The organism is Dictyobacter vulcani (assembly GCF_008974265.1).
GTDB classification, from domain to species: domain Bacteria; phylum Chloroflexota; class Ktedonobacteria; order Ktedonobacterales; family Ktedonobacteraceae; genus Dictyobacter; species Dictyobacter vulcani.
The window spans coordinates 57,672-115,342 of the sequence record NZ_BKZW01000004.1 but is presented as its reverse complement, the minus strand read 5'-3'; the positions used below and the strand labels follow the sequence as shown (position 1 = coordinate 115,342).

Annotated in this window: 54 protein-coding genes and 1 pseudogene (2 of these 55 cut by a window edge); 24 read left to right on the top strand and 31 right to left on the bottom strand. The window is 52.8% G+C overall.

Annotation, left to right across the window (positions count from 1 at the left end; all coding sequences use genetic code 11):
- The 9 genes from KDW_RS27810 to KDW_RS35405 form a co-directional block, all read right to left on the bottom strand.
- Positions 1-553, bottom strand: the 5' portion of a protein-coding gene (locus KDW_RS27810; protein WP_151759185.1) for an ABC transporter ATP-binding protein. The gene continues 152 nt to the left of window position 1, outside the view; 553 of the gene's 705 nt are visible here — the first part of the coding sequence; its start codon is at positions 551-553; the stop codon falls past the left edge of the window.
- A 44-nt stretch (positions 554-597) separates the two neighbouring features.
- Positions 598-1,473 (bottom strand): ABC transporter ATP-binding protein, encoded by an 876-nt coding sequence (locus KDW_RS27805; protein ID WP_151759184.1) that lies wholly within the window; start codon positions 1,471-1,473, stop codon positions 598-600.
- A 24-nt stretch (positions 1,474-1,497) separates the two neighbouring features.
- On the bottom strand, positions 1,498-3,546 hold the full coding sequence (locus KDW_RS27800; RefSeq protein WP_151759183.1) for a branched-chain amino acid ABC transporter permease: 2,049 nt from the start codon (positions 3,544-3,546) through the stop codon (positions 1,498-1,500).
- Between the two features lie 103 nt (positions 3,547-3,649).
- Positions 3,650-4,591 (bottom strand): branched-chain amino acid ABC transporter permease, encoded by a 942-nt coding sequence (locus KDW_RS27795; RefSeq protein WP_151759182.1) that lies wholly within the window; start codon positions 4,589-4,591, stop codon positions 3,650-3,652.
- Positions 4,592-4,781: 190 nt separating this feature from the next.
- A complete protein-coding gene (locus KDW_RS27790) occupies positions 4,782-6,134 on the bottom strand; it encodes a branched-chain amino acid ABC transporter substrate-binding protein (RefSeq protein WP_151759181.1) in 1,353 nt (450 codons plus the stop codon).
- 418 nt (positions 6,135-6,552) lie between these two features.
- The gene (locus tag KDW_RS27785; RefSeq protein WP_503826630.1) at positions 6,553-7,200 is read right to left on the bottom strand and encodes an alpha/beta hydrolase; all 648 of its coding nucleotides are present in this window, start codon (positions 7,198-7,200) and stop codon (positions 6,553-6,555) included.
- On the bottom strand, positions 7,197-7,565 hold the full coding sequence (locus KDW_RS32030) for a hypothetical protein (protein ID WP_162005674.1): 369 nt from the start codon (positions 7,563-7,565) through the stop codon (positions 7,197-7,199). Before KDW_RS32030 ends, KDW_RS27785 begins: the two co-directional genes overlap by 4 nt.
- A 46-nt stretch (positions 7,566-7,611) precedes the next feature.
- The gene (locus tag KDW_RS35410; RefSeq protein WP_162005673.1) at positions 7,612-7,956 is read right to left on the bottom strand and encodes a dephospho-CoA kinase; all 345 of its coding nucleotides are present in this window, start codon (positions 7,954-7,956) and stop codon (positions 7,612-7,614) included.
- Positions 7,937-8,218, bottom strand: a complete 282-nt coding sequence (locus tag KDW_RS35405) for a dephospho-CoA kinase (RefSeq protein WP_162005672.1) — start codon at positions 8,216-8,218, stop codon at positions 7,937-7,939. The genes KDW_RS35410 and KDW_RS35405 overlap by 20 nt, the downstream gene beginning before the upstream one ends.
- 731 nt (positions 8,219-8,949) lie before the next feature.
- Here KDW_RS35405 and KDW_RS27770 point away from each other — a divergent pair.
- Together KDW_RS27770 and KDW_RS27765 are read left to right on the top strand one after the other, a co-directional pair.
- Complete coding sequence (locus KDW_RS27770) at positions 8,950-9,633, top strand: caspase family protein (protein ID WP_162005671.1); 684 nt, start codon at positions 8,950-8,952, stop codon at positions 9,631-9,633.
- A gap of 14 nt (positions 9,634-9,647) precedes the next feature.
- A complete protein-coding gene (locus tag KDW_RS27765) occupies positions 9,648-10,763 on the top strand; it encodes a tetratricopeptide repeat protein (RefSeq protein WP_151759176.1) in 1,116 nt (371 codons plus the stop codon).
- 68 nt (positions 10,764-10,831) lie between these two features.
- Here KDW_RS27765 and KDW_RS27760 read toward each other — a convergent pair whose 3' ends face one another.
- Entirely contained in the window at positions 10,832-12,730 is a 1,899-nt protein-coding gene (locus KDW_RS27760; protein ID WP_151759175.1) for an ABC-F family ATP-binding cassette domain-containing protein, read from the bottom strand.
- 272 nt (positions 12,731-13,002) lie between these two features.
- Here KDW_RS27760 and KDW_RS27755 point away from each other — a divergent pair, with 272 nt between their 5' ends.
- On the top strand, positions 13,003-13,674 hold the full coding sequence (locus KDW_RS27755; protein WP_151759174.1) for an orotate phosphoribosyltransferase: 672 nt from the start codon (positions 13,003-13,005) through the stop codon (positions 13,672-13,674).
- An 86-nt stretch (positions 13,675-13,760) separates the two neighbouring features.
- Here KDW_RS27755 and KDW_RS27750 read toward each other — a convergent pair whose 3' ends face one another.
- The 3 genes from KDW_RS27750 to KDW_RS27740 form a co-directional block, all read right to left on the bottom strand.
- Positions 13,761-15,635: a MutS family DNA mismatch repair protein gene (locus KDW_RS27750; RefSeq protein ID WP_151759173.1), complete on the bottom strand. Its 1,875-nt coding sequence runs from the start codon at positions 15,633-15,635 to the stop codon at positions 13,761-13,763.
- A 380-nt stretch (positions 15,636-16,015) separates the two neighbouring features.
- Positions 16,016-16,561 (bottom strand): hypothetical protein, encoded by a 546-nt coding sequence (locus tag KDW_RS27745; RefSeq protein ID WP_151759172.1) that lies wholly within the window; start codon positions 16,559-16,561, stop codon positions 16,016-16,018.
- A 141-nt stretch (positions 16,562-16,702) separates the two neighbouring features.
- Positions 16,703-17,740: an RluA family pseudouridine synthase gene (locus KDW_RS27740; protein ID WP_151759171.1), complete on the bottom strand. Its 1,038-nt coding sequence runs from the start codon at positions 17,738-17,740 to the stop codon at positions 16,703-16,705.
- Positions 17,741-18,045: 305 nt separating this feature from the next.
- On the opposite strand from KDW_RS27740, the gene KDW_RS35400 reads away from it, so the two are divergent.
- From KDW_RS35400 to KDW_RS27725, 3 genes are read left to right on the top strand one after another with little or no spacing between them, the layout of a single operon-like run.
- Complete coding sequence (locus tag KDW_RS35400; protein ID WP_162005670.1) at positions 18,046-18,465, top strand: PAC2 family protein; 420 nt, start codon at positions 18,046-18,048, stop codon at positions 18,463-18,465.
- Positions 18,462-19,028 carry a PAC2 family protein gene (locus KDW_RS35395; RefSeq protein ID WP_162005669.1) on the top strand — a complete coding sequence of 189 codons (567 nt, stop codon included), beginning with the start codon at positions 18,462-18,464 and terminating at the stop codon, positions 19,026-19,028. Before KDW_RS35400 ends, KDW_RS35395 begins: the two co-directional genes overlap by 4 nt.
- Complete coding sequence (locus KDW_RS27725; protein ID WP_151759168.1) at positions 19,025-20,455, top strand: acetate--CoA ligase family protein; 1,431 nt, start codon at positions 19,025-19,027, stop codon at positions 20,453-20,455. The genes KDW_RS35395 and KDW_RS27725 overlap by 4 nt, the downstream gene beginning before the upstream one ends.
- Before the next feature lie 93 nt (positions 20,456-20,548).
- Here KDW_RS27725 and KDW_RS27720 read toward each other — a convergent pair whose 3' ends face one another.
- Positions 20,549-21,550 (bottom strand): NAD(P)H-dependent flavin oxidoreductase, encoded by a 1,002-nt coding sequence (locus tag KDW_RS27720; protein WP_198925615.1) that lies wholly within the window; start codon positions 21,548-21,550, stop codon positions 20,549-20,551.
- Positions 21,551-21,918: 368 nt separating this feature from the next.
- Here KDW_RS27720 and KDW_RS27715 point away from each other — a divergent pair, with 368 nt between their 5' ends.
- The 7 genes from KDW_RS27715 (at position 21,919) to KDW_RS27685 (ending at position 30,576) form a co-directional block, all read left to right on the top strand.
- Positions 21,919-22,122, top strand: a complete 204-nt coding sequence (locus KDW_RS27715; RefSeq protein ID WP_151759167.1) for a hypothetical protein — start codon at positions 21,919-21,921, stop codon at positions 22,120-22,122.
- A 564-nt stretch (positions 22,123-22,686) separates the two neighbouring features.
- A complete protein-coding gene (locus tag KDW_RS27710) occupies positions 22,687-22,944 on the top strand; it encodes a hypothetical protein (RefSeq protein WP_233097941.1) in 258 nt (85 codons plus the stop codon).
- A gap of 659 nt (positions 22,945-23,603) precedes the next feature.
- Positions 23,604-24,077, top strand: coding sequence for a macro domain-containing protein (locus KDW_RS27705; RefSeq protein ID WP_162005668.1), 474 nt, complete (start codon positions 23,604-23,606; stop codon positions 24,075-24,077).
- Positions 24,078-24,404: 327 nt separating this feature from the next.
- Positions 24,405-24,761 (top strand): hypothetical protein, encoded by a 357-nt coding sequence (locus KDW_RS33260; protein WP_198925612.1) that lies wholly within the window; start codon positions 24,405-24,407, stop codon positions 24,759-24,761.
- A gap of 198 nt (positions 24,762-24,959) precedes the next feature.
- Positions 24,960-27,086: a TOMM precursor leader peptide-binding protein gene (locus tag KDW_RS27695; RefSeq protein ID WP_151759165.1), complete on the top strand. Its 2,127-nt coding sequence runs from the start codon at positions 24,960-24,962 to the stop codon at positions 27,084-27,086.
- Positions 27,086-29,125, top strand: a complete 2,040-nt coding sequence (locus KDW_RS27690; RefSeq protein WP_162005667.1) for a TOMM precursor leader peptide-binding protein — start codon at positions 27,086-27,088, stop codon at positions 29,123-29,125. The genes KDW_RS27695 and KDW_RS27690 overlap by 1 nt, the downstream gene beginning before the upstream one ends.
- A 161-nt stretch (positions 29,126-29,286) precedes the next feature.
- The gene (locus KDW_RS27685) at positions 29,287-30,576 is read left to right on the top strand and encodes a SagB family peptide dehydrogenase (RefSeq protein WP_151759163.1); all 1,290 of its coding nucleotides are present in this window, start codon (positions 29,287-29,289) and stop codon (positions 30,574-30,576) included.
- Here KDW_RS27685 and KDW_RS27680 read toward each other — a convergent pair.
- The gene (locus KDW_RS27680) at positions 30,513-31,946 is read right to left on the bottom strand and encodes an amino acid permease (RefSeq protein ID WP_151759162.1); all 1,434 of its coding nucleotides are present in this window, start codon (positions 31,944-31,946) and stop codon (positions 30,513-30,515) included. The genes KDW_RS27685 and KDW_RS27680 overlap by 64 nt on opposite strands.
- A gap of 243 nt (positions 31,947-32,189) precedes the next feature.
- Here KDW_RS27680 and KDW_RS27675 point away from each other — a divergent pair, with 243 nt between their 5' ends.
- Positions 32,190-34,295 (top strand): TOMM precursor leader peptide-binding protein, encoded by a 2,106-nt coding sequence (locus KDW_RS27675; protein WP_151759161.1) that lies wholly within the window; start codon positions 32,190-32,192, stop codon positions 34,293-34,295.
- Positions 34,292-36,355, top strand: a complete 2,064-nt coding sequence (locus KDW_RS27670) for a TOMM precursor leader peptide-binding protein (RefSeq protein WP_162005666.1) — start codon at positions 34,292-34,294, stop codon at positions 36,353-36,355. The genes KDW_RS27675 and KDW_RS27670 overlap by 4 nt, the downstream gene beginning before the upstream one ends.
- A 44-nt stretch (positions 36,356-36,399) precedes the next feature.
- Here KDW_RS27670 and KDW_RS27665 read toward each other — a convergent pair whose 3' ends face one another.
- A complete protein-coding gene (locus KDW_RS27665; RefSeq protein ID WP_233098010.1) occupies positions 36,400-37,344 on the bottom strand; it encodes a GNAT family N-acetyltransferase in 945 nt (314 codons plus the stop codon).
- Positions 37,345-37,695: 351 nt separating this feature from the next.
- Between KDW_RS27665 and KDW_RS27660 the strand changes: the two genes are divergently transcribed.
- The 3 genes from KDW_RS27660 (at position 37,696) to KDW_RS27650 (ending at position 40,631) form a co-directional block, all read left to right on the top strand.
- A complete protein-coding gene (locus KDW_RS27660) occupies positions 37,696-38,082 on the top strand; it encodes a PadR family transcriptional regulator (protein ID WP_151759158.1) in 387 nt (128 codons plus the stop codon).
- 2 nt (positions 38,083-38,084) lie between these two features.
- A complete protein-coding gene (locus KDW_RS27655) occupies positions 38,085-39,155 on the top strand; it encodes a hypothetical protein (protein ID WP_151759157.1) in 1,071 nt (356 codons plus the stop codon).
- A 93-nt stretch (positions 39,156-39,248) separates the two neighbouring features.
- Complete coding sequence (locus KDW_RS27650; protein ID WP_151759156.1) at positions 39,249-40,631, top strand: serine hydrolase domain-containing protein; 1,383 nt, start codon at positions 39,249-39,251, stop codon at positions 40,629-40,631.
- A 340-nt stretch (positions 40,632-40,971) separates the two neighbouring features.
- Here KDW_RS27650 and KDW_RS27640 read toward each other — a convergent pair whose 3' ends face one another.
- Positions 40,972-41,403 (bottom strand): response regulator, encoded by a 432-nt coding sequence (locus tag KDW_RS27640; RefSeq protein WP_151759154.1) that lies wholly within the window; start codon positions 41,401-41,403, stop codon positions 40,972-40,974.
- Between the two features lie 243 nt (positions 41,404-41,646).
- Between KDW_RS27640 and KDW_RS27635 the strand changes: the two genes are divergently transcribed.
- From KDW_RS27635 to KDW_RS27625, 3 genes are all read left to right on the top strand, one after another.
- Positions 41,647-42,105, top strand: coding sequence for a hypothetical protein (locus KDW_RS27635; RefSeq protein WP_151759153.1), 459 nt, complete (start codon positions 41,647-41,649; stop codon positions 42,103-42,105).
- 14 nt (positions 42,106-42,119) lie between these two features.
- Complete coding sequence (locus KDW_RS27630) at positions 42,120-42,488, top strand: YybH family protein (RefSeq protein WP_151759152.1); 369 nt, start codon at positions 42,120-42,122, stop codon at positions 42,486-42,488.
- Positions 42,489-42,665: 177 nt separating this feature from the next.
- Positions 42,666-42,884: a hypothetical protein gene (locus KDW_RS27625; RefSeq protein ID WP_151759151.1), complete on the top strand. Its 219-nt coding sequence runs from the start codon at positions 42,666-42,668 to the stop codon at positions 42,882-42,884.
- A 73-nt stretch (positions 42,885-42,957) separates the two neighbouring features.
- On the opposite strand, the gene KDW_RS27620 is transcribed toward KDW_RS27625, so the two are convergent.
- Genes KDW_RS27620 through KDW_RS27605 form a run of 4 tightly spaced genes read right to left on the bottom strand, consistent with a single transcriptional unit; the run spans position 42,958 to position 45,576 of the window.
- The gene (locus KDW_RS27620) at positions 42,958-44,205 is read right to left on the bottom strand and encodes a WD40/YVTN/BNR-like repeat-containing protein (RefSeq protein WP_162005665.1); all 1,248 of its coding nucleotides are present in this window, start codon (positions 44,203-44,205) and stop codon (positions 42,958-42,960) included.
- Positions 44,206-44,222: 17 nt separating this feature from the next.
- Positions 44,223-44,951: an ornithine cyclodeaminase family protein gene (locus KDW_RS27615; protein ID WP_162005664.1), complete on the bottom strand. Its 729-nt coding sequence runs from the start codon at positions 44,949-44,951 to the stop codon at positions 44,223-44,225.
- Entirely contained in the window at positions 44,948-45,181 is a 234-nt protein-coding gene (locus KDW_RS27610) for a Rossmann-fold NAD(P)-binding domain-containing protein (protein WP_151759148.1), read from the bottom strand. Before KDW_RS27610 ends, KDW_RS27615 begins: the two co-directional genes overlap by 4 nt.
- A 14-nt stretch (positions 45,182-45,195) precedes the next feature.
- Positions 45,196-45,576: a zinc-ribbon domain-containing protein gene (locus KDW_RS27605; RefSeq protein WP_151759147.1), complete on the bottom strand. Its 381-nt coding sequence runs from the start codon at positions 45,574-45,576 to the stop codon at positions 45,196-45,198.
- A 963-nt stretch (positions 45,577-46,539) separates the two neighbouring features.
- Between KDW_RS27605 and KDW_RS27595 the strand changes: the two genes are divergently transcribed.
- Entirely contained in the window at positions 46,540-48,270 is a 1,731-nt protein-coding gene (locus tag KDW_RS27595; protein WP_233097940.1) for an AMP-binding protein, read from the top strand.
- A 27-nt stretch (positions 48,271-48,297) separates the two neighbouring features.
- Here KDW_RS27595 and KDW_RS27590 read toward each other — a convergent pair whose 3' ends face one another.
- The 6 genes from KDW_RS27590 to hppD form a co-directional block, all read right to left on the bottom strand.
- Positions 48,298-49,071 carry an SDR family NAD(P)-dependent oxidoreductase gene (locus KDW_RS27590; RefSeq protein WP_151759145.1) on the bottom strand — a complete coding sequence of 258 codons (774 nt, stop codon included), beginning with the start codon at positions 49,069-49,071 and terminating at the stop codon, positions 48,298-48,300.
- Positions 49,072-49,239: 168 nt separating this feature from the next.
- On the bottom strand, positions 49,240-49,980 hold the full coding sequence (locus KDW_RS27585) for a metallophosphoesterase family protein (protein ID WP_151759144.1): 741 nt from the start codon (positions 49,978-49,980) through the stop codon (positions 49,240-49,242).
- 126 nt (positions 49,981-50,106) lie between these two features.
- Positions 50,107-50,616, bottom strand: coding sequence for a hypothetical protein (locus KDW_RS27580; protein WP_151759143.1), 510 nt, complete (start codon positions 50,614-50,616; stop codon positions 50,107-50,109).
- Between the two features lie 970 nt (positions 50,617-51,586).
- The gene (locus KDW_RS27575; RefSeq protein ID WP_151759142.1) at positions 51,587-52,747 is read right to left on the bottom strand and encodes a homogentisate 1,2-dioxygenase; all 1,161 of its coding nucleotides are present in this window, start codon (positions 52,745-52,747) and stop codon (positions 51,587-51,589) included.
- A 45-nt stretch (positions 52,748-52,792) separates the two neighbouring features.
- Positions 52,793-53,680 (bottom strand): fumarylacetoacetate hydrolase family protein, encoded by an 888-nt coding sequence (locus KDW_RS27570; protein WP_151759141.1) that lies wholly within the window; start codon positions 53,678-53,680, stop codon positions 52,793-52,795.
- Complete coding sequence (gene hppD, locus KDW_RS27565) at positions 53,681-54,784, bottom strand: 4-hydroxyphenylpyruvate dioxygenase (RefSeq protein WP_151759140.1); 1,104 nt, start codon at positions 54,782-54,784, stop codon at positions 53,681-53,683. It lies immediately after the preceding gene.
- A 167-nt stretch (positions 54,785-54,951) separates the two neighbouring features.
- Here hppD and KDW_RS27560 point away from each other — a divergent pair, with 167 nt between their 5' ends.
- Positions 54,952-55,644, top strand: a complete 693-nt coding sequence (locus KDW_RS27560) for an IclR family transcriptional regulator (protein WP_151759139.1) — start codon at positions 54,952-54,954, stop codon at positions 55,642-55,644.
- A 45-nt stretch (positions 55,645-55,689) separates the two neighbouring features.
- Here the strand turns inward: KDW_RS27560 and KDW_RS27555 are convergent, their stop codons facing one another.
- The 4 genes from KDW_RS27555 to KDW_RS35385 form a co-directional block, all read right to left on the bottom strand.
- Entirely contained in the window at positions 55,690-56,028 is a 339-nt protein-coding gene (locus KDW_RS27555) for an HAD-IA family hydrolase (RefSeq protein ID WP_151759138.1), read from the bottom strand.
- The gene (locus KDW_RS27550; protein WP_151759137.1) at positions 56,028-56,303 is read right to left on the bottom strand and encodes a hypothetical protein; all 276 of its coding nucleotides are present in this window, start codon (positions 56,301-56,303) and stop codon (positions 56,028-56,030) included. Before KDW_RS27550 ends, KDW_RS27555 begins: the two co-directional genes overlap by 1 nt.
- Before the next feature lie 147 nt (positions 56,304-56,450).
- Complete coding sequence (locus tag KDW_RS35390; RefSeq protein ID WP_269822539.1) at positions 56,451-56,780, bottom strand: dihydrofolate reductase family protein; 330 nt, start codon at positions 56,778-56,780, stop codon at positions 56,451-56,453.
- A 17-nt stretch (positions 56,781-56,797) separates the two neighbouring features.
- Positions 56,798-57,043, bottom strand: a complete 246-nt coding sequence (locus tag KDW_RS35385) for a dihydrofolate reductase family protein (RefSeq protein WP_269822538.1) — start codon at positions 57,041-57,043, stop codon at positions 56,798-56,800.
- A 281-nt stretch (positions 57,044-57,324) separates the two neighbouring features.
- On the opposite strand from KDW_RS35385, the pseudogene KDW_RS27540 reads away from it, so the two are divergent.
- Positions 57,325-57,671 (top strand): annotated as a pseudogene (locus KDW_RS27540) (amino acid permease); it runs 1,077 nt beyond the window's last position.

Genomic DNA, 57,671 nt, shown 5'->3' with positions numbered 1-57,671 from the left:
TGCCTTCATCTCGGATGCGCAGGATGGTGTCGAAGACGGTCTCGACCAGCTTGGGTGAGAGTCCCATGGATGGCTCGTCCATGCAGATCATCTTGGGTCGCGACATCATGGCGCGACCCATGGCGAGCATCTGCTGCTCACCACCAGACATGGTGCCGGCGATCTGTTTGAGACGTTCACGCAAGCGCGGAAAGATTTCGCAGACGTAGTTCATGTCGGCGGCGATTTCTTGCTTGTTGGCGCGTGTATACGCCCCCATCTCCAGGTTCTCACGCACCGTCATACGCTGGAAGATACGGCGGGCCTCAGGCACCAGCGCCAGGCCGGATTTGACGATATCACCGGTCAATTTGCGCTCGATTTGCTGGTCGTTAAAGTTAATCGTGCCACTGCTGGCACGCGCCAACCCAAAGATTGTCTTCATGGTCGTAGTCTTACCGGCCGCGTTTGCACCCAGCAGACAGACAATCTCTCCCTTCTCAACCTCAAGTGAAATATTCTGCAACACATGGCTCGGACCATAATATGTGTTGACATCAACGAGTCGTAACATTATAGACCTCTTGACCTATCTATTGTAATGTAATGGACATTCCTTCAGGCTTCCTCGGCGGCTGACTCATCATCTTCCGCCTTCGTCTCTGACTGCCGACCCAGATAGGCAGCGATGACGCGCTCATCATAGCGAACCTCATCGGGCAAGCCATCCGCGATCTTCTGGCCATAGTCCAGGACCGCGATATGATCGGACATACCCATGGTTACCGCCAGCTTATGCTCAATCAAGAGAATCGTAAGTCCAAGCTCGTCACGCAAGCGACGAATATATTTTACCGCCTCCAGGGTTTCAACTTCGTTCATACCGGCCGTGGGCTCATCCAACAGGAGCAATTTGGGATCTGCCGCCAGCGCACGCGCAATCTCAACGCGACGACGATCGGCATACGAGAGATTCATCACATACTCATCCTGCCGCGCCACCAGCGCGGTCCCAAAGAAGCCCAGCAGCTCCAGTGCCCGCTCACGTGCCCTTTTCTCCTCCGCGACGACGCTACGCGTGCGGAAAAGGGATCCCAGCACCCCGGCTTTCAAGCGCGTATGTTGTCCCACCAGCACGTTTTCCAGTACCGTCATGTTATTGAACAGGCGGATATTCTGGAATGTCCGCGTAATACCCTGAAGCACAATCTTGTCCGGAGAAAGGCCGGCCAGCGAGCGGCCAGCCAGCAAGATCTCTCCGGATGAAGGTTCATAAATGCCCGTAATCAGATTAAAGACCGTGGTTTTACCCGCACCATTCGGACCAATCACGCTCACGATCTCGCGTGGCCGTACAATCAGATCTACCTTCGAGACCGCCGTCAGGCCGCCAAAGGTTTTGGTGACGTTACGCAGTTCCAGCAAGGCTTCCGTCTTACTGGCAACCGCCGCCGCGGCCGGCTGACTACTCGTTCTTACCTCTTCTGAACTCATCTTTCATCTCCTCCTTTGTGGCGACTACTCCACCTTCATCTCAGCTTCAAACTCAGGCGTCCCGGGAGGTTGATCCAGCGCAGAAGGCTCGGCCTCTTCATCCTCATTTGTGGTATGATGCAGCTCACGCCGGCGTCTGGCACTTGGAATCAAGCCTTCAGGCCGGAAGATCATAATCACAATCAGGATAATGCCGAAGAGCAAGTTACGCACATTGGAGAACGTAAAGTTGTGGATCAGCTGCGGCAGAAAATGCAGGAAATTCGATGGATCACTGGCATAGGTATCCAGCTGGTTCAGGATCAGCAGGTTGATGGCATACACCACAACCGCACCGACCAGCACACCAGGAATACTGCCCAGACCACCGATCACGACCATGGCCAGATAGATAATCGAGTCAGTCGAGTTGAAATCTCCAGGAGCCACTGTACCCAGTTTAGCGGCGTGATAGACACCCGCGATACCCGCGAAGAACGCACCGGCCGCAAAGGCGAACAACTTGGTATTCACCAGATTGATACCGGACGACGCAGCCGCAATCTCATCCTCACGAATCGCGATCCAGGCACGTCCCATGCGTGAGTCACGCAGGCGCACATTCGCGAAAATACAGACACCGATCAAAATCAAGATCAGGTAGTAGTAGGGCGTCGGACTATTGCTCCAGTTGAGGCAGAAAGAGCCGATACAGGGTGTGGCCGGAGGATAGACGCCGGCGATACCGTCGGTACCGTTGGTATATTTATCCATCTGCGTAAAGACGATCGGGATAATTTCACCAAAACCGAGCGTCACAATCGCCAGATAGTCACCACGTAAGCGGAGCGTCGGCGCACCCAGCAGAACCCCCCAGAGCGCGGTCAGCAGGGCCGCGATAATAAGCATGGGCCAGAAGAACCAGGAAAAGATCTCCGGGCGCGCGATCATGCCAGTCAATACATAGAACTGCGGCGAGCCGACCATCGACCAGGCATAGGTGCCAATAACAAAGAAGGCCACATAGCCCAGGTCCAGCAGACCAGCAAAACCCACCACGATATTCAGACCCAGGGCCAGAATCACATAGAAGCCCAGGTCACCATAGCTGGTAATCCGGCCCTTAGTTCCCGAGCCAAAGAGAATCGGATCCAGGATCGGATAGAGCACAACAAAAGTCATCAGCAGCATCAGATAGATGCGCGTCGCGCCACGACTCTGTAATGGTTTATCATTAGGCACGACATCCCGCGCCTCTTCACTGGCCCGGCTGGCCGAGAGGCTTTGCAATTGCTCCTCGCGACTCACTTTGCGAGCATTCCCACGCCATCCCATCCGACCACGCTGAGCCCCTTCAGACTGCGCCACCTCGATACCAGCGTCCGGTGCAACCGTATAACGCAGAGCCATGCGCCCACCCAGGCGACCCAGGAAATAGCCAGCTACCGGCAACAATACCGTCCGCACCGCGACCCAGATTAACAATAAAGGTGCCAGTTGATCAGTAGCAAAAAAGATTATGTCCGCCACCAGGGTAATCACAGCAAAGATGATGCCAAACCACAGACCAGCCTGCTGAGCCAGGCGCAACAGCGCCCCGCGCTCCTTATCATCAATCACATGCAGGCTCGCCAACGGAGCCGGCGGCGTATAGTGACGCGCCCGGCGAATGCGGGTACGCACAAACAGGTAGATACCCCAGACCACTACCGCCAGGCCGATACTAATCAAGAGATTCGAGGTCACCGCCAGTAATACGAGAGGAACAACTGTCGCAAACGCAACATCGAACCAGACTTCCAGCATATTACGTCGGCCACTATCCGCTGCAACCAGATAGCCCGACAACGCAATCGCCGATCCATAGACCAGCAGGAGGAAGAGAGACTGGATAATCAAGGACCAGGGATCATGGTCCAGACTGGTAACATCTGGATAGAGCAGACTGAGCCAGACGCCATTCACCATCTGCTCGCCAACCCAGACATAAGTAAATACGCAGACAGGCACAAGCACGGCTACCAGCCATTTAAGCAAAAGCTTGCGAGTCTCGGTATTTGGGAGTAATTTACGAGGACTTTCTGATACAGCCACGTTTTATCACCTCACTCTGACGCTTGATGTACTTACTCCATACAATCGCAGCTACGTCTTCACGATTGCCATTGGAGAAACCGCCGCGTTCCAATTTCTCGCGTTACACTTTCTCAGGTGTATTCTGTCCAAAAAGACCAGAGGGGCGGAAAACGAGAATCAAAATCAAGATCGCAAAGATGACGGCCTTGTTCCAGGCATTACCACCATGTGGCAGGACGGTAGCAGGAATCAAGGTCACCAGCGAATAGATCAAGCCGATGATCAGGCCTCCAAACATCGCACCCACCAGATTTCCAATACCACCCAGCACGGCAGCAGTAAACGCAATCAAGCCCTGCTCAAAACCGAGGTAGAAATAGGTATTGGGAAACTTGAGACTGTAAATGAAAGCCGCAGCCCCGGCCAGACCAGCACCGATAAAGAACGTGACGCCGATGATCAGGTTGACGTTCACACCCATCAGGGCAGCCGCATCACGATCCTGCGCCACCGCACGCATCGCACGACCGATACGGGTACGCGTCACCAGCAGTTGCAGACCAGCCATCAGGATAATCGCCACGACCAGTACAAAAATGTTAATCACATCAACATTTACCGGACCCATTTGGACGCTACCAATTGGCAATGACACAAAAGAAACATTGGTATTGCCAAACCAGAGCTTACCAACATCCTGCAAAACCAACGACACACCGATCGCCGAGATCAGGGGGGCCAGACGTGGTGCATTGCGCAGCGGTCGATAGGCGACACGTTCAATCAAGACACCCAATACCGCACAAAAGAGAAAGGAGCCTATACAGGCCAGAGCCAGTTCACTGACCAGCACCCAACTCATTGTGGAAGGCGGATTGGCAGCCGTCACCCCCAGCATACTGAGAATAGCAATAGTGACAAACGTCCCAAGCGTAAAGATATCGCCGTGAGCAAAGTTAATCAGCTCGATAATACCGTAAACCATCGTATATCCCAGCGCAATCAGGGCATAAATCGCACCTGTGGCCAGACCAACGATTAACAGGTTTAAGAAAGTAGCCATCAGCTGGTTACTCCTTATCTTCGCGAAGCAAACGGACTAAAGGGACAATATGAAGAGAGGAAAAAAGAAAAGAAACAACCTGGAAAGGTATCAGCCTGAAAAAGTTTCCGCTAATGCCTCTCCAGGTATTCCGTGAACCTTCGTTCAATTTTCATCAAACAAAGCTTCCCGGATACTTTTTTACTGTCACTTATTGCAGGCTACTGGTGTCAACCTGCTCCAGGAACTTCCAGCCATCGCCGCTACCTAGATCACCGATGGTGTACAGGGAGATGAAATGGTTAGTGGTATCGCCGTTTTTGTCGAAGCTATGATGGCCAGTAACTCCATCATACTGAATGTTCTGCACGGCATCGATGACAGCCTGACGGAACTTCGCGGCGCCTGCGTCATCGTTTGAATCCTTTGGAGCGTCAGCTTTTTTGCTTGTGACCACTGATTTGATGGCATTCAACAAGATCTTGGTATCGTCATAACCGCCGGCGCTATACGCACCAATGGCATCGGGACCAAACTGCTTGGTGTAAGCATCGAAGAAAGTTTTTGAAGCAGGAGACTGGCTTGGATCAATACCAGGGATAGAAGTGTAAACTGGACCGCCACCCAGAGGCTTCACAGCCTTGGCCAGGGCCGAAGTTTTGGAACCATCACCAGCAAGGAAAGGTGTGTTGGCCAGGCCAGAAACACTCTTCATCTGCTGACGAATGGTAATACCACCGGTAGAGTCGTTACCACCGAAGAAGATCACGTCTGGGTGCTTGCCTGCGATCTCGGTCAGGATATTCTCGTAGGAGTTCGTCTGCTTGATACTGGCGCTACCAAGTACCGTACCACCAATCTTAGTCCAATAGGTAGTAAAGTTCTTAGCCAGACCAACACCATAGGCCTCGGTATCATCAATGACGTAGGCGGTTTTATAGCCTTTGGTCTTGTGCCCATAAACGGCCAGAGCAGCACCCTGATACTGGTCGATGGTAGCGGTACGGAAATAGGTTACTTTTCCGGTTGGGCGCAACTGATTTACCTTACTCTTCGCGCCACCGCACTCAAATGCAGGAGTCTCTTTGGTCAGACAGTCATTGGTGTTTGAAGGACTGATAAGAACCATTGGGGCCCTGTTAGTGGTTGGCATTTCGGCCAGGGCCACGCTACTGTTGATTGGTCCCACGGTACCCACGACCTGAGGATCACCAATCAGATCGGTTACGTTCTTCTGGCCGACGGTCTGATCGTGGGTACCACTGGCACCAACGTCATCTTTAGCAACCTGGACAAATTTGTAGCCGGGTAAGAAATTGGAGTCGTTGGCCTCTTTAATGGCCAGGGTTGCGCCATTTTGCGCGGGCATACCGGTTGAAGCATCACCGGCAGTGGTTGGAAATTCAGTACCAATCTTGATGGTAATCGTTCCTTGTGTGCCACCGTTACTGCCGTTTCCAGGCGTTGAGCCACCAGGGTTACCAGCACCACAAGCGGTCAGGATGCCGATAATGAGCGTAAAGCCTAACAATGAGGCAAAAATACGAGACGGACTTCGTCGCATAATGTAGTCAGCCTGCCTTTCAATAAGTGTCCACCGTTACCGTGAAACACCTTCCACCTTCGAATAGCTAATAAAAAAACAATGCAAAAAGGGGTCACAGGTTGCTGTACTAATAGTAAGGACGTTACTACCTTACAAAAATAAATACGTTGCGAAGTAAGTAAATCTCACCAATCAGCCCTATCTCATTGGAAAGCAAGCATCCATCACGCACAAAGCCAGCAGACAAGTTGAATTGCAACGCCAACGTTTTATCGCAGGTAAGGCAGAGAGATTGAAGGGATTATATGTATTGCCAACCACGATGTCAATAGGCATTCTTCCCAACTATGCAACAGGAGAGGAGAAATTCAGTCTGTAGCAGCTACGAACGAAAGCGTGTCGTCATGATCCGCTTTCGTTCGTAGAAATGGGGGAATCAGGCATGCAGGTAGGTATCGAAGAACTGGTCGACGCGAGTTTCGTAATCGCTGCTGGCCAGAGCATAGGATTGGGCATGGCCCGCGCCACTAACGATCCAGGATTGCTTGGGAGTGCCAGCGGCCTGGTAGAGAGCCGTCATGCCCGCTAGAGGCGTCTGATTATCATTGTCACCATTCACGAAGAAGAGAGCGGTCCGACCCGTCAGTTTGTTGATCACGTCGATGGGGCGCGCCTGAGTAATATCAACGCCATACACATCCTCAACCAACTCACGATCAGCATCCCTGACCTGGTCGTTCGGTACATCACCAGGCACCCGTGTCGCATCTACAGGACAACTTTCGGCGACCAGAGCGACAATATCGGTACTGCGGGCCGCGGCCAGCACGGAGGCCGTCGCGCCCATCGACAGGCCAAGCACGCCGATTTTACTATCACTCGTATCAGGATAGGCATGTAAAAACGAGATCGCCGCCAGGATATCGCCAGATTCCACCAGACCTAAAGTCGACATTGTGCCCTGACTTAAACCATAGCTTTGAAAATCAAATAAGAGTACTGTATAGCCATGGTTATAAAGGAAAGTTGCACGTTGCAACATATCTACACGATTTCCAGGCGTACCATGCGTCAAAATAATCACCGGTGATTGCGGTGAGTGTACAGCCAGCCAACCCGAGATAAGATTGCCACGTTCATTATAAAAAGAAACATCAAAAACTGGAATGGCATGAATATCCCTGGCAGCCGGAATCGGTTTAGCAGCCCCGGGCGCAAGCCTTTGGTCAATTGAAAAAGCTCTGACTTCTCAGAACGATGCAAGGTAGAGGCATTGCTACCATCTTCCTGGACCGCTGGAATAAGAGGGTCGGTCTGCACATCCCAGGTATTCTGCTGAGCCATCTGTTTCAGTGTATAGGCCGCACCATTCACTGGAGAAACATAGACAGCATGCAAACACCAGGCCACCGACGCAAGGAATATCATATAAAAAGTAAATATAAACATACTCCATTTACAGGATCGCCGCATCGTAAGTTCTCCATACAATTGATTATTTAGGCGCAAATTGAGCACAAAAACGCCCAAAGGCCGCAGCAACCTGCTGCTGAGTCGACTCCAGCGTTCCCCCATTATTAATTACTTCATCGACCAGATTTCGCTGGACAGTAGGGTCTGGTTGGGCTTGTAAACGTGCCTGAGCCTCTGCCAGGCTTAAACCATTGCGTCGAATCAGACGTTGCAACTGTTGTTCGACGGGGCAAACAATCAGCCACTTTTTCTGACAAAATTTCCCAGATCCGCCCTCAAGCAACTTTACCGCATCCAGAACCGCAATCCCCTCGGGACTGACCGTTGCCAGTTCAGCCCGCACAGCCTCATGGACTGCTGGATGCACAACCCGTTCCAGACGTTGCAGGACTCAGGATCATGAAAGACAATCGAACCCAGCGCCTTGCGATCCACCCACCATCCGCCGTCAACACAGCGTCCCCAAAAAGCTCACCCACCCGCAGCGCAATCGGCTGCCCGGGCTCATATAAACGATGCACCAGCGCATCGGCATCAATATAACGCTCACCACCAAGTTCCAGCACCATCCGCCCCACCGACGTCTTGCCACAAGCAATATTGCCTGTAATCCCAAGCACATATGGCATAAAAAGAGCAACATCCTTTCTGCTGATAAGCGTTGAACGATATTTCGCTGCGGCTCCGTATCTCAAAATCGCGTCACCCTCAAGGCCGCCTGGCACGCTCATGACACGTACAAATAAAGCGAGCGCCACAGGCGCGAGCTGTGGAAGAATTAACGATACATAATGTAAACGCTAAATCCCCTCTCATTATATCAGAGGAAAACAGCTCAGGATAATTGAAAAAAGAAGGAATTTTAGGAAATACTCCTGCATCCTGTACGAGCCAAAAGTCCTCATTTTTTTCGTAGCAGAGCGCTTGATAATGTATACTTGCAGTGTGGTGTACTAAAGTTGTAAGCGACTACAGACCATTATAGAGAAGCACCCAAATAGTCTTGTTGTCAATAGGCTACAAACCACTAAAAAAACCACACTCGAAGCGATCCACTCACCCTGACCATTGCGCATGCAACTGGTACTTTCTTCTTATACACGGATCGTTATTATTCTATATAGATAAAATCAGCGCAGTAAATAATCATTGTTACAAGAACACATCCTTTTGATTCTATGTACGATTGAGTAACGTCTATAGTAGACAGATGCCGGACCTGTAAAGTACGAATGAGTAGTTATGTTTGCCAGTTGATATAAACACAGGTACAATGGATGCAGATAACTATCACTGGTATGTGCGCCCATTGTACACAGGCCAGTCGATAGGCCACGCAATCAAAACTGGAAGGAACAAAATGTATTCTGGAGAGTTGACAAAAACGCCGCCACAGCGAGAGCAACCCAGGCATATCGGCCTCATCATCGGCATGAATCAGTATCAGGACAGTACATTTCGTCCACTTCAAAGCGCCGAAAATGATGCCCGCGCCCTGGCCCAGTGGTTGGTAAATAATAAGGGAGGCAAGTGGTCTCCCCCAGATGTGCAGCTCGTACAGGGTCAACATGCCACCAGGGAACTTATAGAATCACTGATTACACAAATATGTCTCCATAAAGCAGAGGAAGGTGACTCAATCCTGCTCTATTTCGCAGGCCACGCCTTTGTGGATGAACGCTCAGGTGAGGGATATCTGGCATTTAACAATTCCCGCTATCAAGATCCATCTACCTGTTTGAGTCTGCATTCTTTCTCCCAGCATGTTCTAACCCAGAGTCGAGCCGCGCAGATTCTCTGTATTTTCGATTGTTTCCAAACGGGACCAGTCTGGAATATGCGCCGAACTTCCCCATATGACTCAAAGCCACTGCTCGGCAGTGCCGTACTGGGTCTGTTGCAAACATTTCCCAACCGGCTATTTTTGTCCTCTTGCCGTGGCAATGAACAGGCAAGAGAAACGAGCGAGCACGGTATTGGTCCACTGGTCCATAGTATAATCATGGGCCTGGGAGGACCGGCTGTTGATCCAACGACAGGGTAGCAACTCTCTCAAAGTTGCATGCCTATCTGTTCGGCGTACTTGACGAGCAACACCGGCCCCAACTCTTTGGTCAGCAGCAAACGCCCTTTACGATCCTGGGAAGCCTACCAGAGCCAGATCTTAGTAGCCCAAGCGGGACATTTGCCCAGACTGGTGTGCCCATGAGCCCTCCTGGCCCTCATACCAGCGGCATGCTGTTAAAGAGAAGCCTCCCTTTTGGGGCGGCCTCGACAGCCACCACAGGTAACGTTGCCTCCTCGACGCTGGATCCACAGCGCGAGCAGCAACTTCAGCAGATGGTAGCCCAGGCACAACAAATGTTCCAGGCACAAAATTATGGTGAAGCCTTCAACCTCGTCGAGCAGGTCCTGCAGGTCTCACCCAATGATCTCCCTGCACTGATCCTGAAAGGACAGTTGATGGGAACTGCCGGCCGCTATAGTGAGGCACAGCAGACCATTGAACATATCCTGCAGCTCGATCCGGATAATGCCATGGGTTGGAGTATGCGCGCCGTCGTGCTCAGCAACCAGGGGCAACATCAGCAGGCACTCAACGCCGTTGAGCGCTCACTGGAGTTGGATGCGCAGAATCCCGAAACCTATGTGATCAAAAACAACATCATGGGGAGCCTGGCCGTAGCCCAGACCCAGACGCCCGAACGAGCAAGCAGTAAATTAAAGTCAGCCAGAAAAGATGAGCCAGCCACCGGCAGCGCAGGTAAAGCCTTCATGCTCGGTAGCGCCATCAGCATCCTGGGTCTGATCATGGGACTGGTAGGGATTGGACTGCTGGCCATCATGGCCAGTATCCCCTATATCGGACTGCTGCTGCTCAGCATGAGCATCGCCGTCCTGTGCGTCAACGCCGCTCGCGGCGCATTCCGCTACGGTATCGCCCTGCTGATCGAGACCAGCATCTTCTCGGTCCTGCTCGCAGCCATTCTGGGAGGACTCGGCCTGGTAGGCCAGAGGTTCCTCATCAGCCAGATCAACCTGCGCCCGAGTTTATTCATGCCCATCATCGCCCTGGGTATCTGGCTCGCGGCCGCGGCCGCGGTCCCGTTTATCCTGGCCCTCGGTGGCTTCATCGGCGGCTTGCCTGTACGGATGAGACGCAAAAAAAGCTAGCATCCGCGCAGCAAGCCAAAAGGCTCTCCCCATGCCCGGTGGGGAGAGCCTTTTGGCTTGCTGCGCGTTTAACTGGCCATGTCGGCGACTTGTTCCCACTCGGCAACCAGTTCCTCGACACGGACTTTGGCCTGTTCATAGTCGGCGGAGAGTTGCGTGAGTTTGTCAGCGTCGGCCTCCAGAGCGGCCTGGGAGAGCTCCGCTTCCAGGGCGGTAACGCGGGCCTCAGCTTTCTCGACATCACGCTCAACATCTTCAAGGGTTCTGGCTTTGGTTTTGCCAGCTTTTTTGCCGCTACCTTTCGCGGGAGCCACAGGTTTGGCCGGGGCAGCTTTGGGAGCTGCTTTAGCAGGATTACCAATCACGATCTGCTGGTGCCGGGTGCGGTATTCCGTGTAGTTACCCTGATAAGCATTCAGGACGCCGTCCTCAATGGCCCAGACTTTGGTGGCCAGGCTGTCGATAAAGTAGCGGTCGTGCGAGACAAAGAGCAAAGTGCCATCGAATTCGCTGAGCACTTCTTCCAGGAACTGCCGCGATCCCAGATCCAGGTGGTTGGTTGGCTCGTCCAGGACCATCAGGTTGGAGCCTTGCAGGGTCAGTTTGGCCAGCGCGACACGGCTGCGCTCACCACCGCTGAGCATACCAATCTGCTTGAACACATCATCGCCAGAGAACAGGAAACGGCCCAGGAAGCTACGCGCTCCCTCTTCACTCAGGACACTGACCTGACGAATCTCATCAACGATACTGCGCTCCATATTCAGGCCATCGTGGCTCTGCGAATAATAACCGATGCGCACGCCATGACCGATATTCGCGTGCCCACTCAACGGCGACAACTCACCGATCAACGTACGTAACAGCGTCGTCTTACCAGCACCATTCGGACCAATCAAGCCGACACGATCGCCGCGCAACATCTCAAGGTCCGACACATGCACCAGGGCGTTTTCGTTCCCACCTTTACCATAACCGGCAACAAGTTTCTGCGTCGAGATCACCACCAGGCCGCTATTGGTCACCGAATTAAACTCAAAATTCAGTTCCGGCATATCCTGTGGCCGCTCCACACGCGCCATACGATCCAGCAGCGTCTGGCGACCACGCGCCTCGCGGCTACGCTGGCCAGCTTTATAGCGGCGAATAAACTCTTCAGTATGCGCGATATAAGCCTGCTGCGCCTCATACTCACGGCGACGGCGCTCCATACGCTCCTCACGCAGCGAGAGATATTTGGTATAGTTACCCGGATATTCCTCGATGCGCTCAAACGCCAGCTCAATCGTGCGCGAAACCACTTTATCCAGGAAATAGCGATCGTGGGCCACGATCACCATCGCACCCTTCCAGGTCGAGAGATACGTCTCCAGCCATTCCAGGGTCGCCAGATCCAGATGGTTCGTTGGCTCATCCAGCAACAGCACCTCCGGCTCCTGCAGCAAAAGCTTACCCAGGGCCGCCCGCGTCTGCTGGCCACCACTCAACTGCATTACTGGAGACTGCTGCTGCTCACGCGTAAATTCCAGACCGTCGAGGACCTGCTCAACGCGATTCTCATAGGTATAGCCGCCGGCATGCTCATAGCGCACCTGCAGCTGATCATAGCGCTGCAACAGAGCGGCATCCGACTGATCTCCAGCCATCTTGAGCGCCAGCTCGCTCAGCTCCTGCTCCCATTGCCGCAACTCGGCAAAGACAGACACCATCTCCTCGCGCAACGTATTACCGGGATGAAAATCGGTAACCTGAGTCAGGTAGCCAATGCGCGTATTACGAGCAATCGCAATCGAACCCTCATCAGGCTCCTCGCGACCGGCCAGAATATTCAACAACGTCGACTTCCCTGCCCCATTGGGTCCAACCAGGCCAATGCGATCCTGTGGATCAATCTGGAAACTCAGATCAGAAAAGATCCGCTCCGCCCCAAAAGATTTTCCTAAATGTATTACACTTACGACAGGCATATTATCTTCACCCAGTTTTTTTCAAGCAATTTTTAGCATACATGTTTGGAGGTAGCGTACCATAACAACCCATCCGGTGCAAGAGGAAAGCCAGGGGGTACACAACTAAATGCGAGGCTGAATCGTACAAGATATTTAGTGCCATTGCCTTCCTGTGAGAAGATAAGAGCATAAGTCTGGTCGAGTTTATGAAAAATAAAATTTGACTGAACTTATACGGTATATGATATACTGAGGAAACAAATCCTTCTGTTGAGAGAAAGGATGCTGAGGTGGCGAAAGAGCAGTCTCTGGATAATTTGTGGTTGGCCCAAACGTTATTTGACCTCGGAGGCGTACAGTTTGGCAACTTTACAGTCAGTGAATCGGCTGTAAGTTCCCCTGTTTTCGTGAATCCAAAGGTCTTAATTAGTAACCCAACCGCACTGCGCGTTGCAAGCAAATTAATGCAACAAGAAATCGATTTAGCTCAATCATTACGTCGTCCACGTGTTCACCCCTTCTCCCTGATCGCGGGAGTGCCCGTGGGTGGACTATTACTGGCGACGGCCTATTCACTGGAAACGAATATTCCTCTTATTTATGCACGTAGCCGTCCGGAAGGAACGGGCAAACGCGGAATAGAGGGACATTATACTCAAGGCGATACTGCGATTATTATCGACGATCTGATCACTCGTGGAGGAAGTATCCTCGAAACGACATCACTCCTTGAGGAGAATGGCCTGAAAGTCAAAGACGTTATTGTTCTCGTTGATCGCGAACATGGCGCCGTTGAGCGTTTACACCGTCATGGCTATAACTTGATAAGCATCTTAAAGCTTGATGTGATGCTCACTCACTATATGTCAAGGGGCCTCATTACCGAGGAGACCTACCGTAGGTGTGCTGAATATCTACGCGACAAACAGATTGAACCCCATACCGGAACACTCAACTTATAGTTCAATTACCCCAAAAAAGGGAAAGGTGTATTGATTACCCCTTTCCCTTTTTTGTGTGCGAAAATAATCGACCGCGAGGATCGAACCTACGGTTGCGGTTGAGGGGCGTCCCATTTGACGGGGAGGCCGGCCATTTGCATGATGCGCAGGGCGTTACGCGTGGGGCTGGGTCCTGTGCGCAGGAGGTATTCAAAGTTCATCTGGTCGTCGGTGATGTTTTCTTTGAAGTGGTAGTTTTTGATGAATGGGAAGAGTTCGGTGAGTTGGACCAGTTCGAGGTCGTGGGTGGAGATGGCTCCAACGCATTTCTTTTCGACCAGCGTACGGATATAGGCTTCACTGCCGATGAGGCGTTCGTAGTTGTTGGTACCTTTGAAGATTTCGTCGATCAAGAAGAAGATGGGATAACGGGTGCCGGATTCCAGGCGTTCGAGCAGGCCTTTGAGGCGTCTGACTTCGGCGTAGAAGTAGGAGTAGCCGTCGGCCAGCGAATCAGTGACGCGAATACAGGCGTAGAGCTCAAAGATCGAGGTGCGCAGCAGGCTGGCACTGACGACACTTCCAGCATAGGCAAGGCAGAGATTCACACCTATCGTGCGTAGAAACGTGCTCTTACCAGACATATTGGAACCGGTGATCAGCAGGATCTCACCCTGAGCATCCAGTTGAAAATCGTTGCTGACTTTTTTGCTTTTTTTGATCAGTGGATGTCCAAGCTGTTCGGCCTGGAAAACCGGCGCGGACCCGGTCTGGCGGTCAGGGACCAGTTCGGGAAAAGTGTAGTCGGGATTCATCTCGGCAAAGTTGGCCAGGGAACAGGTCGCTTCAAGTTCATACCAGACATCCAGCCAGATCGGTAGATACTGAGCGATCAGGGCTTTACATTGATCTAGTTGATAGGCGAGGATCGCGCCTAATGGGAAAAGCGCGTTTAAGGCCATCCAGCCTTCAGGACTGCGTGCTAAGGTGGCTCGACCCGTAATCCGCTCTAAGCGGGCGAGGAGCCGCGATGGCCGGTGCTCGGCGTGTTCAAAGAAAGGCTCGCACAGATGCCAGAGCGGTGAGTTCCTGGCATAGGGATAATTTTCCAGGTAGCCAAAGATCTGCTGCAACTGGCCAAAGGCCACCCGTTGCTGATAGGTATCTTCGGCCAGATTTCCCTGCTCTTTTTTGGTTCTTAAATACCAGATCAGCGAGCACAGCAAGGCCACCACACAAAAGAGCGGCGAGGTATGCACAAAAACGAACAGGATGACGGTGAGATAGAGGAGGGCAGACAGCGCCAGCGCAATCAGCAGTGACGAGAGCTTTTGCTTTGATTCTGACTGCGTATCCAACCAGTCCAGCAGACGATCGCCGTCAACGGGATCACTGGTGAAACGCGTCGCAAACAGCGAGTAGAGCTGAAGCTTATGGCGAAAACGCGTCATGGGAATCAATTCACGCACCAGAGATTGGCGTTCACTGAGCATTTCGTGGTCCGGCTCAAGTTCCAGCAACCAGTCGCGCAAGCGCAGCATACCTTCAAGTGAGACCCCGGTATTAAGCAAACGATGCAGCGAACGCTCCCCACTGATATCCAGATCGATTTCAAACGGATGATCCACCTCTTCCTGCTCATCGCGCGGCGGCACCGCCGGCATCGCATCCCAGTCCAGATTCAGGCGTGCCTTCTGCTCATCCAGCAAACGTAACCAGACCTGGTAGCGCAGCATGCTCTGATTGACTTTGGGTTGGAAGCGCGACAGGAGATAAAAAGCCAGAGCGGTCAGCAGAATAAAGATAAAGCCCAGCACAGGCAAAACAGCCAGCCCGATAATAATCAGAAACAGGCCCACGCCGATAACACCCAGGGTACGCATCTTGTTGCTCTGGTCAAGCAACTGCGTTTTCGCCAGGCGCCGCTGGATGCGTGCATACTGTCGCTCGATTGCCGCTTGCTGTTCAAATATCGTTTCCATGCTTGACTCTTCCTTTTTAAAGGTATCCTTTAAGGGTGTCCACACTATTCTGGAACGTTGCCGTAGCGGCAGGTCTTGCACCTGCGACCTGTTCGCGTTCGAGCAAGCAGCCCCCACGCAACGGGGGCGCTTGCCGCTGCCTCCGTTCCACGTACAGACAGGCGCTTACTTATACGTGCAACGGGGGCGCTTGCCGCTGCCTCCGTTCCACGTACAGACAGGCGCTTACTTATACGTGCAACGGGGGCGCTTGCCGCTGCCTCCGTTCCACGTACAGACAGGCACTTACTTATACGTGCAACGGGGGCAGCCGTGAAGGCGCCGTTGCGTGAGGGGCGCTCGTAGGTACGATAAAGTGGTCGCAGCCGCGAGGGCTGCCGCTACAGGGCGTCCAGCAAGGCATGGACAAAGCCAATGCCGACCGCGAGCCAGTCAAAAGATTGTGTCCAGCTCACCCAATCCTTCTGCGTAGGCCAGCCAGGCTTATAGCGTGGCACCAGATCACGCGGCATCACAATCGCCCACTTGCTCCCCTCACCAAGACCAGCAGGAGTTAAACGCACCGAAATATTAAAGACCGTCTCATCGGGCAACTGCTGCTTCCAGTCCGGCATGCGTTGCAGCAACGGATCATGTCGCCACTGGGTAAATAAGACTGGAACCTGCTTTCCCTGCGACGAACGCTGAAGCGTAATCACCTGTCCAATCACGGCACTACGCTCCCATTCAGGAAAACGCAGCCAGATCGAATAGCGATACTCATCCAGGCCCGTTGAAGTGATAAAGGCAGGCAAGCGCTCCGGCTGACAGCGCTTCTCGGTATCACTTTGCCAGATCTTCACCATCGCATCCAGACGCTTCTTTTTGTCCTCGGCACTCAATTGGGCCATGGGACCAGTATTCGACGGATAGGATTCAGTTTGCATAGTTATTATGAACCTTTTTCCAATCAAACAGGGAAATAACAAAAGCTTTCCTGCACGCCTACGGCGTGAGGTGAGGTGGAGGATGTTCTGGGGACACCCCAGACCCCGGCAGGGACGCTGCGCTCCCTGCACCCTCACTCTTTATCCCCGGTTTGTCACAGTATGCCATAAAATGGGACAACAATCATGCAGCCAGTTATTGATATCATCTGGCAAAGGTGCGGTAAACGTATAGGGATCATTGAGTGGATAGCGGCGTAACGTCAGGCGATGAGCATGGAGAAACTGGCGCAGTAAGGGATAACGTGCCGTCGCGCCGTGTCCGGATGGCGCATACATTTGATCGCCAACGATGGCGTTCCCCGATGCGGCCAGATGGGCACGGATCTGATGGGTACGACCAGTAATCGGGCGCACCTCAAGCAAGGCAAACGGCTCCTCAATGCCCAGCACACGCACAGCCGTGCGGGCCTCCTGTCCACCGGAAATCACGATACAGCGTCGGCGCTCATCGGGATCCCGGTCCAGCGGACCATCCAGTATAAACTCATCCTCCGGCGTTGCGGTATAGAAACAGCGACCATCCACCAATTGCTCCCCGGCCGTTGACGAACGTCTGGTGATCGTGAAGGGCGCACGGGGGTCAGCCCAGGAGTCAGCGCCACGCGCAATCACCGCCAGGTAACTCTTGCTAATCGTGTGATCATGAAACTGCTTGATCAGATGACGGCGCGAACGCTCCGTCCGTGCCAGCGCCACCACGCCCGAAGTATCTTTATCCAGGCGATGCACCAGACAGGGGCGCGGCAACAAACCATCTTCCTTCCACAGACGTTGCAGGCGCTTCTCACGCAGCATCGTCTGCACAGCAGCAGGTGCCCCCGCCCACTCCGGATCATCCGGCAGCGTCGGTGGGACCCAATCATCTCCATTTTTCGTCGCCAGATAGGCCAGCACCGCATCCCACATTGTACCATCAGCATGCTTATACGTGGGATGAATGACAAGGCCAGCAGGCTTATTCATAATCAGGAGATAATGATCTTCATAAACACATGAAACGTCAGCAATGTCCATGCCGTGAGTATAGGCGTTTCTCTCCTCAACGTCAATATATGGATTGCCCGCGCTTGCCAGCGCTGCCGATACATGTCGGACGTCAACTGGTCGCAGAGGCAAGCGCTAATACGTTTCACTTAGCGATATGTTGAGAGATGGTTCGACGTAACCAGCAAGCAAGGTGTACGTGGGGAGGGCGCCACGGACGATCCGCTGCTTTTTTTCACACAGCTTTTGCAACCACAAACGTGCTTCAACGAAAAGTATGGGAGGCAAGCGCGGCCGGTACAATTGGTTGCATAAAATGCTTTAATGTGGCTTGAGGAGCGGTTTTATATAGATGAGGGATTGTGTGAATGTGATAGAATGGTAACAACATATTTGCTTGGGAACGAACCCCTATGGGCAGATGAAGAGGGATGGACATGTCACAAATACGATATTATGATCAGCCGGAAGAGTTACGCGATCCGGTGGTGGTAGTAGCCTTTGGCGGTTGGAACGATGCCGCAGACTCTGCCACAACAGCTATTAAATTTTTAGTTGATCGGTGGTCACCAGAAAAAATTGCAGAAATTGATGCGGAGGAATTTTTTGTTTTTACGGAAACTCGCCCGACGGTCAAATATGTTGATGGTGCCCAGCGCAGTATTAGCTGGCCCGATAATCAATTCTTTGCCCATACGGATCCCGAACTGACTCATGATGTGATCCTCTTTCTCGGTACAGAGCCACAACTCAAGTGGAAAACATTCAGCGCTGCATTTATCGAAATTTGCCAGAAATTCCATGCATCTGAAGTCGTTTTCCTGGAGCATTACTGGCGGATGTTCCGCACTCATTGACGGTTCCGATTACGGGTGCATCAGCCGATAATGAAATTATGGAACGTTTGCGCGAGATGGAGGTCCATAATTCGGGCTATGAGGGTCCAACTGGTATGGTGGGTATTCTCCACGATGCCTGCCAGCGGGTAAGTCTGTCATCGGCAACCCTGTGGGCGGCGGCCCCGCACTATCTGGCGGCGACCCCCAACATCAAGGTAACGGCCGCGCTCCTGACCTACCTGAATCAGTTCCTTTCCTTTGGACTGGACCTGCATGAGATTCAGTCAGATGCCGTCCGCTTTGAAGAGCAGGTATCGGCCCTGGTGGCGAAAGATCCGGAGGCCCGCGAGTATGTGCGCCGCCTGGAGGAGCAGGTCGCCAATGGGGATGACGACGATGATGAGGATGAGGATGACGACGAACTGGATCTCACCGCGGATCCTGATCGTGCACCCAGCAGTGGTCCACTTCCCAGCGCCGACAGCTTGATCCGTGATGTCGAGGCGCTGCTACGCGAACAGCGTGGAAACGGACAAGAACAAGATTCTGACGAACAAGACGAACACAAGGAGAGTGAATGAGCATTTCACCCTATCCATTAGAAGAAGTACTTCAGCCGCGCTCAGTAGCGATACTGGGCGCATCACGTGCTCCCCAGAAGTGGGGGCACGTTGCGGCTAAGCAGTTAATCGGCGGAGGCTTCGCCGGTGATATTTATTTGATCAATCCATCGGTCTCGGAGATCCTGGGCCGACCGACCTATCCCAGCCTGCGCGACGTGCCGGGTCCGGTGGATCTGGCCGTTATCGCGACGGCGTTTCCACATGTCCAGAAAGGCGTCGAGGACTGCATTGCCTGTGGCGTTAAAGGCATCGTGATCATTACCGCCGGCTTCAGCGAGACGGGTCCCGAGGGACGCGTGCTCGAACAGGAACTGGTGGCACGCTGCCGCGAACATGGTATCCGCGTCATTGGCAGTAACTGCATGGGACTCTATGTGCACCGCTCCAAGCTGAACGCCCTGGGCATGGTCTTTCCGCTGCCCGTTGGCCCGATTGGACTGGTCTCACAGAGCGGCAACCTCGGGATGTACTGGTATGCCCAGGCTCATCTGGATGGACTCGGCTTCAACACCTTCTTAAGCGTGGGTAATGCCGCCGATGTCTCCTTCCCCGAATGCATGCACTATCTTTCCCGCGATCCAGACACGACCGTGATCGCCGGCTATGTTGAAGCCATCCAGGAAGAGACACTACGGCAGGCGACCAGGGAGATGTATCAACAGGACCGCTACAAGCCGACCGTGATCTTCCTGAGCGGAGCCACCGAAGTCGGCGTACGGGCCGCCCTGGCCCATACCGGCACCCAGGCCACCGTCCGACCCGACAAAGACACAGGACTGCTGGGCAGCGGCGTGGTACGCGTGATTCGCTCGGATGAGTTGTTTCCAGTCGCTCAAGCTCTGGCTGTACAGCCCCCTACCCCCAAAGGCGGAAAGCGCATCGCCGTGGTAGGCGATGGTGGTGGTAGCTCGGTCGCCACCGGTGACGCCGCCGTGCGCGCCGGCCTGGAAGTCCAGGTGCTTTCCGAAGACACCCAGCGCGAACTGCGCAAACTGATGCCGGACCGCGCCACGCCCGCCAATCCAATCGACGTCGCCGGAGCCACCGACGAAGATCCGCTTTCATTCGCCACCATCACCGAGGTCTGCCTGCAAGATCCTGATGTCGATGGCGTCATCGTCACCGGACTCTTTGGCGGCTATCGCATGCTCCTCGCCGAGGAATTCGGGGCCCGCGAAGAAGCTGCGGCCCGCATGCTCGGCGAACTGGTACAAAAATATAAGAAACCAGTACTGGTCCAGACTGTCTATGCCCGCCATGACATACCCGCTCTACAGCTATTGCGCGAAGAAAAGATTCCTTATTACGAATCCGTTGAGATCACCTGCCGCGCCATGGCTGCGCTGACAGAAGTCGGCCAATTTCTCGCCAATGCCCAGGAATAAAACGTAAATCCTGGATAAAACGTATATACATACATACATAGAAAGAACCCACTCTCCAATGGCGGTGAATGGGTCCTTCTTTTTTTTAGTTGCTTAGAACATCTTCTGCAGGCGCAGCGCCTGCGCATAGGCTTCGCGTACACTACGCTCGATCAGTTCCTGGGTAGTAGGTACGTCGTTGATCAGACCAATCATCTGGCCGGCCCAGACAAAGCCTTCATCCAGCGCACCCTCAAGTGAGGCCCGCGTATTAACGGTACCCCGAATATGGGGCAACAGGCGCTGCAAACGCTCATCAGGAGTGGCCTGTGAGCGCTCAAGCTCCTCTTCAATCGCCAGGATCTCGGTCGGCTTCGGACCCTTGAGCACACGGGCAGGACGACCAATGGCGCGCTCGATAATCACAGTATCGGTCTCCTTAGCCTCGACCAAAGCCTGCTGGTAGGCGGGATGAGCATTACTTTCCTGCACCGCCACAAAGCGCGTGCCGAGCTCAATACCATCGGCTCCCAGCGCCAGCGCCGCCGCCAATCCACGACCATCCGCGATACCACCGCTGGCCAGCACCGGAATCTTCACCGAATCCAGGATGCGCGGCACCAGCACCATTGTCCCGATATCGTCTCGTCCCAGGTGTCCGCCACCCTCAAAACCGACCGCGATCACGGCATCCGCTCCCAGGCTCTCAGCCTTCTGCGCCGCCCGTACGCCAGCCACCAGCACCATCGTACGCACCGCCACCCCACTCTGCTGGATACTGCGCAACAGCTTCTCAGGATTGCCACCCGTAATACTGATCGCCGCCGGAGCCTCCTCCAGCGTCACATCCAGGAAACCATCCAGGGGCACATGCCCGATCGGAAAATTCACCCCGAACGGCCGATCCGTCAACTCCTTCGTGCGACGGATATCTGCCCGCAGCTCCTCAGGAGTCGCAAAACAGGCACAACCGAGCTGGCCCAGGCCGCCCGCATTCGAGACGGCCGCCGCCAGCTTTGAATACGAGAGATGAGAGAGGCCACCCTGTACAATTGGATAGCGGATATCCAGTAGTTCTGTGAAACGCGTATGCATCTTCTCTGGCATCGTAGACATAAGACGAGCACCCACTTTCTCATGAAAAAATAGGCATGCCTGGCGTAGGTTCGAGCCTTGCGCTCGATTGTTACCAGGCATGCGGATTGGAAAAGCAATTCGCTCTTTATAGTCTACAACGAAACGCGCGTTAAAGCACAATCGTGACTTTACGCTGCTTGCCTCCACGCAGGAAAGTAATCAGTACCTTTATCTATTGCTGTATTTACATTCTTTGAGTATACTGTGAAATAATTCACTATTTTTATGTGACCCACTTCATTGTTCTTCGCTCTTTTTTATTGCATACTTCTATCAGTTCTTCTGAATATTATTGTTAATATTATTGTTAATATATTTGAATATCCCAATTTACAGGAGGTCTGCTAATGAACACACTGTTTGCTCTTTCCACTCCTTCTCGCAAATATATTGCCTTACTGGTACTCATAATCGCTTGTCTGGCCCTGTTATTCATTCTTTTTCATTTTGCTGCCCCAGCTCTCCACGCCTGGGCTGGCCCTGGCGCTCCACCTAAAGCCATCGGCCCTGGCCCTGGTGTTGCACCTGCCGGGTTTATCACGGTCGATTAAGAGCACATCATTCATCAATGACATTCAAAAAATAATAGAATGTGGCGCGAGGGAAACCTTTGCGCCACGTTCTATTATTCGGACGCGGAGAGATTGCAGCGAGCACCCACAATCGAGATAGCCACAAAAAATAAAAAGTCCAGAGGGGCTTTTTTTGTTGTTTGCTTATCAGCTGATCCATAGCTTCAAAAATGATCCACCAAAATGATGAAAAAAAATGACCTGTACTTGTCCTGTTCACGTTGTTTGCTTACCCGACGCCTCCATCTACATAAACTTTTATTTCATGCATAATGCGTACTAGCAAGAGCTTTCTATTTTTCTTTCTCTGATACTATGCTACATCGCAGCAAGAATGCTGCACCAGAGCCCACCAATGCCACATTGATGGTTGAGGAAAAGAGCATCATACAGAAAGGAAAACACCTATGGATCATGACATTGGTCGCAATCAGTCAACAGACAAAAGACTCTCCGAACAATTCGTTGAGTTTATCGACCTGACCGACGAAGAACTGGAAGAAATCGAAATCACTGAAGTCGGTGGAGTTTATGGAGGGAATTGTGGCTGTGGTGGTGGGTGTGGTGGGTGTGGTGGGTGTGGTGGTGGGTGTGGTGGGTGTGGTGGTGGGTGTGGTGGGTGTGGTGGTGGTTGTGGTGGGTGTGGTGGGTGTGGTGGTTGTGGTGGCCATCATCACCGTCATCATGGCTGTGGGTGTGGTGGGTGTGGTGGTTGTGGTGGCCATCATCACCGTCATCATGGCTGTGGGTGTGGTGGGTGTGGTGGGTGTGGTGAGTAGAGCGGAATATTATGGTATGTAGAGCGGAATATTATGGTAGCTTGAAGACAATTGGGAGAGCTAGCATGCTTTGTGCTGAAGAATGGTTTCACACAGGTAGTTTAGCTCCCCCAGTAGAGACCTGGTTATCACGCTAGCGGCGCGCTTCCAACGCATCTCCTGGAAATATCAAGGCATCACCTACCAATAGATCCTCAAAGACGTCGGCGTCTTTTTTGCTATGATGTACCTTGTAGCCACCGCGATGAAGCTGGCCCCATGCGCCCTGGGGCTCAATACGTTTCGGTTATGGATGGAATGGCTACAATGGTGGCATGATCATGAAGCAACGCATGCAAAAATGATCAAGAGAGATACAAATGGTAGGTTCGACCCTTTGGGTCGATTGTCTCCCCCCACACGAACACATTGCCTAACATGTCATAGCTTGCTCATCGTCAAGCAAGGATATTATGCAGGGAACCAATCGACCCAAAGGGTCGAACCTACTTTCGTTCATCTCCTCTAAGGATCAAACCGTCCCTGGGCTTAAGCGAAACGTATTGGCGACCAGCGCTGCCGGTACGCCAGGATGCTGGCTCGCCGGAATATTAACCAGGTTTTTCTGTTCGCAGATGAGGCTAGATGTGTTACCCTTACAGTTTATATTATTTTGGCGAGTTTTTTATAAGGCGGTGTGAAATGGTACTTATAAAGTATCAATTGGGAGATATTTTTACTTCAAATGCTCAGGTGATTGTAAATCCAGTTAACTGCAAAGGCGTCATGGGCAAGGGACTGGCATTGGCTTTTAAAGAACGCTATCCAGCTATGTTTGCGGTTTATCAAAAAGAATGTAGAGAAAGCATATTACGGATAGGCAGGCCAACACTCTATAAAGAGAGTAATCCATGGATACTCAATTTTCCGACTAAAGATAACTGGAAGTCAAACTCAAAGTTAGTATATCTACAAAAGGGGCTGGCATATTTTGTCGCCAATTATCACAACGCAGGAATTCAGAGCATAGCGTTTCCAAAACTCGGGACACAACATGGAAAATTATCCTGGGAAGAGGTGGGGCCGCTGATGGCTCAATATTTAAGCCAGATCAACATTGATGTCTCTATTTACATTACGGAAGGAGATCAAGAATATCAATATGATCAGCAATGAAAATTCTTATTTTAAAGTCGGCGATTAGAAGTTTTAAACTATAACACTAGCCCCGACAATAATCCCGGCCCGGATTATTGCAGATCCCCTCATCTCCCAGAGGATTAAAACGATTACCTTGATTTGTATGGTCAACATTACATCTTTCATCAACACATGCCTCTACAATAAACAATATTTCAAGCATAACAACCATAACGATGTTTTTCTATTTTTTATCCATCTTATAATGTTTTGTGTAGCACCAAGAGTGCTGCAAAAGGGATTCATCAATGACATGTTGATGAGTGAGCATCATAAATGATGAAACGAACAAGGAGTACACACATGGATAATAGTTCCAAACAGCCAACAGACAAGAAGCTCTCTGAACAATTTGTTGATTTTATCGACCTGACAGATGCAGATCTGGAAGATGTTGAAATCATGACATTCACCGGAATTTCTGGTGCTTCCGGCTCCTTTTGCGGTGGCTGTGGCAGTGAGGGTCATGGCTGTCATGGCTGTCATGGCTGTCATGGCTGTCATGGCTGTCATGGCTGTCATGGCTGTGGCTGTGGCTGCATCGGTCACGGCTGTATCGGTTGCGAAGGTTGCAGTGGCTGTATCGGTTGCGAAGGTTGCGGTGGCTGTGGCTGCATCGGTCATGGCTGCAGTGGCTGTTGTCCGCTTCCGATCGATTAAGGTCAACATCTAGCTAAGGATGTATCACCACAAATAGACCATATAGTCTGAAGTCAATTGGGGAGGCTGGCATATTTGTACTGGATAATAATCTGGTGCAGCTCGGTTAGCTTTCCCCACCGGAAAAGAAATGCATTTTATTCGATAGCGAGCTTTTTTATCTACATATGGCCTTTAAAACCAGGAGACTAAAAACATATGTTGGCAGAGGATATGCGCCCAAAACTCACAGCAGATAGCTGTTATATTCAGGTGCAGGATGGCGTTTACCTGCGTGGTAATCATGGTGGCCTCGTGTTGAAGGGACGCAGCTTGTATCGCCTGTTAATCCATCTGACCCCCAGACTCGATGGAAAATCAACATTGCACGCATTGACCGAAGGATTAGAGCCCGCCCAGAAGAATATGATTACGAAACTACTGGAGAAATTGGTCGCGCATCATTTCCTGCAAGACGAGAATCAGCAACAAGCTTCTAGCCTCAATTCAGAGGAATTAACACCTTACGCGTCCGCGACCACTTTCATCGGATCCTTTCAAGATGCTCCCGAGCACCACTTTGAGCAGTTTCGCAATCAGCGCCTGCTCATCATTGGCGCAGGCTCAACGTTCACGGCATTAATCCAGGCCTGCCTGCAAAGCGGGATCAGACACATCGATGGCATGGGCGACCAGATAGATACTAAGGCCAGTTTCTCTCCCAGTGATCCGGAGCAGACCGTGCGCTTGCTCGGGACATTTCCCTGGGATGATGCGGCTGCCATGCTGAAGACGATTCAAACATATGATACGATTATCGCGCTTGCGGACCGGTCATCGCTGGCACGAGCCAGAGTGTTAAATAAGCTCTGTGTGGAGCAGAAACGTACATTGATGCAGGCCATAGTCGTAGATGAACATGCCTGGATCGGCCCGCTGCTCCGACCAGATACCCTGGACTGTGGTGGTTGTTGGGAGTGCGCATGGTTGCGACTACGGGCGCATCACGAACAGGATCCACACTATGCTTTTGAGGACCAGGCTGCCAGCCCGGACAATCTATCCCTCACGCCCTCGGTAGCCATGTTGCTAGCCTATCGCTTAGTATTCGCATTGTTTACCGCTTGCACCCATGCCAGCCGTACAGAACAACTGGACACGCTCACTAAAATGGATCTCCAGACATACCTTAGCGAGACCCATACCTTTCTCCCTCATTCTTGCTGTACCACCTGCCAGCAACCGATCACCCCCACAGCAACGCAATTCCTGGCATCCATCCAGCAACTCCAGCAACACCCCCCGCTTCAGCCAGAAACATTCCAGGAGCAGCTAACACGCTGTTTTGATAGCGATTTGGGCTTATTTGCTCCACAAACAGAGACAACATATGTCCAGATGCCACTGGCGGTACAGACGATTACAATAACGCATGAAGGCGAACTGGTTGAGCTGATAGCGACAAACCTGCAGACCCAAACAGCCTGGCTCCAGGTCTGCCAGCAAGCCTGCGCCTACTATGCAAGCAGGATCGTGGATCAACGCCGCCTGCTACCATCCATATTGATCCAGCAACAATCCTTACCTGCGCTTACTATCGCCGAAACCAGCAAGCTAAAAGCGCCTGCAGCAACCGATGATAGATGGATCTGGGCGCTCGACATGCACACACAACAGCCCTATCTGGTCCCGGCGGCACGGGTCTTCAGCACGTCAGATGACAAAATCGCAACTGGTCCGGGAGTAGCGGCAGGCATGACCTGGGACGAGACAATCAGTCAGGCACTGCTGGACTGGTCTCAGCAACTGACACTGGCGAATGTAACCCAGACGCCGCAAGCATATAGACAGGTTGATCTTGCCAGCACACCAATGACAGAGGTAGGGACACAGTTCTACCAGTTACTCATAGCCGCTGGCTGTCAGCTAACAGTCTACGATGTCACCGGTGCGCTCCAGATCCCCACCTTCGCCATCTGCTCAGATGGACAAACGGTGGCCTATGGGACACAATGCACGGTCGCCGAGGCACTGGAAAAGGGACTGCAACAGGCCCTGCAACATCACCAGGCGACAATGTTTCAGCAAAGCACTCCTACGCCAGCGACGGTAGCCGAGCTACCACTACACCTGCGTGGGAACGAGCTTTATGTGCCCGACGAGAACACACGGTCAGAGACATCATCAGCGGCATGGCTGTTACAACGATTTCAAGCCAATCGATTACGCATACTGACCATACCACTGGACCATGATCCAGCCCTGATAAAGATCATGCCTTTCAGCGTACGCCTCCTGCTAACATGTACAAACCAGGATGATCGGGAAGAATGGATAACAATATAATGAGCAAAATTCACGAACATACCATCGGGCTACTTGGCCAGGGCCTCATTCATCAACAACTGCATGACTCCCTGAAACACACATATCGGATCATCCCGCTTACGCTGGAGAGTCCCGAGCCATATTTCACATCCTGCCACCTGATCGTTTTTTGCGCTGATAGCTGGTCGCCACAAACGCTGCTACAAATTAATACACGCTGCCTGGAAACAGGTGTGGCCCTACTTCCGCTCTATACACGCTTTGATAAAGGGATCATCGGACCCCTGGTCGTGCCAGGCGAAGCAGGCTGCGCACGCTGCGCCGAATTCCGCAGCTTAGGCGCCATCTCCACACAAGTTGAGCGCGAACTGTGCCAGCACGCTATTTTTCCATCCACCAACCACACCATCGTACACGCGGAAGACCATGCCACACAACCATGGTTATCACCCTTGAGCATCGGCATGCTCGTGGTAACAGGCATAGAAGAGATACATGCTTACCTGGAAAAAGGAACTCAAAAAACGCAACGCGCCCTGCTCACCATCTCACTGGAGACCCTGGAATGTACGCGACATCCGTTCCTGCCATTTTCCACCTGTCGCGACTGTGGAAAACTAAGCGACGATAGTCCTGAACTGGCCACCATCAGCCTGCAGTCATGTCCCAAACCAGACAGCTCGACGTATCGCACAAGCCAACCTAAGACCAGTCCCAGGGAACTTATGCAGACCTATCTGGATCAACACACGGGCCTCGTACAGGCACTTTCGGTAAATCAACAGAGCGTCCTGCAAATAACCTCGTCGTACCTGCAGATCGCAACCGATAATGAGCACAAGGACGCGCACGGAACAGGTTCAGCATTAAGTCAGCAACAGAGTATGGTAGTGTCTCTTCTAGAAGCGGTTGAACGTTACGCAGGTCTGAACGCCAGAAGTAAACGCGCCATGATCCAGGCAAGCTACCAGGAACTCATCCAGCAAGGACACCTGGTACTGGATCCCACGACGCTGGGGCTGCATAGTCAGGAACAATACACATACCACCAGCAACAACCCTCCTGTCACAGTCTGGTTGCTTATCATCCGGGGCTGCGCTGCAACTGGATCTGGGGCTACTCCTTCCAGCACCAGGCCCCCATCCTCGTCCCGGAACACTGTGCCTACTATGGCCTCCCCAGGACAGCGGAGAATCCAGCGTTTATCTATGAGATCTCAAATGGCTGTGCGCTCGGCAATTGTCTGGAAGAAGCCATCTTTCATGGCATGATGGAAGTCATCGAGCGCGACACCTTTTTACTCACCTGGTATGCGCAACTCAGCCTCCCACAGCTCGATCTGCAGTCAGTCACAAATCCCGATATCCGCATCATGATCAAACGCCTGGAACAGCACTATGGGTATAGTATCCGGGCCTTCAACGCCAGCCTGGATCATGCGCTAACGTGCCTGTGCCTGCTCGCCGTCGATGAACAGCAGCGGGAAGACATGCCCAGGGCTCATGTCATGGCCGGCTGTCATCCACAACCAGAACAGGCCCTGCTACGAGGATTGCGTGAACTGACAACGGCCCTGACTGTCTCACCACACAATTATCAAGAAAAACGGGAACAAGCACGACAGATGCTTAATGACCACACCCTGGTTCAGCAAATGATGGACCATTCCCTGATTTACTATCTCCCCGAAGCCTTTGAGCGGCTACACTTTCTCTATCACAGTCCACAGCACACAACATTCCAGGACGCGTTTAGTCCGGACAAGCTGCAAGCATATGCACATCTGGACCTACGCGATGACCTGCAAGCTCTGATCGACAACTACCTCAAGCGCGGCACGGATACCATCGTTGTCGACCAGACCGCTCCAGAGCATCTTCCCTGCGGACTGCGCTGCGTCAAAGTCCTGATGCCCGGCATGCTCCCGATGACATTTGGCCACAATAATGAGCGTGTCCAGCTAGCGCGTCTCCAGCAAGTCCCCGTGGCCCTGGGATATCGCAGCCAGCCTCTGACCGAGGCTGAGATCAATCCACATCCACATCCATTCTTCTAGGAGATTAGCATGCCAGTCATCACAAAAACATCGCATCTCTCATACTGCCTGCTCGATTACAGGAGTATGGAAGAGAAAAACAATACGGTCATCGTGACCTCCCCATCCTTACAGATGGCCATCCCCTTAGCGAGCCAGCGCTGCGTCAGGTATTACTGACCATGGCGCAGCGACGCTGCTCGGTACGCTGGCTCAATGAAGCGATTTTGGCCGCACAAGGAGAAGAGGCACTACCCTTTTTCTACCGCTATATAGGACAACTGCTACGCTATCAAATGCTTGGCATCTGCGCTGGTAGCGAAGAACGCGATCCTCTGGCCACCTTGATCCCTATCTCACCAGCCTTTCAACCACAATGGGTCCACATTCAGGACGGTCAAAGCTATCGTATGTCGCGCTTCGCTTACACCAGACGCAACGAGATTAACACGACAGTCATGGAATCTCCACTTGCCCATGGGCAGCTACGCCTTGAACATGCCATCACAGCAAAGATAATCTATCAACTTGGAGAAGCACAAACAGCACAGACACTCGCTGAAATGCTACCTGAAACAGATCCAGACGATATAGCAAGCATCATGACACTCTTGCTGATGGGTAACTTTATGTCACCCAGCAGTGATAATGAGCAAGCCGCAGAAGCGGAAGACGAAACACTCATGCAATGGGAATTCCACGATCTACTCTTTCATAGTCGGAGTCGACAGGGGCGGCACAATAATATCGTGGGCGGCACCTATCGCTTTAAACAGATATTGGCCCCCCAGCCAGCAATAAAGCAGCCTCCATGGCCCATTACCGTCAAGCTGCCCACGCCAGATATGGATCAGTTGCAGCGCCAGGATCCTGGATTGTTCGAAGTAATGGAAGCACGCTCTTCGCTACGTGCATATGGCAGCAGGGACCTCACCATCGAGCAAATTGGTGAGTTCCTCTATCGCGTAGCACGAATCAAAACGCACCAGGAGGATGAAGAGAGCGGAGGCTTCACGACACGACCATATCCCAGCGCCGGAGCAAGTTATGAAATGGAATTCTACCTTACCATTAACGGCTGCCAGGGACTTGAGCCAGGTTTTTATTGGTATGACCCGCTGCAACACGCACTCGCACTGATTCAGACTATAGATAAAGGGAATGCCTACCTGCTAAACCACGCTCAGCAAATAACAGGTGCAACCAATCCGCATCAACTCGTCATTACCCTGGCCGCACGCTTCCAGCGCGTCTCCTGGAAATATCAAGGCATCGCCTATCAACTGATCCTCAAAGACGTTGGTGTCCTTTTCGCCACCATGTACCTTGTAGCCACCGCGATGAAGCTGGCCCCATGCGCCCTGGGATACGGAGACTCCGATCACTTCGCTCAGCTGGCCGGCACAAACTACCTCCAGGAAACGTCCGTCGGCGAATTCGCGCTTGGCAGCCAGCCAGACGAAATGGTATAAGGCTCGAACCTACGGGGTGTTTTTTGCCGGGCGGCGCTCTTTGTGGACCTGGATGTAGATGGGGAGCCCGAGGATGAGCAGGAGCAGGCCCAGAGGGCGGGCTGGGGGCCTGCTCCGTAGATGAGCCAGATGGCGAAGAGGAAGCCGATCCAGATGGTGATGTGCTGGATGGGGGTGAGGGGATGGGGGTTCTCGTGGCGGGTGCGCAGCATGAGTTCAACGAGCGAGCAGAAGGCGTAGGGGATGACGGCGTTGACAGTGGCGATGAGGACGAGGATGGTGAAGAGGTTGGTGAGAGCCTGCGCTCCGCTATAGTTGAGGACGAGGATGATACAGGCCATGAAGCAGGAGGTGATAATACTGAAGGCAGGCACAGCCTTGCGCGATAGCCGACCAAAACTACGCGGGAACAGGTTGTCCTGCGCGGCGGCCATCGGGACGCGCGAGGCGACGATGATAATGCCGTTCAAGGAACCCAGACATGAGATGCAAGCTCCCAGACCAACGGCGTAATAGGCCCATTTTCCCCACATTGAGGCGGCAGCATCTGCAAAAGGAGCCTGCGAGCCTAGCAAGATATTTCTGGGCAGGACTCCGAGCACGACGGTCGAGCTCAGGATATACAGCAGCGCCACAAAGATCACGCCAAAGACGGTTGCGCGGGCAATAGTCTTGCCAGGATCCTTGATATCTCCGGCCGGTACGGTGGCGGATTCCATGCCTTGAAAGGAGAAGGCGATCAGGGCGGCGACTCCTGAGATCGCTACAAAGGGGGGCTGACCACTGGCGTTAAAGGGTAAGAGATGAGCAGGCTGAAACCAGAAAAAGCCAATCGTTGCCACGGCCACCAGCGGGATCAGCTTCAGGATCATGGTAATAAATTGGACCGCTCCGGCCTGCTTGATACCTTGTAGATTAAAGAACATCATCAGGACAATTGCCAGCACCGCCGCCAGCGCGGCCAGCCAGCCACTCTGATTGAGAAACGGCAGGAAGATACGCAGATAACTCACCAGCGCCACCGTAATCCCCGCCATACTGATCCAGAGCGAGTTCCAGTAGCCCCAGGCGATCCAGAATCCGGCGAAATCACCGAAGCCCTCATGGGTATAGGCATAGGGTCCACCGGTGCGCGGAATCGTACGGGAGAGACGCGCAAAGGTCAGCGCCATACACAGCGCACCGATAGAAACCAGTAACCAGGAAAAAAGCGTGATTCCACCATATGGAGCCAGCGCCGCCGGCAACAGAAAGATCCCTGATCCAATCATATTGCCAATTACCAATGCCGTGGCAACCGGCAAACCAACCTTCCGACGACCGTTGGCCGCCTCATCAACCTGCTCCACTTTTGCTGCACCTGGTTCCATAGTTCCTTATTCCCACCTTCTATGAATACGCAAAAAAGCGCGCGATTACATGACTATCCGATATTTTCTGATACGAGAAATAGCCGGAGAACGTAACCTGCGACTGAAATCCATGGTTGGAAGATTGGGAGTGAGATGTATAGTGAAAGAAACGACCTCTCAACAGAAAAGCAAACAAGTATAGATGGCATGACACATACAATAATGTGTGCTCATGCTTATTGGAATGGGAGCTAAAAACGTATGTTGACAGAGGAAATGCGACCAAAACTCAAAGCGGATACCTGCTATATACAGGTGCCGGAAGGGGTCTATATACGTGGGAACCATGGCGGGATCGTGCTTAAAGGGCAAAGCTTATATCACCTGCTCGTCTATCTGGCTCCCCGCCTCAATGGGGAAAAGACCTTACAGGCACTGACCGATGGTCTGAAGCCAGACCAGAAGAGTATGGTCACGAAGCTGGTAGACAAATTGCTTGTGCGCCATTTCTTGCAAGACATGAGCCAGCAACACACCTCTACCCTCAGTCCAGACGTGCTGACCACCTATGCATCAGCAATAACATTCATTGGATCCTTTCAGACATCGCCGGCCTATCACTTTGAGCAGTTTCGCAATCAGCGCCTGCTCGTCATAGGCTCAGGCACCACCTTCACCGCCATGATCCAGGCCTGCCTGCAAGGCGGCATCAAACATATTGACGCCATGAGTTATCAGACGAGCATTGATGCCAGCTTTTCCCTTTGCGATCCAGAGCAAACCGTGCGCTTGCTTGACGCATTTCCCTGGGATAATGAAGCAACCATGCGGGATACCGTTCAGGCGTACGACACGATCATGGCGATTGCGGATCAGCCATTGCTGGCGCGTGCCAGAGTATTAAACAGGATCTGTGTTGAGCAGCGCAAGACATGCGTCCAGGCGCTGATCATAGATGAGCAGGCCTGGGTCGGCCCGCTGCTCAAGCCAGATACGCTGCTGGAGCAGGGCGGCTGCTGGGAGTGTGCGTGGCTACGGCTACAGGCGCATGGAGAACAAAAAACACTGCCTGGCTTTACAGATCAAGCGAACAGACAGGCCAGTCGCTTCCTCACCCCATCTGCCGCGATGCTGCTGGCTTATCGCCTGGCCTTCAATGTGTTTACTTCCTACACACAGGCTGGCCGTATCAAACAACTGCATACCATCACCACGCTGAATCTCAAAACGTCCTTCAGCGAGAGCCATAGCTTTCTGCCGCATCCCTGCTGTACGGCCTGCCAGCAACCACAGATACCGACAGGTGCACAATTCCTTGAACATATCCAGCACCTACAACAGCAGGAACCGCTACAGATAGGAATCTTCCTGGAACAACTGGCACGCTGCTTTGATAGCAAGCTGGGCTTATTTGCCGAGCGCGCTGAGACCGATTTTGTGCAGATGCCACTGGCGGTCCTGACACTCAGAGTATTGGGCCAGCATGAGCAGCGCAATGTCCTGGCAGCAAAGCTGGACCTACAGGCAGCCAGGCTGCAGGTCAGTCTGCAGGCCTGCGCCTGTTATGCGGCCAGGATAGTAGATGGACGCCGCCTGCTCCCGGTTTCCCTGGTTCAACAGCAGGCCGCCATCATGATCGAGGCTGGATTATCATCAGTAGATGATAGCTGGGCGTGGGCTTTTGACATGCAGTTGCAGCAGCCGTATCTCGTACCAGCAGAGCAGGTCTTCCCCACCAGCGGAACTGGCCGGGGAGTGGCGGCAGGCATGAGCTGGGCAGAGGCAAGCTGCCGGGCGCTGCTAGACTGGTCTGACTATCTGACGCTAGCACAACTCACCCAGACCCGGCAGCCATACAGACAGGTCGATCTTGACAGCGTGCCACTGACCGTGGTGGGTCGACAACTCTATCAGCTCCTCATAGCGGCTGGCTGTCAGATTACCATTTATGATGTCGCGGGCGATCTGCACATTCCCATGTTCGCGATCTGCTCAGGTCAACAGGTCGTAGCTTATGGAACACAGTATACAGTAGCCGAGGCGCTGGAACATGGACTTGAGCAGGCGCTGCAATATTATCAGGCCATCCAGTTTGATCGCTTCGCCTATGTGCCAGCGGCAGTAGCCGAGCTACCAATGAACCTGCGAGCAGACAGGCACTATATAGCACCGGAAACGGCAGAGCCAGAGACATGGTCGGCCCGCCTGAATTGGTTACTCGAACGCTTCCAGGCCAATGGATTACGTGTAATGGCCGTCCCGCTGGACCATGATCCCGTTCTGTCTCAGACGCTCCCCTTTATCGTACGCCTCCTCCTGACACACACAACCAGGGATGGTCGTGAGGAATGGATTACAACGCCATGAACACACGCACTGAACATACACTTGGATTGCTGGGTCAGGGCAGCATCTATCAGCAGATGCTGCGCTCACTTGAGAATCTGTATCAGATCCTCCCGCTCGCATTAGATAGCCCGCGTCAGGACTTCACTCGCTGCCGCCTGATCATCTATTGCGCTGATAACTGGTCCCCCCAGGCGCTCTTACAGAGCAATTATCGCTGTATTGAGGCTGGCGTGGCGCTACTGCCACTCTATACGCGCTTCGACAAAGCGACTATCGGCCCCTGTGTCGTGCCGGGTCAGGAAGGCTGCGCACGCTGCGCCGAGTTCCGCAAGTTAGGAGCTACCTCCTCTTATGGGGAGCGCGAACTGCTGCTGCAGCACCTCTTCCCACGCGATATCACAACCAACACAGCCACTGAAACCAATCTCGTGGATAGTGTAGAAAGAGCCACGCAGAGCTGGCTCTCGCCCTTGAGCATTAGTATGCTCGCTACCCTGGGCATAGAAGAGATCCATACCTACCTGCAAAATACAGTAGTGCCCAGGACCCGACATGCCCTGCTGACCATCGCACTGGACACCCTGGAGTGTAGCCGACATCCGTTCATGCCTCTCTCTACCTGTCTGAACTGTGGACAACGCATCGACGATAGTCCAGAACTGGCGACCATCAGCCTGCAACCATGTCCCAAGCCAGATGTTTCTACCTATCGCAGTCGTCAGCCGCTGGCCAGCCCCAAAGAGATCCTGGCAACCTACCTGGAACCCCAAACGGGACTGATCAACTCGCTCTCCGTGGAGCAACAAAGTATCCTCCCGATAGGTTCAGCCCATCTCCATATCGAGACCGATGATGAAAACGAGACCGCGCAAGGAACAGGCTGCACATTCCGGCGTCAGCAGAGTATGGTGGTATCCGTGTTAGAGGTCCTTGAACGCTATGCGGGCCTGAATACCAGAAGTAAACGCGCCACCATCCAGGCCAGCTATCAACAACTTATCCAGGATGCCCAACCAGCACTTGATCCCACCACACTGGGACTCCACAGTCCCGAGCAATACCAGCAGAACCAGAAAGATCCACATCATCCGCTACTGGTCCCATATCATCCCGGACTGGTCTTTAACTGGACCTGGGGCTACTCTTTTATGTACCACTCACCGATCCTCATTCCAGAACACTGCGCCTACTATGGCTGTCCACGCACACCGGAGAATCCGGCCTTTGTCTATGATGTCTCGAACGGCTGCGCGCTCGGCAATTGTCTGGAGGAAGCCATCTTTCATGGCATGATGGAGGTCATTGAGCGCGACGCCTTCTTGCTCACCTGGTACGCGCAACTCAGCCTGCCACGTCTGGATCTGCAGTCCATCAAGGATCCTGGTATTAACATCCTGCTCAAACGCCTCGAACAGCACTATGGATACAGCATCCAGGTCTTCAATGCCAGCCTGGATCATGCCCTGCCCTGCCTCTGTCTGCTCGCCGTCGATGAACAGCAACGCGAAGGAATGCCCAGGGCCTATGTTGTAGCGGGCTCCCATCCACAGCCAGAGCAAGCCCTGCTGCGAGCGTTGCGTGAACTGATCGCGAATCTGGCTATGCCAGTACAACATTATCAACAGAACCGGGAGTGGGCCCTCAAAATGCTCAACGACGCCAGCCTGGTCCAGCATATGCCCGACCATCCATTGATCTACAATCTCCCCGAAGCCTTTGAGCGACTGCACTTTTTATACCAGAGTCCGCAGCATACAACCTTCCAGGAAGCATTTCACCCACGGGAGCAGCAAGCATACGAACATCTGGATCTGCGCGACGACCTCAACGACTTGATCGCCTACTATCTCAAGCGCGGCACAGACACCATCATCGTCGATCAAACCGCGCCCGAACATCTTCCCTGTGGACTACGCTGCGTCAAAGTCCTGCTGCCCGGCATGTTGCCCATGACATTTGGACACAACAATCGGCGCACCAATCTACCGCGACTCCAGCAACTACCTGTCACCCTGGGATATCGCAGCCAGCCACTCGGCCGGGCCGAGATCAATCCACACCCACATCCATTCTTCTAGACGTAGGTTCGTGGCTGGCCCACGATTGTGGACCAGCCACGAACCTACAATTTCTTTTCATAGCGGTGGTATTGGAAGTGGGTATGCATGCCTACGCGCTCATAGAGGCGCATGGCTCCGGTTGGATTGAGGGTGTCAACGTTTAAACTCATTTTTTGCAGGCCGCGCCGATAAAATTCCGCTTGTTCCAGCCGTAATAGCGCCATCCCCAGTCCTTGCTTACGCCAGGCACTTCGGACGCCCAGGTGCCAGATCCAGCCCTGGTTGTTAGAGGCTCCACCAATCACAAGGCCCACAATCTGCTCCGCTTCCCAAGCCAAGAAGATCAACGAGGGATCAGACAAGTTCTGTTGCTGCCAGACATCAAACTCACGAGGCATGTATCCTCGCTCTTCCTGTGAGATTTCTTCGTCAATGATATATAGCGCTTGCTCGTCTTTGCCAGCTTGAAATGGCCGCACAACGATCTCATTGTTCCAGACTGGTGCTGGTGGCGGCGTATCCAGCGCAAGTTTCATATTGGTCAGGCTCAACACCTGCTGGTAACCTGCGCGCTGCAAAAGATGCTGGGCCGCCTGATTACGTTCACTGATCCATGGTACAGCCAGCGTGACACCAACATCTTGGGCGACAAGCCCCCTGGCCTGTTCCTCAGCCAGATGGAGAAGATGGCGACCAATCCCGCGCCGCTGATAGTCAGGAAGCAACCAGACCTTGGCAAAGACCCGTAGCTCGGAGTCTTCTCCAGGGCGTACGTGACTATGAGCATAGCTCACAATCTGTCCATCAGGATTTTCCACTACCCAGGTATCGGTCTGCAGGTTACTATCTGGTGCCTGCCAGGTTTTACGCAGGCGGGCTTCGTTAGAGAGGGGTTCAGCAAAATCCGCCATCTCCTGGGCATTTTGCACACGGACCACGGCGGCCAGGTCGGCCATCGTAGCCGAACGCACCTGAAAGCCGGTAGGAAGAGGAGCAACATTGAGCATCAAAATTTGCCTCCATACGCATCGAAACTCACGCAAACAATCATTCAAGAAGAGGGGCCGCCCTGGTCACATCTTTGCAAGTACATCAAAAACGAGAGCGACCGGGCGGCTTGCTTATATTATAGACGACGCCAGACCAAAAATGATTCCCAGATAAGCTAATTATGCTGGCTATTGCCAGATATTCGCCTGTCAGTAACTTTCTGACAAAAAGATACGACGTAGCACCCAATAAATGAATAGATACTTCTAAAAGCGCAATTTGGGGATTGACATTTCTGATATTACAGGTTACTCTTTCCGAAGAGACTATACCCGTTGTGAATATATTCATATTGGAAAGAAAGTGTAATGAGATCTAATCAAACTGATCCAGAAACCTTTCTGCCGCTTACCCCAGCCGTCTTCAACATCCTGCTAGCTCTCGCAGACGGCGAACGGCACGGTTACAGTATTATGCAAGAAATCATCAACCAGACGCAGGGCAAGCTACGCATTGGTCCAACCACCCTCTACCGCTCAATCAAGCATATGCTGGAGGGCGAGTTGATCGTCGAGTCGGACGAGCGGCCAGACCCAGCGCTGGATGACGAGCGACGTCGTTACTATCGCCTGACGAACCTGGGGCAACGCGTGGCCGTCGCTGAGATGAATCGCCTGGAGCAGATGCTCGCCGTCGCACGCAGCAAATCTCTGTTGGGAAATCCTGGCCAGATCATGGAAGTAAAGGGAGTTTAAACATGGCACAGACGACACCCACACGTATACTACCAAAAGTGATCGTTCTCTCTTTACTACTCTATCGTTGCTTGCTTCGCATGGGACCAGCAAGTTTTCACCGCGACTTTGGGGCACTCGCGTTGCAAGATTTCCGCCAATGCTGCCGCAGCGCCTACCAGCAACAGGGGTCACTCGGCGTGCTCCGTCTGTGGCCGGGGCTTTTAAGCGAAACCGTATCAGGATTGCTCGCTGAATATTGGACTGAATTTTTTGGAAGGAGGTCTCCCATGCTCTCCACTGTCCGCCGTTCCCTCGTTGCCACCTTCTGGGCTTTTACGCTCTTTCTATTTGCCTGGGCTGCCTTAGTGCGCACTGCCGATCCCGTCGCTCCGTTCGACGCCGTTGGGCGCAGCTACCCAGAAGTTGCCATTACCTACACTCTTTTCGCTCACAGTGGAGCAATTGCCCTGCTGGCAACCATGTTAGGCGGACTTCCTATCCTCTTTACAGTTGTGAAACGGGCCCTTCAAAATAATCCATCCAGCGTGCTGAAATTGTTTCTGATCAAGCCGAAACAGGCACTTTTACTGCTCGGAGGAGCGCTGATACTTGTCGTCTGCTTCGTGGGTTATTTGCTGGGAACCGAATATATTTTTAGTTCTCCCACGGCGTCATGGGGATCATGTCCCGTTGCCCAACAATGTCTGGGACAACAGGCACCAGGGCTATTGGTACTCAATCTGGCCACGAGTGTTGGGGGTCTCACATTAGGAATTTTCGCCGTGCTGGCACTCAGTGCTTCACTCTCTCTGGCGGTGCTTCGCAGTGAATTTGGCACAGGGATACTGCGGTTCGCTTTAGCATCCATCGGCATTCTTGCTCTGACGATGGCTACAGCGACCGTGGCGAGCACCATCTGGACGATCCGTCTGTGGGTTGACGCGCCACAATTCGCTGCGAGCCGCTCTGGCCTGGGCAAGATCCAGACAGCATGGGTGATAGCTATCATCATCGTCATGGCCATCTCAACGGGTATCACTGCGGCGGCATTCACAAGAAGTCTGCGGACGAGTCTGTTCCGTGCCGCGTAGGGAATAACGCCTCCCAGAGAGGGGCTCCTCTTGTTTCACTGCTTCACTCTGTCTGGATTTGTATTCATTTTATACAAGTGAAAGTGTCATGGTATGTCTCAAAGATTCAAATGGTATGTTTCGCTTCTCCTGTTGGGTTTGCTTGGTTTCTTTCTGGTGACGCCGATACCTTTTGCCAATGCAACCGGCACACCCCCTTTGTCTGCGCACGGTTTCCAACAGCTAGACGCGCTCATTACATCGAAAATGCAGCAATGGCACATACCTGGTATGGCGCTCCGTATTGTACAAGGAGATCAGGTGGTTCATAGCCGTGGATTTGGCAATGCTGATACGAGTGGGCATCCTGTTACACCACAGACTCCTTTTATCATTGGCTCCATCTCCAAGCCATTGACAGCCACAGCCATCATGCAGCTGGTTGAACAAAGAAAGCTGGCTTTGGACACCCCCATTCTGTCTTACCTGCCCTGGTTGCAATTTGCAGGGCAAACTCCAAAGTTACCTATTACCATCCGTCAACTTCTCGCACATACCAGCGGTATATCCGCATCTGCATCTTTTGGAGACGCAGTAAACGACCAAACCAGCTTAGAGCAGCGTGTTAGGGACCATCTTATCACACTCGATCGGCAACCAGGGACCACCTTCGAGTATGCAAATACGAACTATGAATTACTGGGATTATTGGTTCAGATGGTTTCTCATGAGTCTTATTCACTGTATATTCAACAGCATATCTTTACGCCTTTAAAGATGGACAACAGTTTTACCTCTCCTCAGGGTGCATCTGAACATGGCCTGGCGCAGGCATACACCTGGGCGTTTGGTTTTCCTGTTCCTCTGCTTCCACTACCGATCTCGGCGACTGGTGATGATCCCTCGGGAAGTCTGGTCACGAGCGCGGGCGATCTCTCCCGGTATATGATTGCTGAGATGAATGGAGGCCGAATTGGGACAACCACACTGCTCTCTTCGGCAGACATAACCACAACGCAGACACCTGCTATCCACATGGGAGGTGAAGGAGAACGTAGGGGCTATGGGCTGGGCTGGATGACTGGGGAGTATCTCGATGCTCCCGGGGGAGCTATCCAAGGCATCTGGCATGGTGGCACGACGATTGGATACAACTCAATCCTGTTCATGCAACCACAACAGCACTGGGGCGTGGTCATGCTGTTCAACATCAATAACCTGTTCATCAATACGCTACCTTTTGATCCCTCGGAAATGCTCAAGCAAGGCGTGATCCAGTTTCTCTCAGGTATGAGTCCTTCTTTTTATCCAGGGCCAGGTATGCAAACCTTTTACCTGGTCACGGATAGCATACTCGCGCTCGCGACGTTGATCATGCTCTGGCCGCTGTTCAGACTTTTCCACTGGCAGAGATGCTTGCGCAAAAGATACAGCGAGCAGAAGATGAATTGGTGGCAATGGCTGCGCCTGGGGGGCGCCTTGCCTGGGAGCTATTGATCCCGCTCCTCTTCTTTCTTGGTCCTCCACTACTCTTGCATCTCTCGTTTCAGACGCTCCCTCTGATCCTCCTTTTTGAAGTGGCTGATTTTGGTGGATGGCTACTGGTGATGATGGCCGTTCTCTTCATTACTGGTGTTCTGAGAGGCATTCTAGCCTTCCGAATGCTCCATGGTCCTCGAACTTCTTTCCCAACGGACCACAACAAAAGCGCAAGCACCAGTCCGGCAAAGTGGGGCGTAAATTTCTTGTGGAACATTTTGGGTGGCTAATAGAGAACGGCATGAAAATTGCGCAGATCCTTTATTCCTCCCACACCACCTGCATGGCACCGCGTTAGCTAATGGGTGCTCTGCAGGACGTTGGTGATACCCGCTACCAGTTCTTGATAGGTAAATGGCTTCTCAATAAAACAAGCCCGGGGCGCGATACTGAGTGCTGAGGCCACTTCGGTAGGCGTGGCGGCAGAGCAGAATATCAGCGGTAAGGATCGAGTACGCATATTGGCGCGTAGAGAATGCAAAACTTCGATGCCTGTGATGTCCGGTAAATGCAAATCGAGAATCAATACATCAATTGGCAAGCTATCCGGCTGCTTCGTTATTATTGAACGCGAGGGTAAAACATGCCGACCTGCCACTTCTGTCAGAAGCGCGTCGAGACACTCGCGCGGATGTTCATACACAGTAACATGATGACCCGCATATTGCAGCATGGTTGCACAAAGTTTTGCGATACGTGCATTGTCTTCAAGTAAACCAACCTGGACCATAAAATCTTTGTATTTCCTTGTCTGGATCACATTTCGTCAAATTGTAAAGTTTCTATACGAGCATGTCAAGAATACTGCTGAATTCCCCCAACTCGGCTAGCCATATTCTCTACCTGCCCCTATTTCGGCTATTTACCTCCCACTCTTCAATTTTTGCTGAATAGTTTTTTTGACTCGACGGCGAATTGAAGTTAGTGTACAATCTATTCAATACTTTTGATTTGAGAAAAAACGGAACAACATATGAGTGAGAACGAGAGCCAGCGCAAACATCCGATCAGTGTGGTGCGCTTCGGCATGGGTAAAGAAATACAGCTCTACAACGATGAACTGGTCGTCACTGGCATTGAAGAGGACCAGGAATTGCGCGTGCAATTAGAGGCCCTGCGCCGCCTGACGCTGATTCCGGGTGAGCCAACACCATCCAAACTGGTCTTGATGGCCGATATGGATGATGACTCAACAGTTATTCTTGCTGAAGGTATGACGAATGCCAGAGACTTTCGTGAAATGCTGCCGAAGTTGACAGAGCTATGTCCGGATCTGGAACTTGATCCTCCAGATATGGGGGAACAGTTGCGTCAGGCCTTAAATAACAAGCGAGCCTGGAATATTACCTGCTATGTGGCCTGTATTATGGTCTGTGTCATCGTCTACCTTCTCTATCTGGGAGTAACTTTTATTGGCTCCCTGCATCATTAGGAGAATTTATTTACATGACGCCAGTAGCATTTATGCATGCGTATGAACAGAGAACCAATACCCATCGCTTCGAGGAAGTTGCTCCGTTGATTGCAGATGATGCCGTTTTTTGGTTTAACGACGGCTCTTTTCAAGGCAAAGAAGCGATCAGACAAGCCTTTGAAAAAACCTGGGCTGGTATCCCTGAAGAGCAGTATGCGATCGAGAATGTCCAGTGGCTCGTGGATGATGAGCAGGCCGCCGTTTGTGTCTATCTCTTTCGCTGGCAAGGGAAAATAGACGGACAAACCATCCAGGGGATGGGACGCGGGACCAGCGTCTTAAAGAAGGTCAACGACCACTGGCAGGTCGTCCATGAACACCTGAGCTCACTCCCTCAATAAATCCCTTTTGCAAGAAGATATAAAATAAGCTCTTCCCGCCTATGGCAGGAGGGCCTGGCCGGCAATATTTTTCGTTGAAGCGCTTTTGTGGCCATAAAAATAGTACGTGGAGAGGGCGCCACACGCGGAGGCCGGCATGCGGCGTGATGGTGGAGCGAGGGACTCAACGAGCAGCGCATGCCTGTGGCGCCTCCACCGAGACGGATCCTGTGTCGTGATCCTCTCCGAGAAGGTACGGGGAGGATCCACACGATCCCTGTAGGCGCCACAGCACTGCGAAGTCGTGCTTGCACGCTGGCCTGCGCAAACGTAGCAGTGCGGCCTCCGCGTGTGGCGCCCACTCCACGTACACCTGGCTTGCTGGTCACGTCGAACCATCTCTCAACGTCTCGCTAACCGAAAAGTATTAGGCCTGGCCGGCCCTCCTGCACCTCCCCTCTTTATCTATTAAAAGATCATAGGATCGAATTTACGGGTTTGCGTCGGGTTCATGGGTGTCTGATGGTTTTTCGGCGCTTGCATCTGTACCTGGCTGCTCGGTATCGGCATCGGCGCGTTTAGCGATGGATGCGGCGAGTAGGCGGCGTTTTCTACTGCCCTGGGTGAGGTAGTAGAGTAAGCCGAAGAAGGCGACAAAGAGTACGATCGGGATCAAATTGGAGCCGCCGCCTCCGCCGCTGCTGATACCAGGATAGATATAGAGATCGTTCATGGCCACCAGCACCTCTTTATAGTTGTCCCCACCCATGCCCAGCGCCTCTACGGTAATGCCTTTGGGGAGTCCAGGGGCCACGGCCTGCCAGGTCTCGCCAGCGTCACTACTGCGCAATGTGCCCGCACCGGTACCAACATAGAGCTTATTGGCATCCGAGGAATGAAAATCCAGCAGGATCGAGGTCACAGGTACAGAGGAGAGCGTGTCGCGTCCACTCTTCCAGTGCGCTCCATTATCCTCTGAAATAAAGAAGCCCTGGTCCGTGCCTGCATAGACGCGGAGATGGTCGCCACCGTTGAGGAGAGCGGGCACAACGACGTTGGTCTGGACAGTCGTTGGTAAGCCCTGACTAAAGGATTTCCAGGAGGCACCCTGATTATCGCTGCGATAGACGCCTGTCGTCGTCGCGCTCCAGAGCTGATGCTGGTCGGTATCATAGCTCAAGCCATTGATTCTGGCGTTGGCAGGCAGGCCCTGCGTAACCGGAGTCCAGGTTTTGCCAGCGTCAGTGGAGCGATAGACACCATGGGTAGCGCTCCCAAGATAGAGATTGCTGGCCGTCTTCAGATCAAAGGCCAGCGCGGTATACCCATCCTGTGGCAGACCCGCGACCATACTCCACTGCTGTCCGCCATTGCTGCTCTGCCAGAGACCACTATCGGTGGCGGCATAGAGTTGTTTACCAGCATTATCAAAGCCCAGGGCATGCACTGCCGCTGGATGAGCCAGGTCAGCTTTGGTGCGCGTCCAGTGGTCGCCACTATCCTGACTGACAAAAATAGCTCCCTGCTTCGTGCCAGCATAAATATTTTTGGGAGTATTGGGATCGGCAGTTACGGAAAGAAAACGCTGGCCATTGATGCCAGCTGGTTGCCAGCTACCGCCCGCACTAAAAATACCTGTATCGCTACCACAGGCAGACAGGATGACCATGAATACAAGAAATATAGCGCCCAGAGAAAGAAAGTGGGCAGCACGAGATTTCGTTACCAGCCAATGCATACGTGTCCTCTTCTGCTCTAAGAAAGCAGGTCTATTTCTTCGCCCAGCCCCTGTTGACATGCAAGCGTATAGACATGTGCGGCCGTGGCGATATCTTCCAGCGCCACTCCTAAACTTTTGAAGAGCGTAATGTCTTCCGGCAGTTCACGTTGTGGTCCCTCACCATTAATAATAGAGGCCAGTTCATAGACATCATCCCAGCGCAGATTACCTTCCTGGATAGGGATGAGGAGATCGCCAGCTTCTATGTGCGCTTGCTCTAGTGAGTCGGTTGAAATGATAGCACATCGCTGCAAGGTTCGGCTATCCAATTCACGGCGCTGTGCCCAGTTGGAGCCTATGGCATTGATATGGCAGCCGGGCTGGAGCCAGTTCCCATCAATAATTGGCTCCCCGGCCGTGGTGGCGGTAATCAAAATATCAGCGGACTCGACTGCCTGCTGGATGCTGTTCACAGCATGCATCGTGATGGACAGGCGGCGCTGCATCTGCTGGCAAAAAAACTCCCGCTCATGCTGATTCCGGCAATAGACCAGGACATCTGTCACCTGGCGTACGGCACACATGCCCATTAACTGGGTCATCGCCTGATTGCCGGCACCGATAAGACCAACCACCGAAGATTCAGGACGGGACAGGTGGAGCGTGGCCAGGGCGCTGGCGGCCCCGGTACGCATGGATCCCAACCAGCTGGCTTCAATCAGAGCCAGGAGTTGTCCATCAATGGCGCTATAGAGCGTGATCAAGAAACGCACGCCGTCCGCGAGGCGGTATAGGTCTTATGCCCAAAGACCCCATAGTCCGGTGCCGCCGCAGCCAGATAGGTCAGGACGCCCTGGGGAAACTGCAAGCGGCTACGTGGTTGGTTCAGCACCTGACCCTGCGCATAGGCGATAAAGGCCTCCTCAAGGACGGCCACGGCATCGCGCATATTGAGCAATGTGCGCACCTCTTTTTCACGCAGGAGCAGCGCCATAACACCAACCTGTTTTAACGGGTACGGCGAATTATACGTCGAACCGCAACAACCGTCTCTTCAATCTCATAGCCCTTTGGCAATTTCGTCGTTTTCTTCTGCTGTGGGAATGCCAGATCCTTCATATCGCTCAGCATCGGCAAGGACCGTTCGAAAGATGGCCCGGGCTGCAAGCGAGCCAGCAGATTGCGGCGCAACAACTCGATACCCACACCAACCGCCAGCGCCCCCACACCTGCCGCAACATTGCGAGGCACAGGAGAATTATAGATCAGCGAAGGCAGATTCGACTGCAAGGGAACAATACTGGTAGATTTCTTAGTCAGATCAGCACCGCAGCTCTGGCAATACAGATCATCCTCTGCATACCTGGCATGACAATTAGGACATTGCATAATGTAACTTCCTCCAATAAATGCGCTCGCTCAGAGTATAAATGAGTGTATATGTATGTTTCGGTAGCTGTCAATGGCTCCATCCAGATAAGAGAAAAAAGCCCTGAGCCTCTATTCATAGTATAAATGTAAGAGCACGAAGAAAAACAGCACCAATCGGAATAGCCAGTAACGCTCCGGGATCAAGAATTTTTCTTCATGTGCCAGCCACAGTGGTTCTTTTTCTAGCATAAAATACCTGTCAAGTCTGACAGAGAAAGATGGCACAAACCAGAAAAGCGGACTTCCTCTTTACTATACGTTTCTACTGTTACGCTCGCTCCATTATACATCTTTTACAGGCCCGAAGTCCCATAAACCGGCCCCAACCGGGAAGATAGTACGCTCCGACCGCAGGCCAGACGGTTAATGCTCGCATAACGCAGAGAACCGTCGCACCGGCAGCGCTGGTCGCTAATATTTTTCGTTGAAGCGCTTTTGTGGCCATAAAAATAGGTGGAGAAAAGCAGCGGATCGTACGTGAAGAGGGCGCCACACGCGGAGGCCGGCATGCGGCGTGATTGTGGAGCGAGGGGCTCAACGAGCATCGCATGCCTGTGGCGCCTCCACCGAGACGGATCCTGTTTCGTGATCCTCTCCGAGAAGGTACGGGGAGGATCCACACGATCCCTGTAGGCGCCACAGCACTGCGAAGTCGTTCTTGCACGCTGGCCTGCGCAAACGGAGCAGTGCGGCCTCCGCGTGTGGCGCCCTCTCGACGTACACCTTGCTTGCTGGTCACGTCGAACCCTCTCTCAACGTCTCGCTAACCGAAAAGTATTAGCGCTTGTCGCTGCGATCAGCTCGCGTATGACCATGCTCCAAACCAGCAACTTGATTTTTGGGTGGATCTCCGGTACGCTTCTCTACATAACGTGCATTATTTGTGTGTAATTGACAGCATCGGCCTCAAGGGAGATTTTGATGACACAAATGCAAGAGCCTGCCTTCATTGAACCGAGGGCGCTGCGCTGGAGTTATGCCAGCGCGACCAGCAGTATTCCGCTGCTCGGACTGACGATCGGTGATATGTTTGATCAAACGGTGGCCCGCTATCCGGATCAGCCGGCGCTGATTGTACGCCATCAGGAGATACGCCTGAGTTATCGTGAATTGCAAAGCCAGGTCAACCAATGCGCGAAGGCACTGATGCAGCTCGGCATCCAAAAAGGACAGCGCATCGGCATCTGGTCCCCCAACTGCGCCGAATGGTGTATTACCCAGTTCGCCACCAGCAAAATCGGTGCCATCCTCGTCAACCTGAATCCTGCCTATCGACTACACGAGATCGAATATGCGCTGAAAGACTCAGGCTGTAGTGTGCTGATCCTGGCCGCCGACTTTAAAAACTCGCATTATACCGAGATGATCCTGGAATTGCTGCCAGAACTTACCAGAAGCACCAACGAGCAAATCCAGTCTACCAGGTTGCCAGAACTCACACGCATCATACGCCTGGGACAGGAGAAGCAGGCGGGCATGCTGACCTGGGATGAGTTGATGGCGCTGGGCGAGCAGGTGAGCGATGCACAACTGGCCGCACGGCAGCAGGAGCAAGAGTTCGATGATCCAATCAATATTCAATATACCAGCGGCACCACTGGCTATCCCAAAGGGGCCACGCTGAGCCATCACAACATCCTCAACAATGGCTATTTCGTGGCCGAATTACAGAAATTGACCCACGAGGATAGATTGTGTATTCCGGTACCACTCTATCACTGCTTCGGCATGGTAATGGGAAACCTCGGCTGCATCACGCATGGGGCCGCCATGGTCTATCCTTCAGCCGTCTTTGAGCCCCGCGCCGTCCTGCAAACCGTTCAGGATGAACAATGTACCGCGCTCTACGGCGTCCCGACGATGTTTATCGCCGAGCTCAACCATGCAGAATTCAGCAACTTCGACCTCAGCAGTCTGCGCACCGGCGTCATGGCCGGCTCTCCATGTCCCATTGAGGTCATGAAAAGAGTTATCCAGTTGATGCATATGCAGGATACTGAAATCTGCTATGGCATGACCGAGACCGCGCCCGTCAGTTGTCAGTCAACGCTCGACACCCCGTTGGAGAAACGCGTCAGCACCGTGGGACAGGTCGGACCACATCTGGAAGTCAAGATCGTCGATCCCGCCAGCGGCCAGATCGTCCCGGTAGGCAATACCGGCGAACTATGTACACGCGGCTATAGCGTCATGCTCGGCTACTGGAATAATCCCGAGGCCACCGCCGCCGCCATCGATCAAGCCCGCTGGATGCATACCGGCGATCTGGCAACTATGGACGAGGAGGGTTATGTCAATATCGTTGGGCGCATCAAAGATATGATCATTCGCGGCGGCGAAAACGTCTATCCACGTGAAATCGAAGAGTTTTTATACACCCATCCTGAGATCGCTGATGTGCAGGTTATTGGAGTGCCTGATCCCAAATATGGAGAGGCCATTGTCGCATGGATCAAGGTTCGGGACGGCGAACAATTAAGCGAAGAAGATGTCCGCGAATTTTGTAGTGGGCAGATCGCCCACTACAAAATTCCCAGATACATCCGCTTCACCCAGGAGTATCCGATGACCGTCACCGGCAAGATCCAGAAATACCTGATGCGCCAGACATCCATCCAGGAACTCGGCCTGCAAGAGATCCAGACCGCCTGAGTGGGAGAGGCTTATTTAGTACGCCCGCTATTCACCACAGGTCACGCTGACGACTGATCCGGTGATGGCGCTGGCTCGATCTGAGGCCATCAGCACAGCCATGTCCGCGACTTCTGCCAGCCTGGGCAGGCGCTTCAACATCGTGCTCGCGGCGACACGGGCCTCAAACGCCTCTCTGGAAAGACCGGCACGCTCGGCGTGCAGGTGAAAGACCTCATCTACCCCCGGTGCGTCTGGCGAGCCAGCGGATCGCAGGCAGACAACACGAACACCCTGCGATCCCATCTCGGCGGCCAGTTGCCGACAAAAGCCCTCGATGGCCACACAAGCAACCCCGAAACCTCCAACATTGGAAGATCCCTGGCCCGCGATAGCGGTAATGGCCAGGATAACACCAGACCCGTTCTTCGCCATATACCGCGCCGCTGCAGTTGCCGTGACGAAATGTGTCGTTATCGCTCTTACAGTTGGTAATGCGAAATCCTCCTGGGCCATCTCAACCAGTGGCGTTCCGTGAATATCGTCAAGTCCGACCGCATTAAAGGAAATATCAATCCAGCCAAAGTTGCTTATTATTTCATCCAGATAGCTCGCTACCGCCTGCTCGTCAAGCGCATCCACCTGAGCAATCTCAGCCAAACCACCAGCGGCAGAGATTTCCTGTGCCACTTTCTCCAACGGAGCAAGGGTACGACCAACCAGAAAAACCCTGGCTCCCTCACGGGCAAAAGCCAGCGCGACCGCACTTCCGACAGCTCCTCCAGCACCATAAATCACAGCATGCTTATTTTCCAGCAGCATCCTAATCCTCCTATAGAGCTTGTTTGCTATTCTACATTATCAAATACCAGTGCTTAATTCCAGGGCGCGCAAAGTTCATTTCCAAAGCGTTCCCCTTACTGGCAACATAGCTAGTTTACTTGCTCACATCCCAAAAAACTTCTCTGATCTTGCTCATATCAGAGCCGTTCAGGTGAGACTCCATTGGTGGGCGGACCACTCAGCATGGGGCATACCACTGGCAAGCGTAATCTGAATAAAGGTTTGCACATCAAAAGATACGCGGTGCAGTTCGACAGTAAGCACATCATTAAGGGTATCGATGATGGCGTATTCTGCCCAGGGTGGGTTCTGCACGCTATCGTCAAAAGGCCAGTTATGATCGAAAGCCAGGCCGACACTGCCAGGATTGAGCACCAGGCTCCTGCGGTGGCGGATCAACATCTGCATATGGGTGTGCCCGCCAACAAAAATGTCGGCCTGATGGCCAGCCAGCGCTGAGTCCAGATCATGATCAGGTATAGTTGGATGGATGTGTTCGCGGTAAGAACGTGGTGAACCATGATAGGCGAGCAAGCGCTGGCCATTCTCCAGCGTAGAGGAGATGGTAGGCGGAAAACCGGATAAGTAGGCGCGATCTTCCGACGTAAGTTGTTGAGATGCCCAGAACTCCATTTCCTGAATACGTTGCTTATCCGGATCGTCCCGCTCTTTGAGTTTCGGCTCCAACAACCAGGCGTCGGTATTGCCCATAACCACCGGGCACCCGATCTGCTTGAGGCGCGTTATGACCTCATGTGGTTGCGGACCCCTGGACGCAACATCGCCGAGGCAGATGATTTGCTTGATCTTGCGCTCTGCAATGGCACTCAGCACCGCATTCAGGGCAACGAGGTTACCGTGGATATCAGAAATGATAGCAACTGGCATGAATACGCTCCTCTTCTGGGATTTGTCGATCTTCCTTCAAAGGAAGATCATCCTGAATGGTATAGGCATCTTATTAGTGCTTTTTACTGATATGTTGTTGTGAGGCGCGCGTAAAAAACCGCTGTATCACTTTTCAGCGCGCATGGCAAGCGCTTTTTCGTGTGATCCAGGAATCGTGAAGATTTTATGTAACCAGCGTGTAATGGGCACATATAAAATCAGTAGTAATAATGAACATAGCAATGTCATGATAGCCCAGAAAAAATTGTCAGGGGTGATAATTACGCCAAAGAGATGTGGTCCAAAGGCGCCGGCCGATTGGTACCAGGTATTGATACCAATACACCATACCGCGACTTGCAAGCAGATATAAGAAATTCCTACTTTCCCGGTACTGATACCAAGGAAAAGAATGCCGAGGCCATAATAGGTCAGAATACCACCAAAATGGAAAAAGGTCTGCCAGTCCCCGATCAGGGCGATACGAGCCCATAGTAACTCAAACAAAAGCGACGTAGAACGTGCTGACTGACTAAAAATTATGGTGACCTGAATAGTCCAATATACGCCCAGCAGTATAAAAATAATGCCCAATACACGCAAGATAGTTTGATACGTCAAGATCCTTCTCAACATATTAACTGCTCCTATATAGTATAATTTTTCACGTATAAGGAGTATAGCACAAAATAGCGTTTTCTTTAAGGATCTATAGAGAATAACAGGCGCCATCCAGAGGCGGGACACGCTTGGATGCGCTCGCCTCACCACAATCATGTGTGTGAGGGACCTATCATACGTGAACAGGTCGCAGGCTCAAGCCCCAATACGTTTCGTTGAAGGAGATAACCTCAACAGTATGGCGTGGCGTCGTGTACGTGGAGAGGGCGCCACACGCGGAGGCCGCACTGCTGCGTTTGCGCAGGCCAGCGTGCAAGAACGACTTGCAGTGCTGTGGCGCCTACACGGATCGTGTGTGCCGTGGCCTGCTCGCGCAGCAACGTGGTGGGAGAGCGCGTGGATCCTACCCCGTACCTTCTCGGAGAGGATCACGAAACACGATCCGTCTCGGTGGAGGCGCCACAGGCATGCGAGGCTCGTTGTGCCCCTCGCTCCACGATCACGCCGCATGCCGGCCTCCGCGTGTGGCGCCCTCTCGACGGACGATCCGCTGCTTTTTTTCACAACAGCTTTTGCAACCACAAAAGTGCTTAAGCCCAGGGACGGTTTGATCCCTAGAGGAGATGAACGAAAGTAGGTTCGACCCTTTGGGTCGATTGGTTCCCTTCATACTATCCTTGCTTGACCATGAGCAAGCTATGCCATGTTAGGCAATGCATTCGTGTGGGGGGAGACAATCGACCCAAAGGGTCGAACCTACCATTTGTATCTCTCTTGATCATTTTTGCATGCGTTGCTTCATGATCATGCCACCATTGTAGCCATTCCATCCATAACCGAAATGTATTGGCGACCAGCGCTGCCGGTACGTGACGTTGCTTGCTCGTACGCCGACAAGTCGCAGCGACCAGCGCTGCCGCTACGACCGGCCGGAAGCTCCGCATGGTTTTTTGTGGGATGCGGGGCCTCCGGTCCGGAGCTGGGGTTATGGGATCCAGCTGTAGGGGTAGCGGTCGTCGTCGATGGTCTGGGCGACGGCGGCGTATTTGAGCGGGTTGAAAGTGTCGATCATGACGGCAAGTTCATCGGTCTGCTCGACACCAAGACTCTTTTCGACGGCTCCGGGATGCGGGCCGTGTGGGATGCCACGCGGGTGCATGGAGATTGAGGAGCGTTCGATGCCGCGCCGGCTACCGAAGTTTCCGTTGACATAGTAGAGCATTTCGTCGCTGTCAATGTTACTGTGGTTGTAGGGCACAGGAATCGAGAGCGGATGGTAGTCCAGCTTGCGTGGAACAAAGGAGCAGACGACGAAATTGGGTCCCTGGAAGGTCTGGTGGACTGGCGGCGGCTGATGGATACGGCCAGTGATGGGCTCGAAGTCGGCGATATTGAAGATCCAGGGATATTCACAGCCGTCCCAGCCAACGACGTTGAAGGGATGGAAGTCATACCAGTAACTGGTAATCAGGTCGCCAACCTTCATGCGTACCTCGAACTCGCCCTGCTCAGTATGGGTCACCAGTTCTTCAGGACGGCGGATGTCGCGTTCGCAGTATGGCGAATGCTCAAGCAGTTGTCCGTTGGGGCTGAGATAACGGCGTGGTGGCGCGATAGTACCGTGGGCCTCTACGACCAGGAAACGGCTCTGCACGCTGTCCGGAGCGATATCAAAACGATAGGTGGTACCACGCGGGATGATGATGTAGTCGCCCTCGTGATAGGGAAGCAGACCAAAGGTAGTCTCAAGGGTACCATGGCCATCGTGCACAAAGTACATCGTGTCAGCATCGCCGGCCCGATAATAATACTTCATCTCCTCGGTCGGCAGCGAGATACCAATGGTCAGATCATGGTTATACATCAAGATCTGATTGCCCTGCACTGCATCCCAGCCCGGCTTCAGACCAGCGGTCTTGAGATGATGGTGGCGATGGACATCCTCGTTCCAACCCTCGATATGACGGCGCTGAAAGCACTCGACACGTGAGACACGGGTGGGTGGATAGTAGTAATAGATGTTCGAGTAATTATTGGAGAAGCCCTCGGTCCCAAACAACTCCTCCGAGTAGAGCGAGCCATCTGGCTTACGGAATTGCGTATGTCTCTTGGGCGGAATCTCTCCCAGACGATGATAGGGTGGCATCTTTGACCTCCTGAAAAGCACAATGTGTACTTTTCCATGCTAAAATCAGACAATCGTGTTACGCAATACACCGATACCATCAATCTCTAATTCGATCGTTTCCCCACGCTGAAACCAGGGATGGACGCTGGTGCCAAGCTCTAGCAAGCAACCAGTACCAACAGTACCAGACCCAATCAGATCACCAGGCCGCAGCCGCACATTGCGCGAAGCATAGGCAATCAGTTGCGGAAAACTATAGTAGATCTGCTGGAAATTTCCGCGTGATATCTCCTGACCATCCACACGCGCCAGCATCGTCATATCATAGCGCTCGCTCGCGCCATGTCCCGTACGGCGTGAAGCCAGTTCATCCGGCGTCACCAACCAGGGTCCGATTGAGGTCGCGAAATCCTTGCCCTTGCCAGGTCCAAGATTGAGCTGCATGTCCAGGCGCTGAAAATCGCGAGCACTCCAATCATTCATAATAGTATAACCTGCGATATACTCTGCTGCATCCTCTACCGCAATATCCTTACCCGCTTTTCCAATCACACAGGCAATCTCAAGCTCAATATCCAGCTCCTGGCTACCCACGGGATATGGTATGGGCTGATCGGGACCATAGATCTCGCTGGTGTTGGAGAAGTAGAAGGTCGGGATCTCATACCAGGTTGGATTCATCTCGGCTCCGCGCAGGGCACGGGCGGTCTTGACGTGTTGCTCAAAGGCATAGAAATCGCGTAGCGTTGGTGGACTGGGTACGGGAGGCAGCAGCTTCACAGCATCCAGGGCCAGACCCGGTTCAGCGCTCGCCAGGGCCTGACGTGCATTGGTCAGGCCCACTGGATCTTGCAGGAGTTCGAGCAGCGTAGGATACGGCAAAGGGAGCACGCGCTCCCCCCGCACCACACCGGCAGATGTCTGCTCGACCTGAATGGTCACCAGCTTCATCTACAGATTGCCTCGCAGTTCCTGCTCGCGCTCCAGGGCCTCAAAGAGCGCCTTAAAGTTGCCCTCACCAAAGCCACGCGCACCCTTACGCTGGATAACTTCGAAGAAAACCGTCGGACGCGTCACTATCGGCTTGGAGAAAATCTGCAGCAGATAGCCATCCTCATCATGGTCAATCAGGATACACAGCTCGGCCAGTTGTTCGAGATCCTCATCAATCTTACCAACACGATCCAGCACATCATTATAATAGCTCTTCGGTGTCTGCAAGAACTCGACGCCACGCTCTTTCAGATCACGGACCGTCGCGACAATGTCATCGGTAATCAAGGCCAGATGCTGCACGCCGGGCGTGCGATAAAAGTCCAGATATTCTTCGATCTGTGACTTGCGCCGGCCTTCCGCAGGCTCATTGATTGGCAGCTTGATACGTCCACTACCGTTCTGCATCACCTTGGACATCAAGGCCGAATACTCGGTACTGATCTGGCGATCATCGAAATGGATCATCTGGGTGAAGCCCATGATGCGCTCATAGAATGAGACCCACTCGTTCATTTTACCCAGCTCGACATTACCGACCACGTGATCGATACCAGCCAGCCCCGCTGGACGCGCCCGACGCGGCATCGAGCTATCCACCGCCCGGAAACCAGGCAGGAAAGCCCCTTTATAATCCTGGCGCTCCACAAAGGTATGGATCGTCTGGCCATAGGTCTTAATCGAAGCCAGCTTGACCGAGCCATGCTCATCGCTGCGCACCGTCGGAGCCAGCACACCCTCCGCACCCCGGCTTGTTGCCTCTTGATAAGCACGCTCAGCACTCTCAACCCGGAACGCCACATCCTTCACACCATCGCCATGCAGATGCACATGGTCAGCAATTTCTCCCTCAGGACCCATGGCAGAAGTCAGCACAATGCGAATATTGCCCTGCTCCAAGACATAACTCGTGCGATCACGTAATCCTGTCTCCAGGCCAGCATATGCAACGGGCACAAAGCCCCAGGCGTGACTAAAATAATAAGCAGACTGACGGGCATCACCTACATAGAATTCCAGGTGATCAAAATTTTGAATGGGCATAAAATCATACTCGGCCATTGAATCGACTCCTTCTGAGCTGATAAGAGACGTTGCGACACCACTTTGTGTCTGTTATGTTCGATAATCGAACAACGAATCCGATAATAGTTACAATATTAGGTGTACATGATCTGTGATAGAATGTCAAGATCATGCAGGCGCAACACAAGAGGATTGGGGAAAATATGTCAGATCAACCAACAGGAACAGCGCGTGGCGAGACCTCGCAGACGCTGGATCGTGGCTTACGCTTGTTAGAAATCCTGGCCGCTGAGCCTGAGGGGATGACAGCACAGGCACTGGCGAGCAGGCTAGAGATCCATCGTACTGTAAGCTATCGGCTACTCAACACACTGCTTGAGCATCGGCTGGTACAGCGCATGCAGGATGGCCGCTACAAGCTGGGAACGGGGTTGATCGAACTGGCGCGGCGCATTCTGCCCCAGCTACAAAGTGCCGCTGTCCCGGAGTTAAAGCGCCTCGCCGAAGAATTAGGAGCCACCACGCACCTGACGACAGCCAACGGCAACGAAGCCATCGTCCTGACCACCATCGAGCCCAGCCACACCCACATGCACGTCGTCTACCGTCCCGGCTTTCGACACGCCCTCGACCAGGGAGCCTCCGGCATCGCCATCCTGGCCGGAAGACCCGCTCAGGCAACCGAGCGCAACCAGATAGTCCTGGCACGTCAGCGCGGCTATGCCATCAGCCAGAACGAGATCCAGAGCGGAGCCAGCGGACTCGCCGTCCCGCTCATGCTCAACGGCACCCCGCTCGAAGCCAGCATCGGCGTCATCGTCCTGGGCACCATCGACGAAGCCAGAATATCGCCCCGCGTGCTGGCCGCCGCCCGGCGCATTACCGCGCTGCTGTGAAGCAGTATCAGGAAGCAATAATCAGACAAACATCCGCATGACATGCTAGCGTTCACAGGCCAGCAGGCAGGCTTGAATATCTGCGATAGCCTGAGCAGTATTTTGAAAAAGAATGCCATGAATACCAGAAACGCGGGCAGCTATAACATTGGGCTCATAATCATCAAGAAAGATCATCTCGGCTGGCTCTACTTCAAGGCGCGCACAGGTCAAAGCATAGATGCGTGGATCTGGTTTCAGCAAACCTACTTCATGGGAATAAATGATCATATCTGTCATATCCTCAAACCCATAGAGCGCCTGATCCCTCTGACGGGCACCAGTATAACTATTACTGAGCATGGCTGTCTGATAGGCTGGTCGCAAGCTAGCAAAGAAAGCCATCAGTTCGGTATTGGGATGCCCAGATAATCCTTCCAGAAATCCTCCGTAAACGCATTGGCCTGAGCATCATCCATGCCTGTTGCCTCACACAAATTCTGATGCAGCACCGACGCTGGTATATCCTCCAGCGCACCAGCACCCCACGCCTGCATCACTCGCACGCTAAACTCACCCGCAGGCAGAGCCAGACGCTCTTCCCACTTCTCCATCATACCGGTATCAGGAGTATGCTCCAGTACGCCACCAATATCAAAAACAATTGCTTTAATCGCCATCCTTGCAAAACCTTTCATAAACTTCCGGCTACTATATCCTCTATGGATATATCCATAGAGGATATAGTAGCCGGAAAACAAGCTATTTGTCAAGCTGTACGCACATCTCTCCATAATAAGAGGGATGGATGAAGTGTGGCGCCAGGTTTAAAGCTCAGAGTCGTGCTGTGTACTCGGTTGATAAGACATGACGACTACTCCGGATGGATTGGTGGTGGTGTTGACCAGTTTCAACTTTACTTTGTCTTTGATGTCTTGAAAGAGAGGCTTGCCACTACCTAAAATAACGGGATGAACTAAAAGCTGATATTCATCAATCAAGCCAAGGTTAGTGAGCTTCTGGACCAGGCTGGCACTACCATAAATGATGATATCGCGTCCCGGCTCCTGTTTCAGCCGCTCGATGTCCGCTGGAATAACTTCTCTGAGCAATTGCGAGTTGTTCCAATCCGCACTTTCAAGCGTCCTGGAAAACACTATTTTCTGCATGGCATTTAATAGGCGAGCATAGGCTTTCTCTTCCTCCGGGCGGTCGGACTATCAGGAACATGGGGCCAGGCGCCAGCAAAACTCTGATAGGTCACGCGTCCGAGTAAGAGCGTATCAGCCGAGCTGACAAAATTATGTTCATACACACCCATGGCCTCATCGTAGAGTTCCCCAATCCAATCCATTTCTCCGTTTGGACCAGCAATAAAGCCATCAAGGCTAACCCACATCGTAGTAATAATTTTTCGCATGCGCTTCTCCCCTTGTAATTTTTAAGATAGAACCATTATGACGTATCTCAGCTATTTTCTTGTTCCAAAACACTGAGACACAACCGGAAATCCTGCCAGGAAATCCGCTGGTGACGACAATCTCACGCTCAAGCTGCCGCTGGCTCTCCTTTAAAGCAGTGTAACGTTTCTGAGCGGGAATACGTATCCTCATGTAGAGGTATTATTATGCCTATTTTCTGTGATACATATTTCTGCACATTCTCTATAAAAACCACACAAGAATAGAAAAGGAAATCTGCATGGCAACACGAACGCGTGATAGTATCTGGCGCGTGAAACCAATGGATCTAATATTAAAAAAAAGTGATGATAAATCCGAAGGTTCGCTCAAGCGGACATTGGGACCACTGAGTATCACTGCAATGGGCGTTGGAGCCATTGTTGGTACGGGTATCTTTGTACTGACGGGTGTCGCGGCCGCCAAATATGCAGGCCCTGGACTCATCCTCTCTTTCATCCTGGCCGGTATCGCCAGCGGTCTGGCGGCTATCTGCTATGCTGAATTTGCCAGCTCGGTGCCTATTGCTGGTAGCGCCTATACCTATTCGTATGCCACGCTGGGCGAAATGATCGCCTGGATCATCGG

What these genes read in the sequence shown, in the direction of transcription:
- KDW_RS27760 (WP_151759175.1), bottom strand. Translation starts at nt 12,730, where the DNA reads ATGCCTGTCGTAAGTGTAATACATTTAGGAAAATCTTTTGGGGCGGAG.
- KDW_RS35400 (WP_162005670.1), top strand. Translation starts at nt 18,046, where the DNA reads ATGTCACAAATACGATATTATGATCAGCCGGAAGAGTTACGCGATCCG.
- KDW_RS27665 (WP_233098010.1), bottom strand. Translation starts at nt 37,344, where the DNA reads ATGCTCAATGTTGCTCCTCTTCCTACCGGCTTTCAGGTGCGTTCGGCT.
- KDW_RS27705 (WP_162005668.1), top strand. Translation starts at nt 23,604, where the DNA reads ATGGTACTTATAAAGTATCAATTGGGAGATATTTTTACTTCAAATGCT.
- KDW_RS27590 (WP_151759145.1), bottom strand. Translation starts at nt 49,071, where the DNA reads ATGCTGCTGGAAAATAAGCATGCTGTGATTTATGGTGCTGGAGGAGCT.
- KDW_RS27745 (WP_151759172.1), bottom strand. Translation starts at nt 16,561, where the DNA reads ATGCAAACTGAATCCTATCCGTCGAATACTGGTCCCATGGCCCAATTG.
- KDW_RS27720 (WP_198925615.1), bottom strand. Translation starts at nt 21,550, where the DNA reads ATGTCTACGATGCCAGAGAAGATGCATACGCGTTTCACAGAACTACTG.
- KDW_RS27570 (WP_151759141.1), bottom strand. Translation starts at nt 53,680, where the DNA reads ATGAAGCTGGTGACCATTCAGGTCGAGCAGACATCTGCCGGTGTGGTG.
- KDW_RS27695 (WP_151759165.1), top strand. Translation starts at nt 24,960, where the DNA reads ATGTTGGCAGAGGATATGCGCCCAAAACTCACAGCAGATAGCTGTTAT.
- KDW_RS27585 (WP_151759144.1), bottom strand. Translation starts at nt 49,980, where the DNA reads ATGCCAGTTGCTATCATTTCTGATATCCACGGTAACCTCGTTGCCCTG.
- KDW_RS27575 (WP_151759142.1), bottom strand. Translation starts at nt 52,747, where the DNA reads ATGCCACCCTATCATCGTCTGGGAGAGATTCCGCCCAAGAGACATACG.
- KDW_RS27580 (WP_151759143.1), bottom strand. Translation starts at nt 50,616, where the DNA reads ATGTTGAGAAGGATCTTGACGTATCAAACTATCTTGCGTGTATTGGGC.
- KDW_RS27715 (WP_151759167.1), top strand. Translation starts at nt 21,919, where the DNA reads ATGAACACACTGTTTGCTCTTTCCACTCCTTCTCGCAAATATATTGCC.
- KDW_RS27750 (WP_151759173.1), bottom strand. Translation starts at nt 15,635, where the DNA reads ATGGAAACGATATTTGAACAGCAAGCGGCAATCGAGCGACAGTATGCA.
- KDW_RS27790 (WP_151759181.1), bottom strand. Translation starts at nt 6,134, where the DNA reads ATGCGACGAAGTCCGTCTCGTATTTTTGCCTCATTGTTAGGCTTTACG.
- KDW_RS27670 (WP_162005666.1), top strand. Translation starts at nt 34,292, where the DNA reads ATGAACACACGCACTGAACATACACTTGGATTGCTGGGTCAGGGCAGC.
- KDW_RS27555 (WP_151759138.1), bottom strand. Translation starts at nt 56,028, where the DNA reads ATGGCTTTCTTTGCTAGCTTGCGACCAGCCTATCAGACAGCCATGCTC.
- hppD (WP_151759140.1), bottom strand. Translation starts at nt 54,784, where the DNA reads ATGGCCGAGTATGATTTTATGCCCATTCAAAATTTTGATCACCTGGAA.
- KDW_RS33260 (WP_198925612.1), top strand. Translation starts at nt 24,405, where the DNA reads ATGGATAATAGTTCCAAACAGCCAACAGACAAGAAGCTCTCTGAACAA.
- KDW_RS27660 (WP_151759158.1), top strand. Translation starts at nt 37,696, where the DNA reads ATGAGATCTAATCAAACTGATCCAGAAACCTTTCTGCCGCTTACCCCA.
- KDW_RS27610 (WP_151759148.1), bottom strand. Translation starts at nt 45,181, where the DNA reads ATGGCGCTGCTCCTGCGTGAAAAAGAGGTGCGCACATTGCTCAATATG.
- KDW_RS27795 (WP_151759182.1), bottom strand. Translation starts at nt 4,591, where the DNA reads ATGGCTACTTTCTTAAACCTGTTAATCGTTGGTCTGGCCACAGGTGCG.
- KDW_RS27630 (WP_151759152.1), top strand. Translation starts at nt 42,120, where the DNA reads ATGACGCCAGTAGCATTTATGCATGCGTATGAACAGAGAACCAATACC.
- KDW_RS27605 (WP_151759147.1), bottom strand. Translation starts at nt 45,576, where the DNA reads ATGCAATGTCCTAATTGTCATGCCAGGTATGCAGAGGATGATCTGTAT.
- KDW_RS27595 (WP_233097940.1), top strand. Translation starts at nt 46,540, where the DNA reads ATGACACAAATGCAAGAGCCTGCCTTCATTGAACCGAGGGCGCTGCGC.
- KDW_RS35405 (WP_162005672.1), bottom strand. Translation starts at nt 8,218, where the DNA reads ATGCCATATGTGCTTGGGATTACAGGCAATATTGCTTGTGGCAAGACG.
- KDW_RS27675 (WP_151759161.1), top strand. Translation starts at nt 32,190, where the DNA reads ATGTTGACAGAGGAAATGCGACCAAAACTCAAAGCGGATACCTGCTAT.
- KDW_RS27680 (WP_151759162.1), bottom strand. Translation starts at nt 31,946, where the DNA reads ATGGAACCAGGTGCAGCAAAAGTGGAGCAGGTTGATGAGGCGGCCAAC.
- KDW_RS27560 (WP_151759139.1), top strand. Translation starts at nt 54,952, where the DNA reads ATGTCAGATCAACCAACAGGAACAGCGCGTGGCGAGACCTCGCAGACG.
- KDW_RS27685 (WP_151759163.1), top strand. Translation starts at nt 29,287, where the DNA reads ATGGCGCAGCGACGCTGCTCGGTACGCTGGCTCAATGAAGCGATTTTG.
- KDW_RS27620 (WP_162005665.1), bottom strand. Translation starts at nt 44,205, where the DNA reads ATGCATTGGCTGGTAACGAAATCTCGTGCTGCCCACTTTCTTTCTCTG.
- KDW_RS27690 (WP_162005667.1), top strand. Translation starts at nt 27,086, where the DNA reads ATGAGCAAAATTCACGAACATACCATCGGGCTACTTGGCCAGGGCCTC.
- KDW_RS27655 (WP_151759157.1), top strand. Translation starts at nt 38,085, where the DNA reads ATGGCACAGACGACACCCACACGTATACTACCAAAAGTGATCGTTCTC.
- KDW_RS27640 (WP_151759154.1), bottom strand. Translation starts at nt 41,403, where the DNA reads ATGGTCCAGGTTGGTTTACTTGAAGACAATGCACGTATCGCAAAACTT.
- KDW_RS32030 (WP_162005674.1), bottom strand. Translation starts at nt 7,565, where the DNA reads ATGTTTATATTTACTTTTTATATGATATTCCTTGCGTCGGTGGCCTGG.
- KDW_RS27770 (WP_162005671.1), top strand. Translation starts at nt 8,950, where the DNA reads ATGTATTCTGGAGAGTTGACAAAAACGCCGCCACAGCGAGAGCAACCC.
- KDW_RS27635 (WP_151759153.1), top strand. Translation starts at nt 41,647, where the DNA reads ATGAGTGAGAACGAGAGCCAGCGCAAACATCCGATCAGTGTGGTGCGC.
- KDW_RS27625 (WP_151759151.1), top strand. Translation starts at nt 42,666, where the DNA reads ATGCCTGTGGCGCCTCCACCGAGACGGATCCTGTGTCGTGATCCTCTC.
- KDW_RS35385 (WP_269822538.1), bottom strand. Translation starts at nt 57,043, where the DNA reads ATGCGAAAAATTATTACTACGATGTGGGTTAGCCTTGATGGCTTTATT.
- KDW_RS27550 (WP_151759137.1), bottom strand. Translation starts at nt 56,303, where the DNA reads ATGGCGATTAAAGCAATTGTTTTTGATATTGGTGGCGTACTGGAGCAT.
- KDW_RS27805 (WP_151759184.1), bottom strand. Translation starts at nt 1,473, where the DNA reads ATGAGTTCAGAAGAGGTAAGAACGAGTAGTCAGCCGGCCGCGGCGGCG.
- KDW_RS27650 (WP_151759156.1), top strand. Translation starts at nt 39,249, where the DNA reads ATGTCTCAAAGATTCAAATGGTATGTTTCGCTTCTCCTGTTGGGTTTG.
- KDW_RS27725 (WP_151759168.1), top strand. Translation starts at nt 19,025, where the DNA reads ATGAGCATTTCACCCTATCCATTAGAAGAAGTACTTCAGCCGCGCTCA.